The sequence below is a fragment of the Anaerotruncus rubiinfantis genome (assembly GCF_900078395.1).
Classification (GTDB): Bacteria; Bacillota; Clostridia; order Oscillospirales; family Ruminococcaceae; genus Anaerotruncus; species Anaerotruncus rubiinfantis.
Genome location: NZ_FKLA01000009.1, coordinates 54,907 through 110,488, shown reverse-complemented (window position 1 = coordinate 110,488; position 55,582 = coordinate 54,907). Strand labels below are relative to the sequence as shown.

Below are 55,582 nucleotides of genomic sequence, written 5' to 3'. Positions count from 1 at the left end.
GGTTCCGGTAAAGGTTCCCCGGAATACTGGGTGGCCGTTGTGAAACCGGGCCGCGTGATGTTTGAAATCGGCGGCGTGTCCGAGGAACTCGCCCGCGAGGCGATGCGTCTCGCAGCGCACAAACTGCCGATCAAGTGCAAGTTTGTAGCAAAAGAAACTGAAGAAAAGGGGAGTGAAGAGTGATGAAGGCCACTGAGCTTAGGAATATGTCCGCCAAGGAACTGGGCGAAAAGCTTCAGGACCTCAAGGCAGAACTTTTCAACCTTCGCTTCCAGCATGCGATCAACCAGCTCGACAACCCCCTCAGGCTCAAGGACGTCAAACGCGACATCGCGCGCGTCAAGACCCTGATCCGGGAAAACGAGCTCAAGAGCGCGCAGTAAGCGGAAGGGAGGACGAAGGTAAATGAGCGAAAGAAATCTCAGAAAAACCCGCGTTGGAACGGTTGTGAGCGACAAGATGGACAAAACTGTTGTCGTCGCCATTCAGGACAACGTCAAACACCCCCTTTACAAAAAGATCATCAAGCGCACGGTAAAGTTCAAGGCGCATGACGAGAACAACGCGTGCGGCATCGGAGATAAAGTTGAGATCATGGAAACCCGCCCCCTGTCCAAAGACAAACGGTGGAGAGTTACCGAGATCATCACGAAGGCGAAATAATTTGATCAGGGCCTTTTGGGGCCCATTCGAAAGGAGGAACGCTCTGTGATTCAGATGCAGACCTATCTGAAGGTTGCCGACAACACCGGTGCGAAGGAACTCATGTGCATCCGTGTGCTTGGCGGCTCCCGCAGAAGATATGCGAACATCGGCGACGTGATCGTGGCTTCTGTCAAGAAAGCTGCGCCCGGCGGCCAGGTGAAAAAGGGCGACGTAGTAAAAGCAGTTGTCGTTCGTTCCGCAAAAGGTATAGCCCGTGAAGACGGAACCTATATCCGCTTTGATGAGAACGCGGCGGTCATCATAAAGGAAGACAAAAACCCGAGAGGTACGCGTATCTTTGGACCAGTGGCCAGGGAACTGCGCGAGAAAGATTACCTCAAGATATTAAGCCTCGCTCCTGAGGTGCTGTAATGGAGGTGCTCAAAAGTGAATAAACTTCACGTCAAAACGGGCGATACAGTCATCGTTCTGTCCGGCAAGGACAAGGGCAAAAAGGGCAAGGTTCTTGAGGTTTCCCCGAAGGAGCAGAAAGTGATCGTGGAAGGTGTCAACATGATGACCAAACACGTCAAACCCCGTAAAATGGGTGACGCGGGCGGCATTGTGAAGGCCGAAGGCGCCATGTACGCCTCCAAGGTAATGCTCGTCTGCCCCAAATGCGGCAAACCCACCAGACTTGCCCACAAGATCCTGAACGACGGCTCGAAAGAACGTCTTTGCAAAAATCCCAAGTGCGGTGAAACTTTTTAAGTAAGGAGGAGAAATCATGGCAAGAATGAAAGACCAGTACAGAAGCGAAATGGCTCCTGCGCTGATGAAAAAATTCGGATACAGCTCTGTCATGCAGATCCCCAAGCTTGATAAGGTTGTCATCAACGTTGGCTGCGGCGAAGCGCGCGACAATCCGAAGATTATCGACGCGATCGTCGGGGACCTTATGAAGATCACCGGCCAGAAACCGATCATCTGCAAGGCCCGCAAATCCGTGGCGAACTTCAAGCTTCGTGAAGGCATGAACATCGGCGCGAAGGTGACGCTGCGCGGCGACAGAATGTACGAATTCGTAGACCGGCTCTTCAATGTCGCGCTCCCGCGTGTCCGCGACTTCCGCGGCATCAACCCGAACGGCTTCGACGGCCGCGGCAACTACAACATGGGCCTGCGCGAGCAGCTGATCTTCCCGGAGATCGAATACGATAAAATCGACAAGGTCAGAGGCATGGACATCTGCTTTGTCACCACTGCAAAAACCGACGAAGAGTCCCGCGAGCTTTTGACGCTCATGGGCGCTCCATTTGCGAAGTAAGGAGGAATCGTAACTGTGGCGAAAACATCTATGAAAGTAAAGCAGTCTCGTCCCGCAAAGTTCTCCACGAGAGCTTACACGCGGTGCAAGATCTGCGGCCGGCCGCATGCTTATCTTCGCAAATTCGGTATCTGCCGTATTTGCTTCAGAGAACTGGCATATAAAGGACAGATTCCCGGAGTGCGGAAAGCAAGCTGGTAAAACAAAGCTGAGCTAAAGGAGGTTGACGGCATGCATATCACCGATACCATCGCTGACATGCTGACACGTATCAGAAATGCAAACAATGCAAAACATGATACTGTTGATATTCCTGCTTCCAACATGAAGAAAGCAATCGCTCAGATTTTGTTGGATGAAGGATATATAAAAGCTTTCACCGTCGTCGCGGACGACAAACAGGGCGTCATCAAGGTCACCCTGAAATACGGGCAGGGCAAGACCCCGGTCATCCAGGGACTTCGCAGGGTTTCGAAACCCGGCCTGCGCATTTACACCAGTTGTGAGGATATGCCCCGCGTGATGAAAGGCCTTGGCACCGCCATCCTTTCCACCAACAAGGGCGTTATGACCGACAAACAGGCTCGCAAAGAGAATGTCGGCGGCGAAGTCCTCGCATTCATTTGGTAAGGGGGGTACAGCGAAATGAGCAGAATTGGTAGAAAGCCCATCGCTGTGCCGGCGGGCGTCGACGTCAAAATCGACGGCCATACTGTCACGGTCAAGGGCCCGAAAGGCACCCTCACCCAGACGTTTCGTCCGGAGATCGGCATTGCCATGGAAGGCAACGAGATCGTCGTGACCCGCCCGAGCGATGAAAAAACCGAAAAGAGCCTGCATGGACTCACCCGTACGCTGATCGCCAACATGGTGCACGGCGTCACCGAGGAGTTCAAAAAGGAGCTTGAAATCAACGGCGTCGGATACCGCGCCGCAAAGCAGGGAAAACAGCTCGTCATGACACTCGGCTATTCCCATCAGGTCTTCATGGAGGACAATGCCGATATCACCATCGACGTGCCTGCGCCGAACAAAATTGTGATCCACGGCCCAGATAAGCAGAAGGTTGGCCAGTTCGCCGCCGAAGTGCGCGAGAAACGCCCGCCGGAGCCGTATAAGGGCAAGGGCATCAAGTATGTTGACGAAGTTATCATCCGCAAGGAAGGTAAAGCAGGCAAGGGCAAGAAGTAAAGGAGTGAACGAACATGATTACGAAACCTGACAAGAACGAAGCCAGACTGAAACGGCATGTCAGAGTCAGGGCCAAGATCAGCGGCACCCCCGAGTGCCCGCGTCTTTGCATCTTCCGCTCCGCGAAACACATCTATGCCCAGATTATTGACGATGTGAACGGCGTAACGCTGTGTGCAGCGTCTTCCATGGACAAAGATTTCGAAGGTTTTGGCGGGAACAAGGAAGCGGCCAAGAAGGTTGGCGAAATCATCGCCAAGAAAGCTGCTGACAAAGGCATTGCCGAGGTCAAATTTGACCGCGGCGGATATATCTATCACGGGCGTGTCAAGGAATTGGCACAAGCGGCCCGTGAAGGCGGCCTCAAATTCTAAGTAAGGAGGGATACTTTTGGCTCTTATCGATGCAACGAACCTCGATCTGAAAGAGAGAGTAGTAGCAATCAACCGCGTTTCCAAAACAGTGAAAGGCGGACGCATTTTTAAGTTCGCGGCGCTCGTGGTTGTCGGCGACGGCAACGGCACGGTCGGCTTCGGGCTTGGTAAAGCGGGCGAGGTACCCGACGCAATCCGCAAGGGTATTGAGGACGCAAAGAAGAATCTTCACAAGATCTCGCTGAAGGGAACCACCATTCCCCATGAGGTCATCGGCGTATATGGGGCCGGCCGTGTTCTGATGAAACCGGCTCCGCAGGGAACCGGCGTTATCGCGGGCGGCCCGGTGCGTGCGGTCATGGAGACTGCCGGCATCAAGGACATCCGTACCAAATCCCTGCGCTCCAACAATCCCTGCAACGTGGTCAGCGCCACCATCCAGGGGCTCATTTCCCTTCGTGACGCCGAGCAGGTCGCTGCGACGCGCGGCAAAGGCGTGAAGGATATTATAGGTTAAGGAGGCGGGCGAAATGGCACAGCTTAAAATCAAGCTCGTAAAAAGCCTTGTCGGCAGAAAAGACGATCAGATTGCCACCGCCGAGTCCCTTGGACTGCGCAGGATCGGCAACGAGACCATTCAGCCTGACAACGAGGCCACCAAAGGCAAAATCGCAAAAATTTCCCACCTCGTTGAGGTTACCGAAAGCTAAGCTAAGGAGGTGCAGGTAAAATGAAATTGCATGAACTTTCTCCGGCCCCGGGCGCCAGCCGCGACGCTTATCGCAAAGGCAGAGGCGCCGGTTCCGGTAACGGAAAGACTGCAGGCAAAGGCCATAAAGGTCAGAAGGCCCGTTCGGGCGGCGGCGTACGCCCCGGTTTTGAAGGAGGCCAGATGCCTCTCCAGAGACGTGTCCCGAAAAGAGGCTTCATCAATATTTTCGCGACCAAGTATGCGACGGTCAACGTTTCCGACCTTGAGAAATTCGAGGACGGCGCCGTTGTCGACGCGCAGGCGCTGGTGGATGCCGGTCTGCTGAAAAAGACCCTTGACGGCGTCAAGGTTCTCGGCAGAGGCGAGCTCACCAAAAAACTCACCGTCAATTGCGCGGCATTCTCAGCATCCGCCAAAGAGAAGATCGAGAAGGCAGGCGGAAAGGCTGAGGTGAAATAATATGTTTGCGACGTTAAAAAACGCATGGCATATCGCCGAACTGAGGCAGAAGATCTGTTTTACCCTGATGATCATCGTCCTCTTCCGTCTGGGCGCGGGCGTTCCGGTTCCGTTTTTGGACCCGGCGGCCTTGCAGAATATGGTCTCCGGCGCGGGAAACCTGCTCGGTTACCTTGATATTCTTTCGGGCGGTGCGTTTGCCAACGCAACCATCTTTGCGTTGTCCATCACGCCGTATATCACCTCTTCCATCGTCATCCAGCTGCTGACAGTTGCGATTCCGGCACTTGAACGGATGGCAAAAGAGGGTGAGGACGGACGCAAAAAGATCCAGAAGATCACCCGTTACACCACCATCGGCCTTGCGTTGCTGCAGGCGTTCGCTTACTACACCATGCTGAAGAACCAGCAGGGCGCTGTGAAATACACCACCGGTTGGGAAGGCATCTTTGTGGCCTTTGTCATCGTGGCGACCTTCACCGCCGGCGCAATGCTCATCGTTTACCTCGGTGAGCGCATCGATGAGCGCGGCATCGGCAACGGCATCTCGCTCATCCTGTTCGCGGGCATCGTTTCCCGCGGACCGGCTGCGGTGCGCAGCTTCTGGGGCTATCTGAAGCTCAACGAATTTGCTTTCACGGCAATTGTCCTGGAGCTGGTTATGATCGCGGTGTTTATCCTTTTGATCGCGGCGATCATCGTCATGACCAACGCGGAGCGCCGCATCCCCGTCCAGTACGCCAAAAAGGTGGTTGGACGTAAGATGTATGGCGGCCAGTCGACCTTCATCCCGATCAAGGTCAACATGTCGGGCGTCATGCCGATCATCTTCGCATCCTCCCTGCTTGCAATCCCCGGTACCATCGGCGCATTCGTGCATCCGGCCGCGGACAGCTTCTGGGGGAAATTCCTTTCGGCATTCCATTACAATACGCTGCTGTATGCGGCGCTGTACTTTGTGCTGATCATCGCATTCAACTACTTCTATGTGGCGATCCAGTATAATCCGATTGAAATGAGCAACAACCTCAGGAACAACTCCGGCACCATTCCGGGCATCCGTCCGGGCCGCCCAACCTCCGACTTCATCGCGCGGATCATCTCGAAGATCACGCTGATCGGCGGTATCGTTCTTGCCCTGGTTGCAGTGCTCCCGATCATTATCGGGTCCTTCACCGAGCTGAATGTTTCGCTCGGCGGTACTTCGATCATCATCGTCGTCGGCGTCGCGCTGGATACCTTCCGTCAGCTGGAATCCCAGATGATGATGCGTCACTACAAGGGCTTCTTAGAGTAAGGAGAGGTGCGGTTATGAAACTGATCCTTCTTGGCGCTCCGGGCGCCGGCAAAGGTACACAGGCAGAAATTATCTGCGACAAGTTTGGCATTCCCGCGATCAGCACCGGAAACATCATCCGGGAAGCGCTGAAGAACGGGACCGAGATGGGGCTTCGGGCAAAATCCTATATGGATGCCGGCAGCCTTGTCCCGGATGAGGTGGTCATTGGGATCATCAAAGAGCGCCTCGCGAAGGACGACTGCCAAAACGGGTTTATCCTTGACGGATTCCCGCGCACTGTCCCGCAGGCCGAAGCGCTTGATGAGATGAAGATCGAGATCGACAAGGTCATCGATATTGAGGTCTCGGACGAGGACATCACGGCCCGGCTTTCCGGCCGGCGTGTCTGCGAAAAGTGCGGCGCGAGCTACCACGTGGAGCACAAACCTCCGAAAACCGAAGGGGTGTGCGACCGTGACGGCGGCAGGCTGATCATCCGCAAGGACGATGAGCCCGCGACAATCCGGGATCGCCTGAATGTTTATCACCAGCAGACTGAACCGCTCAAGGACTACTACGCGAAAGCTGGAAAGCTCGCGGTGGTCAAGGGTGCGGGGACCGTGGAGGAAACGACTGCACGGACCCTGAAAGCCCTGGAGGCCTGAGTATATGGTTGTGCTGAAGACCTCTAAGGAGCTTGCCAAAATGCGCAAGGCGGGCTCTATTACGGCACAGGCGCTGCAGGTGGGCGGCGCGGCGGTCAAACCGGGCGTTACGACCGGGGAAATTGACCGCATTATCAAGAGTTTTATTCTTTCCAAGGGAGCCAAACCCTCGTTTTTGGGGTATGGTGGTTTTCCAGGGAGCGCATGCATCTCGGTGAACGACGAGGTGATCCACGGCATCCCGGGCAAACGCGTGATCCAGGAGGGCGACATCGTGAGCATCGACGTGGGGGCCGTCATTGACGGCTACCAGGGGGATACCGCGGGAACCTTTGCCGCAGGGCGGATCAGCGATGAGGCCCAGAGGCTGATGGATGCGACGCGCGAAAGCCTGTTGGCCGCGATGGCGGTCATGCAGGTTGGCGCGCGGCTCGGGGACATCGGGCATGCGGTGCAGTCCTACGTGGAACCGCAGGGTTATGGCGTGGTGCGCGAATATGTGGGCCACGGCATCGGACGTGAAATGCATGAGGAACCGGAAGTCCCGAACTACGGGCGGCCGGGCCACGGCATCCGGCTGGTCGCGGGCATGGTTCTCGCGGTCGAGCCGATGATCACCCAGCATGGTCCGGCAGTGAAAACCCTCAGTGACGGATGGACGGTCGTGACCGTCGATCACGGGCTGGCAGCGCATTTCGAAAATACCATTGCAATTACCGCGGACGGTCCGGTAATCCTGACACAGCCTTAAGGGAGGTGCGGGATGCGGATCGAAGCGGGACAGGTGGTAAAGTCGATTGCGGGGCATGACGCGGATGGGTTTTACCTGGTGCTCGCGGTGGAAAAAGGGTATGTCCTGCTTGCCGACGGCAAGCGGCGGCCGCTTGAGAGACCCAAGCGCAAGAGCGTAAAACACATTCGGAAAACCAACACACGGCTGGATTTATCCGGCATCGAAACGAACAAAAAGCTGCGGGGGGCGCTTCGGGCGCTTACGCAGAAAGAGGGAGGTATTTTGCTTGTCTAAAGAAGATGTCATCGAAATTGAAGGCGTCGTCGTGGAAAGCTTGCCCAACGCGCAGTTTCGCGTTGAGCTGCCCAACGGACATCAGCTTTTGGCTCATATATCAGGGAAACTGCGGATGAACTTCATCCGTATTTTGCCGGGAGATAAGGTCACACTGGAGATGTCTCCATACGACCTGACCAAGGGACGCATCACCTGGCGTTCCAAATAAGCCAGACCAACCAGTCAAGGGAATCAAAGGAGGTAATTTCAGATGAAAGTAAGACCTTCCGTTAAGCCCATTTGCGAGAAGTGCAAGATCATCAAGCGCAAAGGCCGCATCATGGTCATTTGCCAAAACCCCAAGCACAAACAGCGTCAGGGCTAAGTGCAAACCGAATAATGGAGGTGCAACAAAAGTATGGCTCGTATAGCTGGCGTTGACCTGCCGAGAGATAAGCGGATCGAGATCGGTCTGACCTACATCTTCGGCATCGGTCGCAAAACCGCTCAGGAAATCCTCGCGTCCACCGGCGTGAACCCTGACATCCGTGTCAAGGACCTCACCGAGGACGACGTGTCCAAGCTGCGTGAATATATCGATCACAACGTCCATGTGGAAGGCGATCTCCGTCGTGAAGTCGCGCTCAACATCAAACGTCTGACCGAAATCGGCTGCTATCGCGGCATCCGTCACCGCAGAGGCCTGCCGGTACGCGGACAGCGGACCAAGACCAACGCGCGTACCAGAAAAGGTCCGAAGAAAACAATCGCCAACAAGAAGAAGTAATTAGGGAGGGATATAGACGATGGCAAAAGCTGTTGCCAAAAAGGCCACTCGCAGACGCCGTGAACGCAAGAATATCGAGCGCGGCGCCGCTCATATCCAGTCCACGTTTAACAACACGATCGTTACGATCACCGATACCCAGGGCAATGCGCTTTCTTGGGCTTCGGCCGGCGGGCTCGGCTTCCGTGGCTCCAGAAAGAGCACTCCGTTCGCCGCGCAGACCGCTGCCGAGACCGCTGCGAAAGCCGCCATGGAGCACGGGCTCAAAACGGTTGAGGTTTTCGTGAAGGGACCGGGTGCCGGACGTGAGGCTGCAATCCGCGCGCTGCAGGCCGCGGGGCTTGAAGTCAACATGATCAAGGACGTGACCCCCATCCCGCATAACGGATGCCGTCCGCCGAAACGTAGACGCGTATAACAGCCGTCCACTGCACGTATGTGCGTTAGAAGTGCCCATGTCTTACCGTGGGCATGCAAACCAATCAGGAGGTGCAATTAATGGCAAGATATACCGGTGCTGTATGCAGACTCTGCCGCAGAGAGAACAAGAAACTGTTCCTGAAGGGCGAGCGTTGCTACACCGACAAATGTGCCGTCACCCGCAGAGCTTCCGTTCCGGGGCAGCACGGCAAAGCGCGCGCAAGAAAACTTTCCGAGTATGGAATCCAGCTGCGCGCCAAACAGCAGGCCAGACGTTATTACGGCGTGCTCGAAAGCCAGTTCTTGAAGTATTTTGAGATGGCGGAGCGCAAAGCCGGCATGACGGGTGAAAACCTGCTGCGAATCTGCGAGTCGAGACTTGACAACGTGGTTTACCGCCTGGGCTTCGCTTCCTCGAGAAAAGAAGCGCGCCAGCTTGTGCGTCACAACCACTTCACGGTAAACGGCAAGAAAGCCAATATCCCGTCGATCCTGTGCAAAGCGGGCGATGTGATCGCGGTTTCTTCGAAGAGCGACAAGCTCAAAGGCGTGGTCGAAGCGATGGGCGCGCGTCCGGTGCCGAAGTGGCTCGAATGCAACAAGCAGAACATGACCGGCCGGATCGTGGAGCTTCCGAACCGTGAGGATATCGACCTTGACGTTGAGGAGCATCTGATCGTCGAGTTGTACAGCAAATAATCATGCTGCGTAGTGTGAAAACTCCGCTGGCAGCCTGGTTGGCTGTGGGTTTACAGGGAAACGAGAATGAAACGGCGGGACTGGTCCTGCCAGATAGGAGGGTCCAATATGGTTAAGATCATAGAGCCCAAGATAGAAACGGTCGAGCTCAAATCTGACGGTACCTACGGCAAATTTGTGGCGGAACCGCTGGACAGAGGCTTCGGTACGACGCTTGGCAATTCGCTGCGCCGCGTGCTGTTATCCTCTCTTCCTGGTGTTGCTGTCATCTCGGTGAAAATCGATGGCATCCAGCACGAATTCTCGACAATCCCGGGCGTAAAAGAAGACGTAACCGAAATTATCCTCAACATTAAGGGCCTTACCGCAAAGCTGTATTGCGATGAGCCCAAGACGGTACGGATTGATGCACAGGGCGAGTGCGAAGTGACTGCGGGCAGTATTGAGTGTGACTCCGAGGTGGAGATCCTGGATCCGAGCATGCATATTGCAACGCTGGATGCGGGCGCGAAGCTCAACATGGAGATCACCCTCAAAAAAGGGCAGGGCTATGTGTCCGCTGACCGCAACAAACACACCGAGCTCGAGAAAGCTCCGGTTGGCACCATCGCCGTGGACAGCATCTACACCCCCGTGCTCAAGGTCAATTATACCGTTGAGAATACCCGCGTGGAGCAGATAACCGACTATGATAAATTAACGCTTGAAGTCTGGACAGACGGCACGATCTCTGCAAAAGAGGCGGTCAGTCTGGCGGCCAAGATCCTCAATAGACAACTCAATCATTTCGTCGATCTTTCCGATGAAGTGAGTGCCACTGAGATTATGGATAAAAAAGAGGATACCGGCAAGGACAAACTCCTTGAGATGACCATTGAAGAGCTTGACTTATCTGTCCGCGCATTCAACTGTCTGAAGAGAGCCAGCGTCAATACGGTGGCCGACCTCATCAACAAATCTCCGGAAGAGATGATGAAGGTCCGCAACCTGGGCAAAAAGTCGCTGGAAGAGGTTATCTGGAAGTTACAGTCACTGGGATTTGACCTTTCCAAGGACGAAGAATAATCGAGGCGCGGCTGCGCCGAACGAAACACAGGTAAGGAGTGAAATTCGATGCCAGGAACCAGAAAACTCGGCAGAACTTCGAGCCACAGAATGGCAATGCTCAGAGCAATGGTCACTTTCCTGCTGGAAAACGGCAAGATCGAAACCACTGTCACGAGAGCGAAAGAAGTCCGTGCAATGGCCGAGAAGATGATTACGACGGCGAAAACGAACGACCTGCACTCCAAGCGTCAGGTGCTCTCTTTCATCACGAAAGAGGATGTTGCGAAGAAACTCTTTGACGAGATTGCCCCGAAATATAAGGAAACCAACGGCGGCTACACCAGAATCGTCAAGATCGGACCTCGCCGCGGCGACGCTGCAGAGATGGCAATCATTGAGCTTGTCTGATAATCAGATAAAAATAGAAAGGGCTCGCGTGAAAACGCGGGCCCTTTTTGCGCCCTTTGCGCGCCCGATTCAGCGCGTTTTGCCGCGCACGGGAATCAAGCGGCATTGCCGCTTGAGAATCACTGGCGCGTTCCGCCGCGCCCCACGGGCATACTTTCTCGCTTGTGCGAGAAAGTAGCCAAAGAGCACCCCAAAGGGGCTAGGGGCTCGCTTCCCGGCCTATGGGCCGGAGCGGACTTCGTCCGACGCTCGCTCAAAGGGGGCGACACGCCCCCTTTGGATCCCCCGTACGGTGTCGTCTGCGACGACCCGCCGCCAAAGGCGGCGGAATTTTCGCAAGGAGTGCCTGCGGCACAATAGCCCCTTAAGAAACCCGGCGGACGCCTTGCCAGGACTTGCGCCGCCTGCGCTCCCAACAAACGGTCAGCTCAGGACTGAACCTGGCGTTTCGCGCTCCCTGCATACTCCCCGCAATGGAGACGGCGAACTCAAGTCTGATAGCAGCCTTTAAATGCGCGGCCCGCAGGGCCGCGCATTTTTCAATCGGTTCGTCCGTTTTGCGCGCAGCGCATTTTCGCGCCGGGCGCGAAAATTTGTCCCGCGCGTCATTGCGAAGCGCGCGCGGCACACTACGTTTTCTCTCAGCAGATTGCGCGCGGTCTTTGCCGCAAAGCGGCAACAAAAGCGCGCGCAGGGGGCCGCGGGGTGTCCCCGCGCGTGTTCTTTTCCCCCTTTCTTGCACGAGTAAGAAAGGGGGCCGCCGGAGGCACGCGGAGGTTGCCTTTGCCGCCAAAGGTCGGCGATTACTCCGCAATAAAGTCCAGATTTGACTATTTTCCTGTTTTCAATCGTAAAAATGTTATTATAGAAGCCGAGGTGAAAAATATGCATGCACTGCTGTATCAACTTTTTAATGGTGAGATTCATCCATGTGAAGCGCCGTACCCGAAGGATGGCAAAATCAATCTTGCGTGGCGGGAATTTGACCGCGCGCAGGAAAGCCTGCGCGCCCAACTGAACCCGGCGCAGGCGACCCTGCTGGATGAACTGCTGCTTGAGCAGGTCGCGCTGAACGCCGCCATGGAGGAAACTTATTTTGTGCGCGGCCTGCGGTTTGGCGCGCAGTTTTGTGTGGAGCTGCTCTTCCCAGAGGTTTGCGGCGCAGCCGAATAAAGGTTTTTTAGGGGTCCGAGGGACTTTTTTGCAAAAAAGTCCCCCAGTGTTGGATGAAATTAATAAAGTTCCCCCAGCCGCCGGAGCTGTTCGCGCAGATCAGACATGTCGTCGCGCGGGGCCGCCCGGCGCGTTTGCTCGGCCTGCCAGGCGTCCCAACCGCCTTCGAACGTCTCAATTTTCCCATCCTGCACGAATAGCAGCCGCTCGGCGAGCTTTTCAATCAGCCGCTGATCGTGTGTGATGAGCAGCATGGTGCCCTGCCAGCAGACAAGTAGCTTTTCGAGTGCCTCGGCCGTGAAGAGGTCGATGTGGTTGGTCGGCTCGTCGAGGACGAGCAGGTTGCAGTCGGAGGCGAGCAGCCGCGCAAAGGAAACCTTGGCTCGTTCACCGCCTGAAAGAACTCCGGCGGGCTTATAGACGTCGTCCTTTGCGATCATCAGGTTTGCCAGGATGGTACGCACCTCGTGTTCCGGCAGGGAAGAGGTTTCCCGCACATTTTCCAGAACGGTTTTTTGGAGATCGAGTACCGTGTGATCCTGCGCGAAATAGCCTGCCTTTATCCCTTGTGCAAACTGGGCGCGATCTCTGTTGTGCAGCAGATATTCGATGACGGTTGTTTTGCCCGCGCCATTTGGCCCGAACATGACCGTGCGTTTGCCGGTTGTGATCGAAAAGGAAACGTCATCGAGTACCGTACGCTTACCGTAACGTATGGTGAGTCCTTCGATCCGGGCCGCATTTTTGGATGTGACCGGGCTGGCCGCGCCAAGCGCCATCCTGATTTCCGGCGGGTCGGAAGGCCGCTCCTTTTCTTCCAGGTGGCCGGCGCGGCTGAGCAGCACTGCCGCGCGGTGCGCGACCTGTCCCTGTGGGACCGTCCGCGAGCCTTTGTGCAGGCGCGCTTCACTGTTGCCCATCCGTTTGGGCGCTTTGCGCATGGTGCGGGCCTGTTCGCGCAGGACGGCTGCTTCGGCCTGCAGCCGCGTCTTTTCGCTGCGGTACCGTTCATATTCAAATTGTGCGAAGTCCCGTTCCCGCTGCTTTTGGACCGTCCAGTCGGTATAGTTTCCAGGGAAGACGCGAAGTCCGCCGTCCGCGATCTCCCAGATGGATGTGCAGAGACTGTCGAGCAGCGCCCGGTCATGGGAGATCAGCAGAATTGCGCCGGAGTAGTTTTCGAGCTTTTCCCGCAAGACGGAAATCCCGTCAAGATCCAGGTTGGTGGTGGGTTCGTCCGCGAAGAGCAGCGGAGCCTCCTGGCTGAACGCGGCCGCAATGGCCGCGCGGGTCCGCTCGCCGCCGCTCATACGCGGTGAATCCATCAGCGCGAGTTCCTTTTGCATCCGGCGGCCGCTCTCGCCTTCCGGCTCGCCCGACTGCCGGATCAGTGCGATCGGGCAGCGGCGTTCGATCAGGCCTTCGTCATATGGCTCCTCCCCATAGAGGATGCCGAGCAGGGTGGATTTGCCCGCGCCGTTTGCACCGACCAGTCCGATACGGTCGTGATCATGCACCTCAAGCCGGTCAATTGTGAACAGTGTGCGCCCCAAAAGTTTTTATCAGTTTTTGCGCTTTGAGTAACAACATAAAAATCCCTCCAGACAGTCCTGTCCGGAGGGATTTGTTTTCTGCATAAAGAAAACGGCGCGCGTAAAGATACGCCGCACAGCAATTGCAAAAACAAAAACTTCCACAGCCAGACAGAACAAACAATACCAAAGCCTCCGAAGAAGGCAGGTCAGAATAATTTGTTCGATTTGCGGCTGTCAGTTACGCATGTTTTGTGCAATTACCTCGTTCTTTCTCAAATTCGTATGGATTTTATCACAGTTTTATGGGAATGTCAAGCATTGCTTACTTTTTGCGGGCATATTTGAAGTATACGCCCGACAGGAACGGTGAAAATTCAATGCCGGAAACGTCCGGCCCCATCGCGTAGTAGGAAGTCTCGAAAAAAAGCGGAATGACCGGCGCATCGTAAAGCAGCATCTCCTCGGCCTGCGCGTAGACTTCGTAAGCTTCCTGCCCCGAAAGAGAAGCCGTTGCGGCGAGCAGCGTGTCAAAGTCCGCGTTTCCGTAGCCGGTGAGGTTTTGTGTGGATGCGGAGGAAAAGTCCGCGAGCACAGCCCCAGGCGAAGAATAGGAGGCTGAAAGCGGCAGGATGGCCGCCGAATAATTGCCCGAAGCCACCCGCGCGAGCAGCTCAGCTTCTGAAAGCTTGACAAGCCCGGTGTAGACCGCCAGGTTTTTCTGCCAGCCCTGCTGGACAAAGCCGGTGAGCAGCGGGAGGTTATAGGTATCCGGCACCAGGATTTCAGAAAGCGGGATCTTTTCGAGCCCCAGATCCTCCAGACCGGAGGCAAAATTCTGTTTGGCAAGATGCGGGCTGTAGAGCAGCTCGCTATTCTCCCCGGCAAAGGTGCGGAAGGATTCCCCAAGCAGAGAAACCGCGGGCGGCACCAGCATTTCGCTGACCCGAAGGTTTTCCGGCAGGTACTGGTCAAACAATTTGCGGTCGATGGCGTAAGCCAGCGCGCGGCGGATTTCCGCGTTTGCAAGCGCTTCGTCACGGCAGTTGAAGGCGAGCACCCACACAACATCTTCAAAGGATTCATAGGCCCCGTCCGCGCCGAGCACCGCCGGAAGGGCACCGTAATTGACTTTGCAGGCGTCAGTGGAATCGGCAAGGAAACGTCCGACCGGGTCTGCGGGCGCTTCAGGGGATCCCGGCTGGATATAGAGGTTTACGCCCCCTGCAATTACCGGGTCGGGCGAACTGTAAAAAGCATTCTGGCGCAGCGTGACGGCCGATTCGTTATCCCAGGAGGTCACGCCAAACGGACCGTTAAAAAGCAGGCTCTTCAGGTCAAGTCCATACCGGGCCTTTGTCGAGCGGAAGAAATCCTCGTTACAGGGCATTGCATAACTCGCGGCGAGCAGCTCCGGCAAAAGGCTGTCCTGCCGGATGAGGGTGATTTCGAGCGTATAATCGTCGGTCGCGCGCACGCCGAGCGAATCCATTGGCGCCGCGCCGCGCCGGATGAGCTCGGCGTTTTTGATGCTGGAAAAAGAGCCGGCAAACGGGCTGGGCGCGGTGGGATTGAACATCCGGGAAAGCGCGAAGACAAAATCGTGGGCGGTCACGGGCGTCCCATTGTAGGCTTCGCGAACCGCCCGCGGCAGCTTCGCATTGCCCCAGGCGGCGTCGCGGCGCAGGTGAAAGGTGTAGGTGAGCCCGTCCGCGGAAACCTCATAGCTTTCGGCAAGGCATGGCTCGATTTCCCCCGAAGGAAGCTGCCGGAAGAGCCCTTCGAAGGTGTTTTGTATGATCATGCGAGCGGTGGAATCGGTGGCGAACTGCGGGTCGAGATTGTGCACGCCCGATGGGATATCGTATTTGAAGATTTGGCCGGCGGTTTTGTCCCCGCAGCCGGAAAAAGCAAACAGGAACACTGCCGCAAGCAGCAAGGCAAGCAGTCGGTTTTTTGTCATATGCAGACACCTTCACATTTGATCTATAAGCAAGTTTAGCAGAAGCGCCGTGGGAATGCAACGCATCAAATGTGAATTCTTCACGCGCCAAAAGATCCCGGAAAGGCCGGTGTAATGCGGTGGGAGCGGTTTTTTGGAGAAAAATTCCACAATATATAGTGCATTCTACAAAAATAGCCCCCAAAAAATGTGCTTTTACGCATTGACAGAAAACTCGTTTTGCATTAAAATGATACTTGCGCAATGAATGCGCGACTAGATATTGTATAGTTTTTTGTTTTAAAATACAAAATATAGAGCTGAATGATTTTGACGGAGGGGACAAAATGATCAATACCATTGTGAAACGCGACGGGCGGTGCGTGCTTTTCGATATCGACAAGATTGCAAACGCAATCTTCAAAGCCGCGCAGGCGCTCGGCGGCAGCGATTATGAAATGGCGCAGAACCTGGCGCAGCAGGTGGCCGATTATCTGGAGAATACCTGCCACAATGAAACGCCTTCGGTTGAGGAGATCCAGGACGCGGTGGAGCATGTCCTGGTTGAGAGCGGGCACGCCCGTACGGCAAAGGAGTTCATCCTCTACCGCGCGCAGCGGACAAAAGTGCGTGATATGAACACCCGCCTCATGAAAACCTATGAGGACCTCACCTACAAATCCGCCAACGAGAACGACATCAAGCGCGAGAACGCCAACATCGACGGCGACACCGCGATGGGCACCATGCTCAAGTACGGTTCTGAGGGCGCCAAGCAGTTCTACCATATGTTTGTCCTGAACCCGGTGCACTCCAAGGCACATCTCGCGGGAGATATTCATATCCACGACCTCGACTTTCTGACGCTGACCACTACCTGCTGCCAGATCGATATCGAGAAGCTCTTTCAGCACGGTTTCTGCACAGGCCATGGCTTTTTGCGCGAGCCGAACGATATCGCCAGCTACGCCGCGCTTGCCTGCATCGCGATCCAGTCGAACCAGAACGACCAGCACGGCGGCCAGAGCATCCCGAATTTTGATTACGGCATGGCCGCGGGCGTGGCCAAGACCTACCGCAAGAGCTACCTGCGCAACATTGCAAAGGCGCTCAGTTTGTTCGCGGACCTCGAAAACGCCGATGAGCGCGCGAAGGAAATTGCCGCGCAGGTGAAAGAGGCGCAGGGCGTGGAGCCGGTGCTTGCGGACGACAACGGCTACCGCGGCTTTGAACTGCCGCTGCTCTGCGCGCTGGTGGATGAACAGACAGCACAGAAGATCCAGCGGTTTGCGCTCAGAGAGGCGTTCAAAGAGACAGACCGCGCTACCTACCAGGCAATGGAGGCGCTGGTCCACAATCTCAATACGATGCATTCCCGCGCCGGCGCGCAGATCCCGTTCTCCTCGATCAACTACGGCACCGACACCTCTCCAGAGGGACGCATGGTCACTGAAAAGGTGCTGCTTGCGACCGAGGCGGGGCTTGGAAACGGCGAAACCGCCATCTTCCCGATCCACATCTTCAAGGTGAAGGAAGGCATTAACTTTAACCCCGGCGAACCGAATTACGACCTCTTTAAGCTGGCCTGCCGGGTTTCCGCCAAACGGCTGTTCCCGAACTTCTCCTTCCTCGACGCGCCGTATAACCTGCAGTATTACCGGCCCGGCCGCCCGGAAACCGAAATTGCTTATATGGGATGCCGCACCCGCGTGATCGGCAACTACTACGATAAGACCCGTGAAATTGTCAACGGGCGCGGGAACCTCAGCTTCACCTCGGTGAACCTCCCGCGCATCGCGATCCGTTCGAAAGGCGACATCGACTTCTTCTTCGAAGAGCTCGACCGTAAGATTGATATTGTCATCGAGCAGCTGATGGAGCGCTACAAGATCCAGGCAAAAAAGAAGGTCCGTAACTACCCGTTCCTGATGGGACAGGGTATCTGGCTTGATTCGGACAAGCTCGGCCCGGACGACGAGGTGGGCGAGGTGCTCAAGCACGGCACCCTCTCGATGGGCTTCATCGGCCTGGCGGAGACGCTCAAGGCGCTGATTGGGCAGCACCACGGCGAAAGCGAATATGCCCAGAATCTGGGACTTGAGATTGTTGGTCATATGCGTAAACGCATGGATGAGGCGACCCGCGCCACCGGGTTCAATTATACCCTGCTCGCCACTCCGGCGGAAGGCCTTTCCGGACGTTTTGTGCGGATGGACCGCGAGCTCTATGGCTCGATCGAAGGGGTGACCGACCACGACTTTTACACCAACTCGTTCCACATCCCGGTCTACTTCAACATCTCCGCCAGCGAGAAGATCCGTCTGGAAGCGCCGTATCATGCGCTGACCAACGCGGGGCATATCTCCTACATCGAGCTGGACGGCGACCCGCTCAAGAACCTCGACGCGTTCGAACAGGTGGTCCGCTACATGAAGGAATGCGGCATCGGCTACGGGTCGATCAACCATCCGGTCGACCGCGACCCAGTCTGCGGTTACACCGGCATCATCGACGACGTCTGTCCGCGCTGTGGCCGCCATGAGGGCGAAGCGGTGAGCGTCGCGAAGCTCAAGGAGCTCGGCTGCTATGTCGGCGCCGGTCGGGATTTTCGCGGCTATGAAGGGTACGGCAAATAGCGGCCTGCCCGGAAAAAACGCGCGAATGCATCGCGCGGCATTTTCCGGAGCGCGCCAAAGGCGCGACGGCCGCTCGCAGGGGGTTGCATACCCCCTGCGGGACCCCCGCTGGGTGCCGTCTGCGACGGCCCGCCGCTTTCAGCGGCGGATTTGGGATAAGGTGTGCTTCGCACGAATTGAAATCCGAATCGCGGTGGGCGCGGAAAACGGACGGTCCATGGCGAATCCATTCTCTCCCGCCCGAACTTGATATCTAAGCGGTGCGGGGAGCAGATAACGCCGGCTTCAGCCTTGAGCTGACCGTTTGTTGGGGGCGTTTGTGGCGCAGGTTTTGGCAAGGCGTCCGCGGGGTTTCGGAAGGGGCGGCTAGCCCCTTGCGCGAACTTTTGGTACCTTTTCGTTCGTTCGAAAAGGTACCCGTGGTGCGCGGCGGAACGCGCAAAGACCCGTGGTGCGCGGCAGAACGCGCAAAGACCTGTGGTGCGCGGCGGAACGCGCAAAGACCCGTGGTGCGCGGCGGAACGCGCAAAAGACCCGTGGTGCGCGGCGGAACGCGCAAAGACCCGTGGTGCGCGGCGGAACGCGCAAAGACCTGTGGTGCGCGGCGGAACGCGCAAAGGCATGACACACAGATGATTTACGTATGAAATAACATACAGGAGGGAATTCATATGCAAAATACACAGACTGTACAGAATGAACCGGAGATGATCGGCGCGGGCGTCGGCTTTGAACGCATTCGGCGTATCACCGGTTACCTGGTGGGCACGCTCGACCGCTTCAATGATGCGAAACGCGCAGAGGAAAGCGAGCGGGTCAAGCACACTGTTGTCCGCGAAGTGAAGTTATGAGCACCCCGCTGCGAATTTCCGGTTGCATCTCCGATTCGATTGTGGATGGGCCGGGAATGCGCTATGTCGTGTTCGTACAGGGGTGCCCGCATCATTGTCCAGGCTGTCACAATCCCCAGACGCATGATTTTGACGGCGGCTATCTGGCTGACATGGATGAGATCGTGCGGCAGGTGAAAGCTGACCCGCTGATGAGCGGCGTGACCTTTTCCGGCGGAGAGCCGTTTTGCCAGGCCGCGGCGCTCTGTGAACTCGGTGAGCGGATCAAAGCGCTTGGAAAAAACCTGACAATTTACTCTGGGTATACTTTTGAACAATTATTGCAAAAATCGGAGCAGGAGCCGGATATTTTGCGGCTTTTGCAGCTCTGCGATCTGCTTGTGGACGGCCCCTATCTGGAAGCCGAACGCGACCTTTCGCTGCAGTTCCGAGGCAGCAGGAATCAACGCCTGATCAATTTAAAAGAAGCGCTCACCCATCGGTGAGCGCTTCTTTTTGTCTGGAATGCTTTATACCCGCAAGAGCAGGTCGGTGTAGGTGGGGATCGGCCAGCTTTCAAAGTCAAGGATGTGCTCGGCCGCATCACAGGCGGCGCGCAGGCTGTCCATACAGCCGCAGACGGTGTCGCGCATGAATACCGCGTGCTCGTGCAGGTCCTCGATCGATTGGCTGCGCGCGAACGCGTCGCGCAGAGCGTCCAGCTCACTGTCGATCTGGTCGATCAGCGCGGTGAGCGTTCCCAGCACCCGCACCGTCGATTCGCTGAGCGCACCGGCGGTACGCATCCGGTTGAGCGTTTCGGCCAGCTCGCCGGTATAGCGCACAACCGCCGGATAGACCTGGCGGCGCACCATTTCGATCATGGTGGCTGACTCGATGGCGAGGACTTTGCTGTAGTTTTCGAGTAGGATCTCCACACGGGAAAGGCACTCGGGCTCGGTAAAAACGCAGTGACGTTTGAAAAGGGCGATATTTTTCGGCGCGGTGAGGCAGTCGAACGCCTCAACCGAGGAATCCAGGACCGGCAGGCCGCGGCGTTTGGCTTCCTGCACCCAAGCTTCGGAATAGTTGTTACCGTTGAAAATAATCCTGCCGTGGCGGTTCATCACATCGGCAATGATCGCGCCGATTTCTTTGTCGCGGTCGGGAGCCTTTTCGAGCCGGTCGCAGAACTTCTGAAAGACGTCGGCCAGAGCGGTGTTGAGCACCACGTTGGTCAGCGCGATCGATTGGGAGGAACCGAGCATGCGGAATTCAAATTTATTGCCGGTAAAGGCAAAGGGAGAGGTGCGGTTGCGGTCGCTGTCATCCTTGACGAAGTCGGGCAAAGCGGCTACGCCGGTATGCAGCATCTGACGTTCGTTCTCGTGGGCGCTGTGGCCCTCAGCAGCGCTGACAAGCTCTTGGGTAAGGTTCTCGCCAAGGAAGACCGAAATGATGGCGGGAGGCGCCTCGCAGCCGCCCAGACGGTGGTCGTTCCCGGCGCAGGCGGCGGATGCGCGCAGAAGATCCGCATAATCGTCGACCGCTTCGAGGAAGGCGGCGAGCACCAGCAGGAACCGGCGGTTTTTGGCGGGATCCTTCGAGGGGGAAAGCAGATTCAGGCCGTCGTCGGTCGAAAGGGAATAGTTGTTGTGCTTTCCGGAGCCGTTGATGCCCGCGAACGGTTTTTCATGCAGCAGGCAGGCCAGACCCTTCTGTTTTGCGACCACCCGCAGCGTTTCCATTGTGAGCTGGTTGTGGTCGCAGGTGATGTTTGCCGATCCAAAAACCGAGGCCAGCTCATGCTGGGCGGGTGCGACTTCGTTATGCTTGGTCTTGCTCGGGATGCCGAGCGCCCAGAGTTCCTCGTCGACCGCTTTCATATAGTCCGCCACCCGCAGCCGGATGCGCCCACAGTAGTGGTCGTCAAGCTCCTGGCCCTTCGGCGGCTTCGCGCCGATCAGTGTGCGCCCGCAAATTTTGAGGTCAAGCCGTTTTTCGTAAAGGCCGCGGTCGATGAGGAAGTATTCCTGTTCCGCGCCGACCGTCGGCACCACGCACTTGGAGGTCGTATTGCCCAACAGCCGCAGCAGCCGCAGCGCCTGATCGTTCACCGCCTGCATCGAGCGCAGAAGCGGGGTCTTTTGATCGAGCGCTTCGCCGTTGTAGGCGCAGAAGGCGGTTGGTATGTAGAGGGTTCCGTCCTTGACAAAAGCGGGGGAAGTGGGGTCCCAGGTGGTGTAGCCGCGCGCCTCAAAGGTGGCGCGGAGCCCGCCGGAAGGGAACGAGGAGGCGTCCGGCTCCCCTTTGACCAGCGCCTTTGGGGAGAATTCCAGCACGATGTCGCCGTTGCCAGCCGGTTCGATGAAAGAATCGTGCTTGCCGGCGGTGATGTTGGTGAGCGGCTGGAACCAGTGGGCGTAATGGGTCGCGCCGAGCGAAATGGCCCAGTCTTTCATCCCTTCGGCCACCGCTTCCGCAATGGCCGGGTCAAGCGGCAGCCCGCCCTCCTGCGTGCGCTTAAGGCTCTCATAAACTTCACGGGACAGATATTTGCGCATGGCGGCGTCGCCGAATACTTTTGAACCGAACAGTGTCGTCAGATCCATAAATAACCTCCACTTCTTGTTTCAGGAACAGGTCATCGTCCCAAATGGGGATGCCTGGATTACAGCAGATGGATGCCGGAAGCCGCGCAGGCGTCGTGCATGTCGTCCGGCCAGACCGAAGCCTGCACTTCTCCGATATGCGCTTTCTGCAAAAGCGCCATGCAGATACGGCTCTGTCCAATGCCGCCGCCCATCGTGAGCGGCAGACGTCCCGCCAGCAGCATGCTGTGGAACGGCATTGCGGCGCGGTCGGTGCAGCCGGAGATTTCGAGCTGTTCGCGGAGCGTTTTTTCATCCACGCGGATCCCCATTGAGGAAAGTTCCAGCGCGCGTCCAAGCACCGGGTACCAGATGAGGATATCGCCGTTGAGCTGCCAGTCGTCGTAGTCGGGCGCGCGGCCGTCGTGGGGTTTTCCGGAACGGAGCGCGCCGCCGATCTGCGAGATGAAGACCGCGCCGTATTTTTGGGCGACCGCGTCCTCCCGCTGCTTGGGCGTGAGATCGGGATACAGATCCTCCAGCTCCTGGCTTGTGAAGAATTCCAGGTGGTCGGGCAGGTACCGCTCGAGCGCCGAGAATTCCTGCGCCAGAACCCCTTGGGTGGTACGCAGCGCGCACATGATGGCGTTCGCGGTGGATTGGAGGGTTTGCATATTCCGGTCGGCGCGGGTGATGACCTTTTCCCAGTCCCACTGGTCGACATAGATGGAATGCAGATTGTCGAGCTCCTCGTCGCGCCGGATGGCGTTCATATCGGTATAAAGGCCGGTTTCGGGGGCGAACCCGTAGCGGGCCAGCGCCATCCGCTTCCATTTTGCCAGCGAATGGACGATCTGCACATCCGCGCCGATGTCCAGCACATCGAACTGCACCGGCCGTTCCACTCCGTTGAGGTCGTCGTTAAGGCCGGTTTCCGGCCGCACAAAGAGCGGCGCGGAGACACGGGTCAAGGTGAGCATCTTGGCAAGTTCCCGTTCAAAGGTGTCCTTCGCAAGCTTGATCGCGATTTCCGTCTCCAGGATATCCAGCTTGGAAAAATAATTGGGGGGAAGAATCAGGTTTTTGACCGACATGGCTCCAGTTCCTTTCAAAATCCGCCGGCGGGCATGCCGGTCGGAAGCATTTCAATTCCAAATAAACCAATACTATATTTTAGCATCCCAATGGGCATCTTGCAAGAAAATTTCGTCGGGATAAATAAGGATTGACGAAAAAGCTAACACTTGTTACAATTATCGTGCTATAATAAGTACAACGCAAACAGTTCCCGCCATTTGAGCCCCGCCTTCGCGGGGGCACTGCCAAAGACGGCGGGAGAAGCTGTGAAGGCGGCTTTTGACATGCGGTAGCAGCCTCGGAAAATAAGGAAAGGCAGGTGGACGCAATGCAGATGCAGCGGACGGTCTGGCTGGCGCTCAGTTACAACCTCCCAATCAACCCCTCCAAGGTGCGGGTATACGTCTGGCGCAAACTGAAGGAATTTGGCGCGGAATACTTTAAGCAGGGCGTCGCAATTCTGCCCAACACCGCGCAGGGCATGCAGCAGTTCACCGCCCTTGCGCAGAAAATCCGTGAGCTCGGCGGCGAGGCGAGTATTGTGGAGCTGCGGTTCACCGATTCTTCGGACGAAGCGCAGATGACCGCGCGCTTTAAAAAACAGATTGAGGATGAATATAGGGAACTGCTTTCCGACTGTGCCAACGCTTTGCGGGAGATTCGCAAGCCCGAAAACCCAATTTCCCAGCAGGAGAGCGAGCGCATCAAGCAGATGATCAAACGCTACCGGAAAACCCGGTCGCGCGACTACTTCAAAACGGGCGGCGCGGCCGGCGAAATAGAAGACGGCATCAACGAGATCATCGACAGTGTTCGTTCGGTCGCCGCGGATTTTGGCAAACAGCTTCGCCAGCTGATGGAAACTTAAATGAAAAGACGAGGGGCCCCGGTGTTTATGCCGGGGCCCCTTTCAGTTCGATGCAAACCAGTTCGGGCGGGTTACAGACGCGCGGCAGAATCCAATAATGGGAAACGCCGCGTCCCACAATGCGGATCTGTCCGCTGGGAACGTCCTCGTAGCAACCTCCCGCATATTTTGGAAAGAAGCCCTGATTCGGGGCGTAAAGCCCGTTGAGGATACCGGGAATGCGGACCTGTCCTCCATGCGCATGCCCTGAGAGGGTAAGATCAAACGGTAATTGCGCGTAAAGAGTGGCCTGTTCCGGCCGGTGGGAAAGCAGCAGCCGAAAATGCCCGTCGGTTTCGAGCGGCGTGAAGGCTCTCCTGGCATTGTCCGCCCAGGCCTGCAAACTTGGCGCGCCGTCAGGGTCTGCAAGCCCTGCCATCAGGATTTCACCGCCGCCTTGTACCGGCAGCGTTACCCAATCGTTTTCGAGGACGGTCACCCCATGCGCTTTCAACCGGGAAAGAATTTCCGGCATCCGCTTTGACCAGATTTCATGATTGCCCGTGACATAGTAGAGCGGCGCGAGTCCCGCAATTTCGGAGAGAAACGCGTCGGCGCCATCGAAGGCGCGCCAGTCGTCATAGATATCCCCACAAAGCAATATCACATCCGGTTCGGCGCTTTCGAGCAATGCGGCAAGTCTTTCGCGCCGCGTTTCGGATGGCTCGGCGTGCAGATCGGTAACCAGCGCGGCACGCAGGCAGCTGCCCGTCGGAAGTTTTTGGGTGGTGACGCGGTAATGCCGGACAGTATAGCCGCTGTAAAATGCAATCGCAAGGATAACCAGCAGCAGGCCAAGCGCCGGGACCCAAATCCTTTTTGAAAGGCCTTTCTGTTTCATGTGAGCAGCTCCCCGATGATGGTGTTGGAAAGCAGGAATCCTTCCGGTGTGAGCCGAATCCCTGCCTCATCGCGCGTAAGGAACCTGGAGGGAATCCGGCGCGCGCGTTCGCACAGCGCGGTCAGATCATAATCCGGATAATGCTTGGAAAGTGTGGAAAAACGCACCCCATCGGCGAGCCGCAGCCTAAGCATTAGAAACTCCTCGGCGTCGCCGCCCGACCCGTCGTCAACCAGCAGGCCAAACGGATTTTCTGCCGCGAGAAACCCCGTGAGATCGCGCGGGAAATAGAACCGCCGGCCATTCACAAAGGAATGCGCGGATGGCCCGACCCCAAGATATTCCTCACAGCGCCAGTACTTGAGATTGTGACGCGCGGTCCGGCCATCCCGCGCGAAGTTGCTGATTTCATATTGCTCATATTCATATGCGGCAAGCGTCTCAACCGCGTGCCGGTAATAATCGGCCTGCCCATCGCCATCTGGACATTCCAGCTCAATATGGCGCGCCGCGAACGGCGTGCCATCCTCCACCTTGAGCAGATAAGCGGACAGATGTTCCGCGCCGAGTTCGGATGCAAACCGCACCGCCTCGTCAATATCCGCGAGAGTCTGCCCAGGCGTCGCGAGCATCAGATCGAACGAAAGATGCTCGAACCCGGCCCTTCGCGCCGCCTGTGCCGCCTGTGCCACATCGGACGCGGTATGCGGCCGTCCCAGCAGCCGAAGCTGACGGTCGCTGACGCTCTGCATCCCGATCGAGAGCCGGCTGATCCCAGCCCGCCGCATCAAAACAAGTTCGGGGGCAAGCGCCGAATGCGGGTTGCATTCCACTGTGATTTCCGCATCCGGTGCAACTGTGAATGCGGAAAAAACCGCCTCCATCATCCGCGCGAGCCGTTTCCCGCCCAGCGCCGAAGGGGTGCCGCCGCCAAAATAGACCGTCTCCAGCTCCCGCACGCCGAACGGCTGCGTTTTGAGCATGTGGATCACCCGTGCGGTGTAGGCATCCATCAGCGTCTGGTCCGCCTTCACCGAATAGAAATCGCAGTAGGGACATTTGCGCTCACAGAATGGTACGTGAATGTATAGACCCTTGCAGGACATGAAATCACCTTCTTCCAATTGTACGCTCCTGCGTGTTTCGCCGCGCACCACGAGCGACTTTTCGGGCGAACGAAAAGTCACCAAAAGTTCGCGCAAGGGGACTAGCCGTCCCCTTGCGAAACCCCGGCAGATGCCTTGCCACGATCTGCCTCGCAGCCGCTCCCAACAGGACGGTCAGCTCAGGACTGAACGCTGCGTTTCACGCTCCCTGCGGATAGTGCGGGTAGTGTATTCGGCTGAAAGTGCGGTTTGAGATGCCTGTGGATGCCCCCGGCCCGGTGGGGAGTCCGATCGAACGCCAGTCTTTGCCACTTGGGCGGGTACTGCCGGCCTGCGTTTGATTTAAAGAACGCGCGGCCCGCAGGGCCGCGCGTTTCTGCCATCCGTTTATGGGGAGTATGATACGTTGCCATCAGCCCCGAACGCGCGGAGTCGCAGAACAGACCCGCCGTGGTGTCAGTCGTTGGAATCGAGCTTGAGTACAGCGGTGAACGCCTCGGGCGGAACCGAAACGGTACCGAGCTGACGCATCTTCTTTTTGCCTTCCTTCTGCTTTTCAAGCAGCTTTTTTTTGCGGGTGATATCGCCGCCGTAACATTTGGCAAGCACGTCTTTGCGCAGAGCCTTGACCGTTTCCCGCGCGATGACCTTGCCGCCGATCGCGGCCTGGATCGGCACTTCAAACATTTGGCGCGGGATATTTTCCTTCAGATTTTCACAGAGCTTGCGCGCGCGCGGATAGGCTTTATCCGCGTGTGCGATGAAGGAGAGCGCGTCGACGATCTCCCCGTTTAAGAGGATGTCAAGTTTGACCAGCTTTGAATCACGATAGCCGCAGAACTCATAGTCGAAGGACGCGTAACCCTTAGTGCGGGATTTGAGCGCGTCAAAGAAATCATAGACAATTTCGTTGAGCGGCAGTTCGTAATGCAGCTCAACCCGGTCGGCATCCAGATATTTGGTGTCAAAATAAACGCCGCGGCGGCTTTGGCAGAGTTCCATGATATTGCCGATATAGGCGGTTGGAGTAAAAATATTCGCTTTTACAAACGGTTCCTCGGCCGCAGCGATCAGTGCCGGGTCGGGATACTCGGTCGGATTGTCGATCCATTTTTCCTCGCCGCCGGTCATCGTGAGCTTGTAGATAACGCTCGGCAGAGTGGTGATGATGTCGAGGTTGAATTCCCGCTCGAGCCGCTCCTGGATGATCTCCATGTGCAGCAACCCAAGAAAACCGCAGCGGAAGCCGAACCCGAGCGCGGCGGAAGTTTCCGGCTCAAAGGAGAGGGAAGCGTCGTTTAGCTGCAGCTTTTCAAGCGCGTCGCGCAGATCAGGATATTTTGCACCGTCAAGCGGATAGATGCCGGAAAAGACCATCGGCTGAACCTTGCGGTAGCCGGGCAGCGGTTCGGGCGCGGGATTTTCCGCGTCGGTGATCGTGTCGCCCACCGCGGTATCCCGCACGGTCTTGATGGAGGCCGCGATATATCCGACCTGCCCCGCGAAGAGCTCGTCCCGCGTGACCAGGCTGGTGGCTGCCATGACGCCGCATTCCACAACATTGAACTGCGCGCCGGTTGCCATCATTTTGATGGTCATGCCGGGTTTCACCACTCCGTCCATGACGCGCACATAGGCGATAACGCCTTTGTAGCTGTCGTAGTAGCTGTCAAAGATGAGCGCGCGCAGCGGTGCCTGTTCATCGCCTTTGGGAGCGGGGATGTCGGTGACGATCCGTTCGAGCACCGCGTGGATGTTTTCGCCGGTTTTGGCCGAAATGCGCGGCGCGTCGAGGCAGGGGATGCCGATGACGTCTTCGACCTCCTGCGCGACCCGGTCGGGCTCGGCGGCTGGCAGGTCGATCTTGTTGATGACCGGCGTGACTTCGAGGTCATGTTCGATCGCGAGATAGGTGTTTGCAAGGGTCTGCGCCTCGATCCCCTGCGACGCGTCCACGATGAGCACCGCGCCTTCACAGGCCGCGAGCGAACGGGAAACCTCATAATTGAAGTCGACATGTCCGGGGGTGTCGATCAGGTTGAAGTTATAGTCCTTCCCGTTGTCCGCGTGGTAGGTGAGCGAAACGGCCCGCGCCTTAATTGTGATGCCGCGCTCCCGCTCCAGCTCCATATTGTCGAGGATCTGTTCCTCCATATCGCGCTTGCTGACCGCGTCGGTCAGTTCCAGGATACGGTCGGCCAAGGTGCTTTTGCCGTGATCGATATGCGCGATGATACAAAAATTCCGGATATTTTCTCTTCTGTCGGACATAGGTTACCTGCCGTTTCCGCCCGCTCGGGAAGCTGTGGAAAGGCGCGTCCCGCCGGGCATTTCATCATATTTATCCAATACTGCATTATAGCACAGGGACGGGCCAATATGCAACAGGAAGGCGTCCCGGTTTCTGACACAAAGCGTCTGTCATTTTACCAGATGGCCTTGTGGAGATGAGGCTGATATGTTACAATGAAATCGAACATTAGTTCGTTCAAAAAATTTGAAGCGAGGGTGCATATGGGTACGGAATTTATCAACCTGACGGCAGAAAACCTGGACAAGGAACATCTGTGCTGTATTATTCGCAGCAAAAAACCACACCCCGGCGTGGAGGAAAAGCGGCAATGGCTTTCGGACCGGCTGCGGGAGGGACATGTTTTTCGCAAGCTCGATGCGAAGGCCACGGTTTTCATCGAGTATGCGCCGCTCGAAACCGCCTGGGTCCCCATCGTTGGGGACAACTATATTTATCTGTACTGTCTGTGGGTCACCGGAGACTGTAAGGGAAAAGGATATGGCAAAGCGCTGATGGAATATTGTCTGGCCGATGCAAAAACGAAAGGTAAATCCGGCGTTTGCATGCTCGGGGCGAAAAAGCAGAAGTCCTGGCTTTCCGATCAGGCGTTTGCGAAGAAGTACGGCTTCGAGGTTGTGGACACGACCGAACAGGGGTATGACCTGCTGGCATGCTCGTTTGATGGGACCGTGCCGCAGTTTGCGCCGCGTGCAAAGTGCGGGCGCATCGACAGCGAAGCGCTGACCATCTATTACGATATGCAGTGCCCTTATATCCCGCAGCGGGTCGGGCGGGTCCGGCAGTACTGTGAAAAGAATGGAATTCCGCTGGAACTGATCCGGGTGGATACGCTGCAGAAGGCAAAGGAACTGCCCTGCGTATTCAACAACTGGGCTGTTTTTTATAAAGGAAAGTTTGAAACAGTGAATCTGCTGGAGGATGTGTCGCTCGCGCGGATCCTCAAAAAATGAACAGGAAGGCGTCCCGTTATTCGACCGGGATGCCTTCCTGTGATTTTGTGACATTTTGTACATATTCATTCTCTTTATACCAATTGTAAATCTTCTTCTTCCCATAAACACCTAAACTGTACAGCTTTTCGAGATTGAGCAGCCTGCGCGGTGTGACCAGGCAGGCATATTGCTTGCGGGCCGCTTCAAGCCGGTTGAGCGGCTCAAGGGTTACGGTGTACCACTGCCCAAGCAGCGCCAGATCAAAATGGAGCGGTTCGTCGGCGCGTGTCATCTCAAGCGCGGGGACAGTGGCGGAGGATTCATACCGGGAACCGGAATTGTCCACCACCAGGAAGGCGGTCACCCAGCCGGTCAGAATCAGGGTGATACAGAAGGAAGAGAAGAAAAGGCGGAGATCTCTTTTTAACAATTTGTATTTTCACCTACATTTTTAACATCTGGTTATTGAACGGGCGTGGGGTTCGGCTTTTCAGCGGTCACTTCCCGGTTTGCGTTCAGCAGTTTTGCAATCGACTGGCCGATAAGCCCGGCAGTGTACTTGCTTTCCTCCAGGGTATTTGCATTGGAGCCGACCTCGAACAGCAGCGACCCGGTCGTTAAATCCATATTGTACTTGCGGTAACAAAAGAAGATCGGGCGCGTGAGCCCTGGGAAGTCCTGCTCGATTGCATCCTGCACCGAAGCGGCGAACCGCAGGTTTTCCCGCCATTTCGGCACATTCATCGTACCGTCGTCACTGCCGGTGATGATCATGAGCTGGGAAGCCTTTTTGCCGTCCACCTCGACCACCGGCTTGACAATCAGGTCGTCTTCCCGTTGAATGCCGTCCCGATGGATATCGAGCGCGATCTTGATAGTCGGGTATTTTTTCAGATACCCTTTGATCGTTTCGGCGCTGCGTTCATACGAGCCGTTGTAGGAGGGGTAATCGTGCTGGGTTTTGTCGTGGATCACGCCGATTCCCGCGTCCCGCAGCGTTTTTTCGAGTACATCCCCCACCGCAACCATGTTATCATTGTTGTTGGTCGTGCGCCAGGTATTGCGCAGGTCATAGGTGTCGGTGTCGTAGGGCTCATAGCTTTCGGTGGCGTGGGTATGGAAGATGAGCACCTGCGGCTGGTCGGTATCTTCCAGGTGAATGTTCATCCCCTGTTCCATGATCCCTTTGATTTCCTCATCCGGTACCTCTGTATAGTTGCGCAGGAGCCCCTCGCCATATGGGATCAAATTGGTGCCGCTGGCGGACATGTTCTCCTGCACAATCCGTCCCCGGAAATCTGCCGGTACGGTGTGGATGGTGTCTTTTGCTGGAGAGGGATCGGTCACAATCGCTTTTTTGCCGGTCGGCTGGATAGCGGACGGAGAAGTGGTTTCGGGCGCTTTGGGGGATGATTTCGGTTCATCTGGGTCGTTCCACGGGGAAAGGTAAGGCGCGACGTCCGATTCGTTTCCGGTGGGGTTATATTCCGGATCGAGCTGCCCGGCAAACCGGTGTTCCAGCAGGGAAAGGGTTCCTTCCGGCATATTCACCATGGCGGAAAGCAGGGCGGCGCGCTCAGTAAGCGCGTCCATTTCAATGGGGCCGGAGAGCGCCGCGATCACCGTAACCGGCAGCAAAAACACAACCGTCAGAATCAGTGACAGCCGCCGCGGCCTTGGCATACGACTGTTTCGTTTCAGCTTCCTCGCCCCCTACCTTATAGAACCGTTTCTTTGCATTCTATGTGCCGGGGCTTAAAAATATGCCGGGCGGCCTGCGTGGAATAAGCACGCGAATACATCGCGCGGTATTTTGCGGAATGCGCGGCTAGGAAACCAGATAGGTAATATCTTCCAGTGAAAGCTGCGGCTGAAGCGCGGCGTTGATCGCAAGCGAAAGGTTTTTCGCGCCGCGCGCGATGATCGCGTCGATGTCGCGCGGGGTGACCATCATTGTTTTCGCTGTGGCGTCAATGTTGGAAGCGTCCTCCTGGCCGGTGAGGTCACAGGCCAGAGTCACGCCGTCAACGACTGTAGGGATGCCGACCGAAATGACCGGTACGCCGAGGGACTGGGCGCTCAGCTCCTGTCGGGAGTTGAGCACGCCCGACCCGGGAGAAATACCGCTGTCCGCGATCTGGATGGTACGGCCGAGCCGGCCCAGCGAGCGGGCCGCAAGGGCGTCGATGACGATGACAGCCGCCGGGGAGGTGTCCCGCACGACTGCGCGGATGATTTCTCCGGTTTCGATGCCGGTTTGGCCGAGTACGCCGGGCGCGAGCGCCGAAACCGGCCGCAGCCCGTCGAGCCCGGTGCGCCGGGCAACTTCGGCAGGGATGTGGCGGGTGGCGAAGATCTGCCGGGTGGTTTCCGGGCCGAGCGCGTCGGGGGTCATCTGACGGTTTCCGAGCCCCACCACAAGGACCGGACCTTCGCGCGGAAGCAGTGCGCGCAGTTCTTTTGCGGCCAGGTGAGTCACATCATCGGCTGGATCGACGCCGCTTTCGAGCGGCGGAAGCTCAATGGTGATGTATCGGCCGCAGGCACGGCCGAGCTTCTGGGCGGCGTCCTCGGTGGAAATTTCGATGCGGGTCATCCGCACCGATTCCCGTTCTTCCTCATGGACGGCCACGCCGTCCGGCAGACGGCTGCGCATCGGTTCGGCTGATTCAACCGCAAGGTCGGTGCGGATCAGTGACATAGAATCCCTCCCGGAAAAAGTGTGGCAATTGTTAAATTTGTGCGAACGCGGACGGCTTGGTTGTAAAAGCCGCGGGGTTGGTGTATATTAAAATGTACGGGTGAAACGCCTCAGAACCCTTATTGGGTGCATCAATACAAAGGAATTTGAACGATGATGACAAGAAGAAAATTCGGGCTCACAGTGCTGGCGGTTGGTGTGATCGTATTATTGGTAGCACTCCTGCTTTTATTCAATACAAATTCGCCCTGGGCGCTCATCACGCTTGGGCTTTCGATCCTGATCAACACCTTTGGGCTGGCGGTGCTCATCGCCAAAGATCCGGACCGGGACGACTGAAAGAAAGGGAAAAGCCGATATGGATTATTTGCGCCGCACCTGGGCGGACATCGACCTGGACGCTGTGGTCCACAACTATCAGGAAATGAAGAAGTGCCTTGATCCCGGCTGCCTGTCCATGGCGGTGGTCAAGGCGGACGCATACGGCCACGGGGACGGCTATGTTTCCCGCGCGCTGCAGAAGGCAGGGGTCGATTGGTTTGCTGTTTCGAATCTGAACGAAGCGGTTTCGCTGCGCCGCCAGGGGATCGATAAGCCGGTCCTGATCCTTGGCTTTACGCCGCCTGCGATGGCGGACCGCCTGGCCGAGCTGAACGTTTCGCAGACTGTGTATTCGGAAGAATATGCCAAGGCGCTTTCCGCGCAGGCAAAAAAAAAGGGCGTCACGGTTGACTGTCACATCAAGGTGGACACCGGCATGACCCGTATTGGGTTTTACGCGCCCAACGGCCACGAATGCGAGGCGGCGGAAGAGATTGCCGCGGCCTGCGCGCTGCCGGGGCTTTCCTGCACCGGGATCTATACCCATTTTGCCTGCGCCGACGAATTCCAGCAGGACAGCAGGGAATATACGCTGGGCCAGTACGCGGTGTTTATACAAACCCTGGAAGAGCTGCGCAGGCTCGGGATTACCTTTTCGCTGCGGCATTGCTGCAACAGCGCGGCGACGATGGCCTATCCACAGATGCACCTGGACATGGTGCGGCTTGGGATCGTGCTCTATGGACTTGCGCCGTCCGGCGAATGTGCCGGAATGGCCGACCTGCGCCCGGCGATGTCGCTCTATACCACCGTGTCGATGGTGAAAAAACTCGAAGCGGGCGTGCCGGTCAGCTACGGACGGACCTACACAACCGAACATGACCGGCAGGTGGTGGCCTCGATCGCGGCCGGCTACGCGGACGGTTACCGCCGCAACCTTTCGAACCGCGGCCGGGTGATCGTGGGCGGCGAATATGCGCCGGTGGTCGGCCGGGTGTGCATGGACCAGATGATGATCGACGTGACCGATATCCCACAGGTTCAAAGCGGGGATGTTGTGACGTTGGTTGGACGGTGCGGGGATCTGGCGGTGACGCTTGACGATTTCGCGCAGTGGAACGGCACCATCAACTATGAGGAAGCCTGCCTGATTGGGCGGCGTGTTCCGCGGGTTTACATAGAGGATGGCCGGGAGGCGGCTGTAATCGATTATGTGATCGAAGCTTTGTAAAAATATAGCGGCTCCGGGGGGAACTTCTTTTGGAGTTCCCCCGTTTTTGCTTGATAAAACCGGCCGGGGCGAATATAATAAAAAAGTTAGACAGGAATAATAGGAGGCTTTTCTTATGGACAGCAGGGTTCAGCGCTTCTTTGAGGAAGTAAAAGGGAAAAAAGTGGCGGTAATCGGTATCGGCGTGAGCCATTCCGACCTGATCAGCAGGCTCTGTGACCGCGGCGCAAAGGTGATTGCCTGCGATAGACGTACCCGCGAGCAGCTTGGCGAAGCGATCTGCAACAATTTTGAGGCGCAGGGGGTCACACTGAAGCTTGGAGAAGGCTATCTTGATGGAATCGATGCCGAAATCGTCCTGCGTACGCCGGGGATGAAGTTCCATCACCCGGTGCTCGAGCAGCTCAGGCAGGACGGTGTGGTGGTCACCAGCGAGATGGAGCTATTCTTCGACTTGTGCCCCTGCAAGACGGTGGCTATCACCGGTTCGGACGGCAAGACCACCACCACAACCATCATTGCGGAGATGCTCAAGGAGGCCGGGCACAGGGTCCATCTCGGCGGCAACATCGGCCGCCCCTTGATGCCGGTGGTGCAGGATATCCGCGACGGGGATTTCGCGGTGGCGGAGCTTTCGAGCTTCCAGCTCATCTCGATGCGCGAAAGCCCGGACATCGCGGTGGTCACCAACATCACCCCGAACCATCTCGACATCCATAAGGACATGCAGGAATACGTCGACGCAAAACGCAACATCGTCCTGCACCAGCACGCCTTTTCCAGAACGGTGCTCGGCGTGGACAACGAATTGGCGGCGTCGTTTGCAAAGGATGTGCGGGGGCAGCTCTTTGAATTTTCAGTGAAACACCCGGTACGCACTGGAGCCTATCTCGAGGACGGGGTCATCTACGTTTCGATCAACGGCAGGGCGCAGAAGGTCCTGCGCGCCGAAGAGATCAAACTGCCGGGCATTCATAATGTGGAAAACTACCTCGCTGCGATCTGTGCGGTCTGGGGTTATGCGGATCTGGAGGCGATTCAGAATGTCGCGATGGAATTCGGCGGCGTGGAGCACCGCATCGAACTGGTGCGGGAGCTTGGCGGGGTCAAATGGTACAACGATTCGATCGCGACCACTCCAACCCGGACGATTGCCGGGCTCAACAGCTTTGGGCAGAAGCTGATCGTCATCGCGGGAGGATATGACAAAAAGATCCCGTTCGAGCCGCTGGTGCCCAAGCTGCTTGAAAAGGTGAAGATGCTGATCCTCACCGGGGCGACCGCGGACAAGATCGAATCGGCGGTGAAAGCCGCTGCGGATTTTGATCCGGAAAAACTCGTTGTCCTGCGTGCAAAAGATCTCGAAGATGCGGTGCGTATCGCACATGAAAAGGCCGCCGAAGGGGATATCGTCTCGCTTTCGCCCGCGTGCGCAAGTTTTGATGCCTACCCGAATTTTGAAGCGCGCGGCCGCCATTTTAAGGAACTGGTCAAAGCGCTCTGACCCAAAGGAAAGAAGGTTTCAGATGTCCACAGCAAAAATGATTTTGAACCTCTGTGACGCGGTCGGCGTGTCGGGCTTTGAAGACCGCGCGGCCCAGACGGCGTGGGGGATGCTTGCGCAGCTCGGCCCGTGCGAAACGACGCGGCTCGGCAGCCTCATCTGCCGCGTGCATGAAGCGGGCAAAGGAGCTCCACATGTGATGCTCACTGCCCACCTTGACCAAATCGGTATGATTGTAAGCTACATTGAGGAAAATGGCTTCCTGCGCGTCTCTAACTGCGGCGGCATTGACCGGTCGCTCGTGCTGGCGGCGCAGGTACAGGTGCACACTGAAAATGGTCCGCTCGACGGGGTAATCTGCACCATTCCGCCCCATCTGAACCCGGACGATGGGAAGCTTCCAAAGCTGGAGGATCTCTGTATCGACGTGGGGATGACCGGGGAAGAGGCACGGGAAAAGATCGCGCTGGGTGACCGGGTGACCATCTGCGGGCAGGCGCGGGAGCTGCCGGGGGGGCTGGTCTGCGCGCCCTCCATCGACGACCGTGCGGGCTGCGCGTCGGTGATTCTGGCGGCCAAACGGCTTGCGGCGGCAAAGCTTGGCTGCACGCTCAGCGTGGCGCTCGTCAGTATGGAGGAGGTCGGCAGCCAGGGGGCTTATACAGCCGCGGTGAAGCTCACGCCGACCCACTGTGTGGCGGTTGACGTTTCGTTTGCGCACACGCCGGATGCCCCCCGCGCAAAATGCGGGCTCATGGGCAAGGGGGCGATGGTCGGCATCGCGCCGGTGCTCGATAACGGCATGTTTAAACAGATGAAGAAACTGGCAAAAGAGGCGGGCATCCCCTATCAGACAGAAGTGATGGGCGGCGGGACCGGTACCGATGCGGACGCAGTGGCGATTTCGGGCGCGGGGGTGCGGTGCGCACTGCTGTCAATCCCGATCAAATATATGCACACGCCGATTGAAATGGTCTGTGTGACCGATGTGGAAGCAGTGGCGGATCTGATCGTTTCGTATGTCCGGGCCGAATTTGGAGGTGACGGGAATGCTTTATAAATATATCGAACGTCTGAGCGGCATTCCCGGCGTGTCCGGCAATGAAGAACAGGTGCGGTATGAGATCCTGCGGATGATCGAGGGCAAATGCCTTTATAAAGTGGATGCGCTCGGCAATATCCTGGCTTTCAAAAAGGGGCGGGAAACCCCGAAGCAAAAGCTGATGATTTCCGCGCATATGGACGAGGTCGGGCTCATTGTGACCTATATCGAAGATGACGGCCTGCTGCGTTTTACAACGGTAGGCGGCATTGACAAGCGTACCATCCCCGGTAAATCGGTGTTGATCGGCGAAACCTTCGGCGTGATCGGCATGAAGGCGATGCATATGAAATCGGCGGAAGAACGGGAAAAGGCCGCTGATCTGGATACGATGTATCTCGATATCGGAGCGAAGGATCGTGACGAAGCCCGCAAACTGGTCCATCTGGGGGATCGCGCGGTATTTTGTTCGCAGTATGCGGAGTTTGGGGACGGATTTTTGCGCGGCCGCGCGCTTGACAACCGGGTTGGCTGCGCGCTGGCTGCGGCGCTTATTGAATCCGACCTGCCGTATGACTGCCACTTTGCCTTTACCGTGCAGGAAGAAACCGGCACCACAGGCGGAAAGACCGCTGCCGCGCAGATTGCGCCGGAGATTGCGATCGTGCTTGAAACAACGACTGCCTGCGATATCCCGGACACGCCGCCCACAAAGGTGGTCTGCGCGTTGAAAAAGGGGCCGGTGCTTTCGTTCATGGACCGCGGCACCATCTACGACCGGGATCTTTACCGGAGGGCGCTCACCATCGCGGCGGAAAAGGGGATTGCCTGCCAGCCGAAGGCAGGCGTCTACGGAGGCAATGAAGCGCGTTCGGTACAGGTCGCGGGCGAAGGGGCAAAGGTGCTGGCGGTATCGGTGCCCTGCCGGTACCTGCATACGCCGTCCTGTGTTGTCAACCGCTTCGATGTGGATGAAACACGAAAGCTGCTGCCGGAGCTGATCGGCGCGTTTGGCCGGTGATCCGGTACCTGAATGCGGAAACGGAAGCGTTTCTGTGTAACAAAGAAAATACTTTTGGGATATATGAAATAAAAATATACAGTCAGTATCAAACTTATGGCGCCGGGAAGCGGGAGCTGGATCTCTGGTCGATCGAACAGGACGGACAGATCCGGGGATTTCTTTCGCGCCTGAATGGGGTGCTGACCATTGCCGCGCGGGACGTGGATGCCGCTGAGTGCGCTGTATTTGCGCATACAGTCGGAGCCCGCTGCATCAATGGGGAACGGGAGCTTCTCGAACAACTGAACGCCGTGATCCATGGCACGCTTTGCGCGTCATGGATCCTGCGCCGCCGCGGGGACATCCCCGCGGAAGCCGCAGCCGCGCTCTGCGCGGACGGCGTTTCTGTGCGGGTGGAGCGCGCGCAGCGCTTATCTGAGGTATGCAGATTGCATGTTCTGGCAACGCCGGGTTTTGCAGAAACGGTTGACCAGGACGCTTGGATTGCGGAAGCATCGCATAAGCAGCGGCATGGATTGGCGGACTATTACATACTGAAAGTAAATAAAAACGCAATTTCAACGGCAAGTATATTATTTCGTGGAAAAGGACAGGCAGTTCTTGCCGCGATTGCAACCCATCCGGATTTCCGCCGCAAGGGCTATGGAAGCTGGCTGGTGGATTATACACTGCGGCAGGCCTGTGCGGATGGGCTGGCTGTATGGCTTTTCACAAGGGAGGATTCCCTGATGGATTTTTATGCGCCGCTCGGTTTTGAAATCGCCGGACAGTGGGCGCAGATTGATTTCTGACGGCTTAGGAGAGAGAACATGGTAGAACAGTTTTTTAAGGTCGATCCAATGATTATGAAGGAAGCAGAGGCTGCGGAAGAACGCTGCCGGGAAGCTTTCGCCAGGATTGACCGGATCACCGAATATAATGCCTGCAAGGTGCTTTCGGCTTTTATCAAACATGGTGTGAGCGAAAGCCATTTCGCCGGTTCGACCGGATACGGTTACGATGACCGCGGCCGTGAAACGATCGAAAAGGTCTTTGCTGAGATCACCGGCGCGCAGGATGCAATTTTTCGCCACAATTTTGTTTCCGGCACCCATGCGCTGACCGTGGCATTGTTCGGTGTGCTGCGCCCCGGCGATCGGATCGTTTCGCTGACTGGCGCGCCGTATGACACGCTTCAGCCGGTGCTTGGGATTGTGCCGGGCGGCAGCGGGTCGCTCAAGGAGTTTGGCGTACAATATGAGCAGCTCGATCTGCTGAAGGACGGCACGCCGGATTATGATGGGATCGCGCAGGCGGTCAAGGGCGTAAAAGTGGCTTACATGCAGCGTTCCCGCGGTTATTCGCTGCGAGAATCGCTTTCGGTGGATGAAATTGGCCGGATCGCAAAGCTTGTCCGCGCGGCAAATCCCGAGGCGATTATTATGGTGGACAATTGTTATGGGGAATTTGCAGAGGAAAAAGAACCGACCCAGGTGGGCGCCGATCTTATTATTGGATCGCTTATCAAGAATCCCGGCGGCGGGATTGCAAAAACAGGCGGTTACATCGCGGGCCGCGCTGACCTCATTGAACAATGTGCCTGCCGCTTGACCGCGCCCGGCGTGGGAAAGGAGGTCGGTTGTACGCTTGGGGAATCGCGCAGCATGTTTATGGGGCTGTTCTTTGCGCCGACCGTGGTGGGCGCCGCCCTGAAAACCGCTGTTTTCGCGGCGGCGCTTTTCGAGCGCTTCGGTTTTTCGGTTTTTCCTGTTTGCGACGCTCCGCGCGCCGATATTATCCAGGCTGTAAAACTCGGCACCCCGAATGGCCTTTGCGCCTTTTGCCGAGGCGTACAGCGTGGAGCGCCGGTCGACGCGTTTGTGACGCCGGAACCGTGGGACATGCCCGGCTACGACAGCCAGGTGATCATGGCGGCGGGCGCGTTTACGCTCGGCGCGTCCATTGAGCTTTCCGCCGACGGCCCGATGCGGGAACCATATGCGGCCTGGCTGCAGGGAGGCCTCACTTGGCCAAGCGGAAAAACAGGAATTATCCTGGCGGCGCAGTCGCTGCTTGAAGCGGGAGAAATCCATGGTTGACAAGCTTTATACCAATGGCGTATAATATTTTTTGCCGCGGTCGCGGCAAAAAATGCGGGAGTGGCGGAATGGCAGACGCGCCGGTCTTAGGAGCCGGTACTTCGGTGTGTGGGTTCAAGTCCCATCTCCCGCACCAAATCCCGAAAGTTCCGATTCATCAGGACTTTCGGGATTTTTTTGCTCTATCTAATAAAAGAAGAAGGTTAACAGACAGTGAAAAATTATTGGCAGGATTTGAAGAAGGAATTTGCAGGGTACAACAGCGGCAAATTGATGAAGGACTTAATGGCCGGTATGACAGTAGCGGCAGTAGCGCTCCCCTTGGCTTTAGCCTTTGGCGTAAGCAGCGGCGCAACAGCGGCGGCGGGATTGATAACCGCCATCGTAAGCGGATTCTCCATCAGCCTTTTGGGCGGAGCATTTTATCAAATTTCCGGCCCTACAGGCGCAATGGCAGCGATTCTGATTTCGATTATCGCCCAGTATGGCATATCCGGGGTTTTTACCGCTACCATTATGGCGGGAATTTTGCTGGTTTTGGCAGGCGTTCTGCATCTGGGACGTTTAACAGCTTATATTCCCATGCCGGTTATTGCGGGATTCACCTCGGGCATTTCTGTTATTATTGCCCTGGGACAACTTGACAATCTTTTTGGTGTCACCTCAACGGGCGATTCAGCATTAGAAAAGTTTATCAGCTATTTTTCCGGTGCTTTTTCCCCTAACTGGATATCGCTTGCAATTGGTATGCTGGTAATTTTGTTTATGGTGTTTTATCCTAAAAAGTGGAATGCTGTTGTTCCGGCATCGCTCATAGCGATTATCCTTGCAACTGCCTTTGTCATGCTTTTTCATTTAAAGGTGAACCTTGTGGGTGAAATCCCCTCATCGCTGATACTTAGCGAGCGGTTTTCTTTTGCGGAGTTTGATTTATCCAGCATCAGAAACCTTCTTGCTCCGGCAGTCAGCGTTGCGGCTTTAGGCATGGTGGAAAGTTTGCTGTGCGGTGCGAGCGCCGGACGGATGACAGGCGTGCGTTTAAATAACGACCGTGAGTTAGTTGCACAGGGAGTCGGCAATATCCTGTCGCCGCTGTTAGGAGGAATTCCTGCAACGGCAGCTATTGCACGCACAAGCGTGGCAATAAAATCAGGTGCGCAGACAAGACTTACCGGGATATTCCACTCGGTTATTCTGCTGATCTCCATGCTTGCGTTGGGTCCTATTATGGCACAGATCCCGTTATCCGCATTGGCGGGAGTTCTGCTTGTTACAGCATGGCGAATGAATGAGTGGGATACCATCAAATACATTTTTTCACGGAAGTTTGAAGGCGCTATCCTGAAGTTCCTTGCCACCATGGCGGCAACCATTCTTTTTGATTTGACGATTGCAATCCTGATCGGCGTGGTGATTGCATTGATTCTATTGGTGTCCCGCCTGTCCAAGCTGGAAGTCAATTATGACCGGGTGGACCCCAGTAGGCTGAGAAATCAAAAGACCCCGCTTTCTCCTGTGTATGATCATGCGGAGGTGGTATATATAACCGGAGCGGTTATCTTTGCAAATACGCAGATAATTACCAGCATGGCGGAACGGTTGTCCGACAAATCCGCGGTTCTGTTTTCCATGCGTGGGGCTTCTTATATGGACATATCAGGGGCGCAGGCATTTTTGGAATTGCTGCGGGACCTTCAGGAAAAAGGGATTCCGGTCTATATCTGCGGCGTATCGAATGGGGTGAAAGAAATCATGGATCGCAGCGGGATCGTGAGCTGTATCGGTCAAGAAAACTTTTACTGGAGCGTAGAACGCGCGCTCAATCAATGAAAATTTGAATGGATTTGGAAGGAATCGGTTCCCCGCGGAAGGATGTTTTAAAGACCGGCGGCAATTCGAACGGAATTGCAGCCGGTCTTTCCTGATTTTTCCATAGAAGTTTTTTCAGAAAATTAATAGACGTATGGTCATTTTGCTTCCAGCTGATTACAGGCTGTTTGCAGTATTTTTTGATATTCTTCCTCGCTTGTCGTTTTTTCAACAACAAAAGCGAGGAGAATCGTTCCAATTAAATTTAAAACGAACCGGGATATGGCAAATTTGCCTCCCAACTGCGTAACTTCAAACAACATCATCGGTATCTTCTCTGCTGACCATGCCCCGATGAAGATAAAAACATTTGTGAGAGAAACGCCCTTTTTTAAAAAAATAGCGGCTATCGGGAATGCTGCGTAAAGCGGCCCGGCTGAAAAAGAACCCAATGCAAAAGCAAAAACGCCGCCTTTTATTCCTGCGCCCTTACCCATATATTTCATCATAATTTCTTTGGGAATCCAGACATCCATCAGGCCTAATAGAATAAAAACCGGTGGGATGATTGACAGCATTTCCAATAGATTGTCAAGAGAAAGCAACAGTGTTTTTTTCCCGATTTCAGGAGCAATGAATGACAAACCGATATTTAACAGCAATAAAACAGTAAAAAACCGATATCTTAACATAATTTTCGAAAAGCGGGTCATCTCATAATCACCCCTATCACACAAGACGTAATAATAGCGATTGCCAATGACAGGGAATTCCTTTTAAAGGCGGTAAGCCTTCCAAAATACTTTTCTTCCAATGGGAACGTTGCGACCCCGACCATCATAAGCGTGGAAATGAAAATTGAAATCTGTGCATAACCCGCTCCCGCGCGCAATAAAGACGCCGCCAAAGGAAAAGCCACAAATCCGGGAATGAGAGTAACACAGCCAATCACAGCAGCAACAAACATTCCCCAAGCCCCCGATTCCGTACCGAGAAGTTTGGAGATCGTCTCCGTATCCAGTGCCGCCAAAATCAAACCAATTAAAAGCAGTACGCTCAAAATGGATGGCAGGATTTTTTCGAATGATTCCCATGCCTTTTTTATCGCTGATTTTGTCTTTTGGCGGTCCTTGAAAAAAGACAAAATCAGCCACATCGCCGCAATCGCATAAAGGATTTTAGGAAACACTTTGATTCCCTCCTCACCGCTTCAAAAAAGCATTTTCTGAATGGGACCTTAATTTTGCAAGCAATTGTCCTGTGAACAATAAAGGATGCATACTTAAATGTGAGGCAGTATGCTATACTGATCATAGGGTTATCGTACCACACGGACGGCCTTAACCCATGTATCCGCAGATACACCCGAAAAAATAAACTGAAAGGTTTTAAAGCCTATGGACGCCACAATAAGCGTATTATCTGAATGTCCTATATTCGAGGGCGTTCGAGAAAAAGACATATCGGATATTTTGCAGCGCATTGACTGCACAAAAAAACGTTTTAAAAAGAACGAAATCCTCTATCAGACAGGGGATTCATCGAGTTGTATCGGTATTATTGTTTTTGGATGCCTGGAAATTAAAAAGATTCTTCCCAATGGAAATACAGTAAGTATATTCCATAGAAAACGGGGGGAAATGACGGGCGGAAGCATTGTTTTTTCAAGCAATCCGCGGTATCCTTGCGATGTCCTGGCAAAGGAAGAAAGTGAAGTCCTGTTTATTGACAAATCGTATATTTTCGATGTGCTGTTCAAAAATGCCGTCATCGCTTCCAATATGCTGAAGATTTCTGCAAACAGAATCAGGCAGTTTGAAAAACGACTTGAGCTATTTTCCTTTTCTTCCATTCAGCAAAAAATAGCGTTTTCGCTGTTGAATAGCTTTAAGGCAGAAAATGATAAAATAGTCATGATTCCTTTTCCTAAAGCAACATGGGCGGAATACTTAAATGTGTCTCGTCCATCGCTGAGCAGAGAACTGAAATTCCTCTGTGAACAGGGCGTTATTAAAATGAACAAAAATAAAATTGTCATTCTGCGGAAAGATTTGCTGGAATCTCTACTGCGCTCTTAAAAATAGAAACAGGATGACCCCCTGGCTGATAAGGGCAAATCGCCAGTCCGGGTCATCGCAAAGCTGTCACTTGGGCTTGCGTAGTGAGCAAATAGACAAAAAAGGAGCGTTTCTGCACCCGGTCCTACTTACGGCGCCAGGGAAATCATGTGAATAGCTTGTTTTTATATTGGCTGTGGCGTAAAATAGAATATGTAACGGGGCGCGGCGGTAAAGGCCAGACCGCGACCGGCGGATGCTGCGGAAGGAAGGATCGCATATGGAAAGTGCTTTCATCGGCACGCAGAAGTGCATTGCCAACGAAAAATGTGAATTTGTCCATATTTCTGATAAATACCTGCGGCTGGTCGGTTATTCCCGCCAAGAAATCCGGGATCAGTTTCACAACAGTTTTTTTGAGATGGTCTATCCGGAGGATCTGGACACCCTGCGGGAGAATTTTTCCCGGCAGCTTTTGTCGTCAGACAGCTTTTCGATCGATTACCGGGTGCAGACAAAAGCTGGAAAACCCATCTGGCTGCACGACCAGGGAAAGCGGGTTACGGAAGACGGCGTGGATTTTTATTATTGTGAGATCTCCGACGCCACCCGTTATTACAATCTGGACAGCTATTATAAAGGCCTGCTCAATGCGCTGCCGAACCCGATCATCGTTCTTGACAATGACCTGCGCATCACTTTTATCAACCAAAGTGTGGCGCGTGATACCGGGATTTCAGCGCACGAAGCATACGGCAAGCCGTGCGCGGTTTTTCAGACGCCGTTATGCGGGACCGAGAATTGCTGTATCAAACGTTATCTGCGCGGGGATTCCGCAGCGGTTCAATACACGCCGGACGGCCGGATCAACCGGGTGAGTTTTACCCCGCAGTACAACGCCGAGGGCAAACAGATCGGTTATATCAGTATTTCTACCGATGTGACTGAGCTGGTCCAGACAGAAAAGGAACTGCGGCTGAGCGAAGAACGATACCGCATCGCACTTCAGCAGACCAAAAATACCATCTGGGAGTTTGATATCGCGGCAAAAACGAGCTATCGGGCAGACGCTTCCCAAAGCGCTGGCCAGAACCGGTACACAAACGTCCCGGAATCGCTGATCGCTTCAGGGGCGGTTCATCCGGATTCTGTGAAGGAAATCCGGAAGATGTACGAAGCGATCCTTCGTGGGGAAAAAACCGCCTCCTGTACAGCCAGGATAAGGGATGCGGCGGGGAATTACCGATGGCTCGAACTCACCAGCTCGACCGTTTTCGATGAGGATGGCGTACCGCTGCGCGCAATTGGGACCGCAAGGGATGTAAGCGCCGAAAAGGAGCGTGAACAGCAGTTTATCCAAGAGCGCCAGTATCGGGATTCGCTCGTTTCAGATGCGATCTATACTTATGAAGCCAATCTTACGCAGGATAAAATCTTGCGGATCACCTCCGGCTGGGCCAATCTGCTGGGCGTTAAGGAGATGGAGAACTACTCCAGCCTGATCCACAAGGCGCAGGAACGGGCGGTGCATCCAAACTACCGCCAGTACATAATGGATATACTCGGCCGGAATTCGCTGCTTGAGGCGTTTCGCAATGGACGCCGGGAGGTTTCCTGCGAATATCAGCAGCTCGATAATGACGGCGAGATGATCTGGGTGTGCAACACCGTTTACCTGATCCAGTCGGAGGTCAGCGGGGATATCTGCGCGTTTATCTATCTCAAGGATATCGACCATCAGAAAAGGCAGGCTTTGGAACTGCAGAAAAAAGCCGAGCGTGACCAGCTGACCGGGCTTTTCAACCGGACGGCGTCCCGCTCGCTGATCGACCGGATTCTTGGGGATACGAAAGGGAGACCCTGCGCGATGTTCATGCTGGACATCGATAATTTTAAACAGATCAACGACACCTATGGGCACCTGTTTGGAGATGCGGTCCTTTCTGAAACCGCGGCCCGTCTGAGCACCCTTTTCCGCAAAGGCGATGTGCTTGGCAGGCTGGGCGGGGATGAATTTTTGATCTTCCTGCAGGGCATCCCGAACGAAGAACTGGCGCTCAGAAAAGCGGAGCAGGTCTGCAGGCAGGTGCGCAGCGTCTATTCTTCGGGCGGCAGGCAGTGTGAAATTTCCGGCTCGGTGGGTATCGCTTTTTCCCCACGCGATGGAGGATGCTTCGACACCTTGTATGAACGGGCCGATATCGCCCTTTACCATGCGAAGGATCAGGGGAAGAACCAGTTTGCGGTCTATCAGGAGGGCCTGTGGAAAAACCTTGTGAAGCCGCTTTCCCCCCGCCTCTCGCAGGAAAAGAACCTTGCCAAATCTTTTTCCGAAAACATTGGGGAATACATTTTCAAAATCCTTTATAATGCCAGGGATCTCGATCTTTCGGTCAATGCAGTGCTGGAGCTGCTCTGTAAGCATTATAATACCCGCCGGTCCTATATTGTCGAATACGATGCGGAAAACGACGCCTTCTCGATGACCTTCGAATGGTGTGATCAAGGCTTTCCGTCCGCGAAGGGCTGGATGCAGGGGATCAGCCTAGGAAAATACTGGGAGCGCTTCGATGAGGACGGGGTTTTCCTCCTGGAGGATATCTCCGGAGCAGATCCAGCGCTGGAGGCGATTGTCCGCCGGGTGGGGTCCTGTTCACTGATCCAGTGCGCGATGGTTTCCGGCGGGAAATTCCGCGGCTTCCTCGGGGTGGATGAGGACCGCTGCCAGCGTGCCTTCAGTGAGGAGGAGCGCTCCACGCTGCTGAGCGCGGGGGAGATTATCAGCACCTTCCTGCTCAACCAGCGCAATGAAGCGGAACGCCTGCGGCTGATCGAAACCCTGCAGACTCTTCTGGATAAGATGCCAAACGCGGTCTATGTGGTGGAACAGAACACCCACCGGCTGGTTTACTGCAACAGACGGCTTCTCCGGATATTTCCGGACGCCATGTCCGGCAGGCCATGCTACGAAACCTTTCGGGGATTTTCGAGTCCGTGCCGGGAGTGCCCGATGAGCGGTATTGGGGGGAAGAATGAGTCCAGTACCGAGGACATCTATAACGAACGTCTCAACGTGTGGATCAAAACCACTGCGACCCGGATCAAATGGCCGGGCGCCGGGGAGCATTTCATGCTCAACTGCGTGGAGGTCACAAAGTATAAAGATCCGAAACAGGAAGAATAAAAGAACCCCGGCCGGCGTAAAAACGCCGGCCGGGGTTTCATTGTTTGTCAAGAAACCACCGACTATGTCGGTGGTATGAAAAAAGCTTTAGCGAGGAGGAGGAGATAAAAACTCCTTTTGGTGTAAAATGGGCTTGCGGTCTGGCAACTGCAAGGAACACCAAAAGGAGGACATTCGAAATGAATGACAGTAAAAGTTTAGCACATACAAGATGGAATTGCAAATATCATATCGTGTTTGCGCCAAAGTACAGGAGGAAAGAATTCTATGGGGAAAAGAGGGCAGAAATTGGGAAGATATTAAGAGAGTTATGTGAGTGGAAAGGCGTAAATATCGTAGAAGCAGAAGTATGTGAGGATCATATCCATATGCTTGTAGAAATACCGCCAAAGATGAGCGTATCAAGTTTTATGGGATTTCTGAAAGGAAAAAGCAGCTTGATCATTCATGAACGACACGCAAATTTGAAATACAAGCATGGGAATAGATCTTTTTGGTGCCGCGGGTACTATGTAGACACAGCGGGGAAAAACGCCAAAAAGATCGCAGAATACATAAAAAACCAATTGGAAGAAGATAAACTACAGGATCAATTAACGTTTAGAGAATACGAGGACCCTTTTAAGGGGAATAAGTAACAAGCTTTTGCAAATGTCAGACCGCATATGCCATTGCAATGGCTGCCAGTAACAGCGGGTTATACCCGCATAAGAAAAACCGCCGGCTATGCCGGCGGATTCTTATTCAGCCTTTTGTCTCCCGCAGCGGGAGACAGAATTTAAAATGCCGGTTGGTCATCCCCTGACGAAGATAGAATGTGTGGCTCATGACGCGAGATCTGTTGCAGCAGACCTCCAGCTGCAGGCAGCCTTCCCGCACAGCGGCCTCTTTTGCGGCGGCAAACAGAAGTTTGCCGATGCCCTGTCCACGCAGCTGCCCGCACACCACCAGCTCCTGGATTTCCGCGACTTTGGCGGCATGGTGCAGAAGCTGCTGGATATGCAGGCTTATAAAGCCGAGCACCCTGCCGCCCTCCTGGGCGACGAAATAATGAACCTGCGGGTTTTCAAGGTTCTGCCGGTAACACGCCGAAAAGCCTTTCCGGCTGACTGGGGTGCCCTCCAGTTCGCAGATCAGAAGATAGATCTCTTCGAGCTGACTGGACGCTGCCGGTAAAATTTCAACCATTCCGCTCCCTCCCGGTGGAAAACCGTTTATTCCGCTTTGAAGTACCGGCCGATGGCGTCCGCGCCGAGGATGGCGGCATAGACCTTTTCGGGTGTGACTTCCAGCGGCATGTTGTAGATCGATTCCCCTTCGGCGCAGGCCGCGTTTGCAACCGCCATCAGGTCGGCCGCGACCGGATCGGAGACGCCGATATCGGCAAGGGTGGTCGGCAGACCGACGTCCATGCAGAATCCGATGACCTCCTCCAGCTCCTCGGACGGCGCATTTTCAAGCACGAGCTGTACCAGTGTGCCGAACGCAACTTTTTCGCCGTGATAGTAGCTGTGGCACTGGGGCAGGACGGTGAACCCGTTGTGGATGGCATGTGCGCCCGCCAGGCCGCCGCTCTCGAAACCGATTCCGCTCAGATAGGTGTTTGCTTCGATCACATCTTCGACCGCTTTGGTGCAGACCTTCTGCTCCACCGCGAGCTTGGCCTGCAAGCCCTCTTCGATCAGCGTTTCATAGCAGAGCCGCGCCAATGCAATCGCTGCCTTGGTGACCTTGCCGCCCGCGCAGGTGGAACCATTTGAGGCTCTGGTGGCGCGCGCCTCAAAATAGGTGGCGAGCGCGTCGCCCATGCCGCTCACCAAAAGGCGTGCCGGCGCGGCGCTCACGATGTCGGTGTCAATGAGCACGAGGTTCGGGTTCTGCGGCAGGAAGAGGTACTGGTCAAAAACGCCCTCATCGGTGTAGAGGACCGAAAGCGCGCTGCATGGCGCGTCGGTGGAGGCAATGGTCGGGACGATCGCAACCGGTTTTTTGGTGTAGTAGCCGACTGCCTTGGCGGTGTCGAGAATTTTGCCGCCGCCCACGCCGACGATCACGTCGCAGTCCCCCATCAGGCCGATGAGGCGGTCGACTTCGTTTTTGCTGCATTCGCCGCGAAAGCTTTCAAAGGTGACTTTGCCGCCGAAACCCGCTTCAATCGGGGCCTTCACGCGCTTCATGCCGGATTCGCTGACAAGGATAAACGGATTTTTCCCAAGCGCGTCGACATAGGTTTTGAGATTTTTGAGTTCGCCCTTTCCCTGGACATACTTTCCGGGCGAAATGATGATATTGGCCATTTGGAACGCTCCTTTATTTTTTAATTGGTAGGACATCTTTGATTGACAATAGTTTAACATAGATGCGCCGCCAATTGCAATGGAGAAGCCAACAAACTGTACGGGGAAATTCCGCCGATTTTGTGAAATTTGAGCTGTTTGAAAGAACAGGCCGAAAATGATATACTATATATCTATCGTATCATTGGAAAGAGGGAAAAACAACATGCAATTTTTAAAAAGGCTGCTCCCTGCCGGGCTGCTTTTGGCGCTTGCCGGCTGCGGGGAGGCGAGCTCGGTCGGCGTCATCGGCGGCGCGGACGGCCCGACGGCCGTTTTTGTGACCACAGCCACCAAAACGAATCCAGCCGTTTGGCCGACAGTGGCGCTTGTTGTGATTGCCGCTGTGATCGGCGTAATTGTCTGGCTGAAACATCGAAAGTAAGGAGAAATACCGTTTATGGACTTTGCCGCGATCCTTTCAAAGGAATTCAACATTGCAAAAAACCTGGTGGAAAACATCATCGCGCTCATCGACGAGGGCAATACCATCCCGTTCATTGCGCGTTACCGAAAGGAAAAAACCGGTTCCTGTGACGATCAGGTGCTGCGGGAACTTTCCGACCGGCTCGAATATCTGCGCGGGCTTGAAAAACGAAAACAGGAGATCACCGATTCGATCACGGAACAAGGCAAGATGACCGAGGACCTTGCCGCCGATATTGCCGCGGCCGAGACGCTCGCCCGCCTGGAGGACATCTACCGCCCCTATAAGCAGAAGCGGCGCACCCGCGCGACGATTGCGAAGGAACGCGGGCTGGAACCACTGGCGGAACTGATCCTCGCACAGGACAAAACCTCCGGTACGGCGCAAGCGCTGGCCGCGCCGTTCGTCGATCCGGAGAAGGAGATCCCGACGGCGGAGGACGCCATCGCGGGAGCCTGCGACATCATTGCGGAACAGGTGTCAGACAGCGCGGAGGGCCGCCAGCGGCTGCGTCTTTATTATCAGAAGAATGCCGTCCTGCGCAGCGTGGCCGCCGATCCGGACAAGGAGAGCGTCTACAGCACCTATTATGACTACGCGGAACCGGTTGCCAAGGTCCCAAGCCATCGGGTTTTGGCGCTCAACCGCGGAGAGAAGGAGGAATTCCTCAAGGTCGCCGTTGAGGTGGACGGAGGATATGCCGCCGGGCTGCTTGGCGGGTTGTTTGTCAAAAAGGGCAGCATCACCACGGGCCTGGTGCAGGAAGCGGTCGCGGACGCTTATAAACGACTGATCCATCCTTCGCTTGAACGAGAGGTGCGTTCCGATCTCACCGAAATGGCGAACGAACAGGCGATCAAAAACTTCGGCGTGAACCTGAAGGCGCTGCTCATGCAGCCGCCGGTCAAGGGAAAGACAGTGCTCGCGATCGACCCGGCCTACCGGACCGGCTGTAAGATCGCGGTGGTTGACCAGACCGGCAAGGTGCTCGACACGACGGTGGTCTATCCGACCCCGCCGCAGAACAAAACCGTTGAAGCCAAACGCGTCCTTGGCGCGCTGATCAAAAAGCACGGCGTGCAGGTGCTTTCGATCGGCAACGGCACTGCTTCCAAGGAAAGCGAGATCTTCGCGGCCGAGATGATCCATGAGCTTGACTGCGGGCTCCAGTACATGATGGTCAACGAGGCCGGCGCGTCGGTCTATTCGGCCTCGAAGCTTGCGGCGGCCGAATTCCCGGACTATGACGTTTCACTGCGCAGTGCGGTTTCGATCGCGCGGCGGCTGCAGGACCCGCTGGCAGAGCTTGTGAAGATCGACCCGAAGTCGGTCGGCGTGGGCCAGTACCAGCACGACATGCCGCCCAAACGGCTTGACGAGACGCTTGCGGGCGTGGTGGAAGACTGCGTAAACCGGGTCGGCGTGGATCTAAACACGGCGTCCGCGTCACTATTGGGATATGTTTCGGGACTTTCGGCGGCGGTCGCGAAGAACATTGTTGCCTACCGCGAGGAGAATGGGGAATTTACCTCCCGGCCACAGCTCAAAAAGGTGCCGAAGCTCGGCCCCAAGGCGTATGAGCAGTGCGCAGGATTTCTGCGCATCCCGCACGCGAAAAATGTGCTTGATAATACCGGCGTGCATCCGGAAAGCTATGATGCTGCAAAAACGGTGCTGGAGAGTTTCGGCTACACCCTTGCGGATGTGGCGGGGCATAAGATTTCAGATCTGCCGGACAAGGTGAAGGCCCAGGGCGAGGCGAAGGTGGCGGAATGCTGCGGAATCGGCGTGCCGACCCTCCGGGACATCGTAAACGAGCTTTTAAAGCCCGGCCGCGATCTGCGCGACGACCTGCCGCAGCCGATGCTGCGCAGCGACATTATGGATCTCAAGGACTTGAAACCCGGAATGGAGCTGAGGGGCACCGTACGCAATGTGATCGACTTTGGCGTGTTCGTGGATATCGGTGTGCATCAGGATGGGCTGGTACACATCTCACAGATCACCAACCGTTATATCAAGCATCCGAGCGAGGTGCTCAAGGTAGGCGATATCGTTACCGTGTGGGTTATTTCGGTGGATGTACAGAAGAAACGTATTTCGCTCACCATGAAAAAGCCGAAGCAGATGTAATTGCGCCCTCCGCGCGCCCGGGCCCTATTTCTTGCTCGTGCAAGAAATAGGGGAAAGAACACGCCAAGGGGAAACCCCTTGGACCCCCGCCGCCGCTGGTTGCTTCGCAAAGGCGGCGGCCGCGTCCTTAGGCTTCGAGACCTGCGTCGCGCCGGCTCCCCCCCAAAACGGCCAGCTCAGGGCTGATGGCCACGTTTGCCGCACCGCCGCTCTTTCTGCCGACGGAGCGGATGGGGCGGTAATTAAAAACGAACGAAAGGCGGGTGCGCGATGCGCATATTGCTGGTGGCGCTTAACGCCAAATTCAGCCATACCAATCTGGCGGTGCGCTATCTGCGCAATGAACTGCGGGCTGCCGGTTTTGACGCTGAAATTGGGGAATACACGATCAATCAGCAGCCGCGGGAAATCCTTGCCGACATTGTGGCCCGTGCACCGGACAAACTCTTTTTTTCCTGTTACCTGTGGAACATCCGGATGATCCGGCAGGTGGGGGCGGATTTCCGGCTGCTCTTTCCCGATACGCCAATCGTACTCGGCGGACCGGAGGTGTCGTTCGACCCGCAGACGCAGCTCACTGCGATGCCATGGGCTGACGCGGTGATCTGCGGCGAAGGCGAGCCGCTCGTCGCGCGCGTCGCGGGCGAGAAACGCCCCCGCGGTATTTACCGCGGGACCGGCTTTGCCGATCTCGACGCGCTGCCGTTTCCCTATACCGATCTTGCCGCGCTCCAGAACAGGGTGCTTTATTACGAATCCTCGCGCGGATGTCCGTTTGGCTGCTCCTACTGTCTTTCCTCCGCTGACCGAACGCCGCGCTTTCGTTCGCTCGAATTGGTTTACAGGGACTTACAGCGGTTTCTTGACGCAAAGGTCATGCAGGTGAAATTTGTCGACCGTACTTTTAATCTGGATGCAAGGCGAGCGCTTGCTATCTGGCGGTATCTTGCCGAACACGATAACGGCGTCACCTCGTTTCAGATGGAACTGGGCGGCGATCTTACCACTGGAGAGCAGCTCGCGTTCCTGCAAGCCGTGCGGCCCGGGCTTTTTCAGTTTGAAATCGGTGTGCAGAGCACCTGCGAGCAGGCCCTGCAAAAAATCTGCCGCGCGACCGATCTTGTGAAGCTGCGGGAAAATGTTGCCGCTGTAAAAGCCGCCGGGAATATCCACCAGCATCTCGACCTGATCGCAGGGCTGCCGCTCGAAACCTTTCAGCGATTCGGGCAGTCGTACGACGAAGTTTTCAGCATGCGTCCCCAGCAGCTTCAGCTGGGATTTCTCAAACTGCTGCGGGGTTCATCGCTCTATGAAAAGCGGACGGAGTATGGGATCATACACAGCGCTGAACCGCCTTATGAAGTGCTCTGCACGCCACAACTTTCCTTCCCGGAGCTTGCGCGGCTCAAAACGGTGGAGGAGATGACCGAAACTTATTACAATTCCGGCCGTTTTTCACATGCGCTCGATTATCTTTTGGAATACAGTGTGTCGCCGTTTTGGACGCTGCTTGCCCTTGGGGAAGGGATGCCCGCGCGTGCGGTCGGCAAGTACGAATATTACGAACGGCTCCTTGATTTTGCGGTCCGGCAGGGCTGTGACCGGGAAATCATGGGCTGGCTGATGAAATACGACCTCTGCCTGCATGAACGGCCCCGCCGTCTGCCAAAGGGATGTCCGATGGGCGAGCCGTCCCGACCGGCACAGTATGGACTGCCGCCCGCTGCGCATGTGGAAACCTTTCCGTTCGATGTGACCTGCCCGTCCCGCCCGTCCATCCGGACTGTGCTCGTTTTTGACTACGCAAAGCGGGACCTTTTCGGCCGCGCAGCCGTGAAAAAACTCGAATAAAGCCTCCCGCCGCAGGCGGGAGGCTTTTTCAATCGGTTTGTCCTTTTTCGGCGCAGCCGGTTTTCGCAATGGTTGCGAAAACCCGTCCCGCGTGCTTATTCTCACGCGGCAAGTTGCGTTTTGTCTGAGGCAGATTGCGGGCTGTCTTTGCCGCAGGCAACGAAACAGCCCGCATGGGGGTCCCGGGGAACTCCCCGGGCGCATTCTTTGGATACTTTCTTGTGCGCGCAAGAAAGTATCTCCGGGCGCGTGAAAGGCGCATAAGCTCCACGCTAGTGAATATCATGCTCCTTTATGTACCAGCGCATGATTTTGATCCCGAGCAGCAGGGCGTAGACTGCCAGCGCGGTGACCGCGATCCCGATCAGGCCAAAAAAGCCCGTGAGCAGCAGCGGGATGATGGAATAGACGATACTGTGCATCATTCAATCACCTCCAGAGAATACCCGACCTTAAAGCATTCACCGGGCTCGATCCATTTGCAGTATTTTTTCTCGGAGAATTCGCCTGATTCGCCCTTTACGGCGGGCATGCCGCACCACGGCTCCAGGCAGAGGTAATTGCCGTTCTTATTCGGGATCGACCAAACGGCGAGCACATCAAATTTATGAAAATCAAATGAAAAGCCCTTACCGGTTTTGGGATTTAGGAGCTTTACCACGCGGGATTTGAGGTTGTCAAAGATGAGCGCGTCGCGTGGATCAAAGAGCGCGTGGTCAAGCGCGAGCGTGTCGGAATTGTGAAAATCCGGCAGATATTCCTCCCCGTCGATGCAGGTGCCGTCGCTCATCGTCAGATTTTTGCCATCCTCCATGTATTCAAACTTGAGCACATAGTCATTGAACGTTTCCCCGTCGTAAATGGGGCACGCGAATCCCGGATGCCCACCGATGCACATCGGCATACGCTTGCCGGATTTGTTTTCGACCAGGAAGACCGTGGAAAAACCATTTTCGCAGATGGTGTGCGTGACATGCAGTACAAATTCAAACGGATACTGCCGCAGGGTTTCCGCATTCGATTCATAGATATATTCTACGAAATCCACGCCATGTTTACCAAGGGTGAACGGGATTTTACGAGTAAATCCATGTTTGCCGAGCGGATATTCCACGCCGTCAAAATAAGCGTGGTCGTCCATTGTGGCCCCGCACGCGGGAAACAGCATGGGAGTGTGGTTCGGCCAGATAGCCGGATCAGCCTGCCAGATATATTCCCGGCCGTTCGCTGGAATAAAAGATGTGACCTCCGCGCCGACCGTGCTGCAGATCGCTTTGGAGCCGCCGGATTTTAAGATGATTTCAGACATCGCGATTGACCTCCTGTTTGGATTCCTCCTGTGTATTTAAGAAACGGTCCACAATAAAACGGGGCCGGTGCTTGACTTCCTTATAGATTTTTCCAATATATTCGCCCAGGATTCCCAGGCAGAGCAGCTGAATGCCGCCGAGCGCCCAGACCGACCCCATCAGGGTGGTCCAGCCCTCCACTGTGTAACCGAACAGCTTGGTGATGAGCAGCCACAAAAGGCACAGGCAGCTTACAAAAAAGATCACGAATCCCAGCGTGGTGATGAGGCGGATCGGTTTGACCGAGAAGGATGTGATCCCGTCGATGGCAAAGGCGAGCATTTTCTTGAGAGGGTATTTCGACTCACCAGCAAATCGTTCGCTGCGTTCATAGGTGACCACCGAAGTGCGAAAACCGATCAGCGGGACGATACCGCGCAGAAAAAGGTTGACTTCGTCATACTGCGCGAGCGCTTCCAGCGCGCGGCGGCTCATCAGCCGGTAGTCAGCATGATTTTCCACAATCTCAACGCCCATCCATTTGAGGAATTTATAGTACCCCACCGCCGTCGTGCGCTTGAAAACGGTGTCCTTCGCACGGGAGGAACGCACCCCATAGACGATGTCGCAGCCGTTTTGATACTCAGCGACAAACCGGTCGATCGCATCCACGTCGTCCTGCAGGTCGGCGTCCATCGAGATGGCGATGTCGCAGAAATCCTTTGCCTGCATCAGCCCCGCGACCAGCGCGTTCTGATGCCCCTGATTGTGGGAAAGCTTGAGCCCGGAAAAAAGCGGGTTGCGCTTATGCAGGTCGGCAATCAGCGCCCAGGTGGCGTCGCGGCTGCCGTCGTCCACGAAAAGCACTTTGCTTTTTGGAGAAACGGTTCCCTGTTCAATCATTCCGCCGAGCTTGGCGGTCAGGCGGCGCGCTGTTTCGGGCAGCACCTCCTGTTCGTTATAACAGGGGATCACGAGATATAGGATGTCGTTCATGCGGTTCCCTCCCGTTTTTGTTGACTGCCGTCCTGCTTTGAACCTTTCGATTCCCCGGGCGGCGATTGCGGATGCTCGTCGAACCATTCGGCGGGCGGCGCGGGCAGTTCCATCCACTCGGGCTCCGGGCCGTCCGGCACACGCAGCGCATCAAAGCCATTTGTCTTGCCGCGCGGCGGCAGTGGTTCGGGCGCGGGGCGGCGCTTCCTCCAGATGAGCAGGTAGATTATCAGCACGGCGACTCCTAGGATGCTCCCCGCAATGCCGGGCAGGAGCCCCGGTGTCATATAGGAGAAACGGATGGTGTTTTCGCCCGCCGGCGCGCGTACGGCCATGAATCCAATATTCGCCTGCACGATTTTTGCGGGCTCGCCGTTCACAGTGGCGCTCCAGCCCTTATCGTACGGCACCGAGAAAAAGACAAGGTTCTCCCGCGGCAGGTCGATCTGCGCGGTGAAGCCGCGATTGTCGATTTCGAAGGATTCGGCGGCTGTTGCGCGGCGGTTTTCCGCGTCGATATAGAAGTCCTCTTCCCCAAGATATTCGTAATATTCCGGCGGCATTTCCTCGAGCAGGTCGTCGTTTTGCACGGCGTCCTCCTTGTCGAGCGCCATCGCCCGCAGGAGCACCGCGGAGCGCTGCGCCTCATCCACCGTGTTGAGCTGGGTTTCAGTGATATAGTAATCGTAGGTGAAG

General features: G+C 55.8%; 61 protein-coding genes, 1 tRNA gene and 1 pseudogene (2 of these 63 running past the window's edge). 45 read left to right on the top strand and 18 right to left on the bottom strand.

The window, feature by feature from the left end:
- The 25 genes from rplP to BN4275_RS05755 all read left to right on the top strand — a co-directional run.
- Positions 1-183, top strand: the 3' portion of a protein-coding gene (rplP, locus tag BN4275_RS05875; RefSeq protein WP_066455360.1) for a 50S ribosomal protein L16. The gene continues 249 nt to the left of window position 1, outside the view; 183 of the gene's 432 nt are visible here — the last part of the coding sequence; the start codon falls outside the window, past its left edge; it ends in the stop codon at positions 181-183.
- A complete protein-coding gene (rpmC, locus tag BN4275_RS05870) occupies positions 183-383 on the top strand; it encodes a 50S ribosomal protein L29 (protein ID WP_066455358.1) in 201 nt (66 codons plus the stop codon). Before rplP ends, rpmC begins: the two co-directional genes overlap by 1 nt.
- Before the next feature lie 22 nt (positions 384-405).
- Positions 406-663: a 30S ribosomal protein S17 gene (gene rpsQ / locus BN4275_RS05865; protein ID WP_066455355.1), complete on the top strand. Its 258-nt coding sequence runs from the start codon at positions 406-408 to the stop codon at positions 661-663.
- A 45-nt stretch (positions 664-708) separates the two neighbouring features.
- Entirely contained in the window at positions 709-1,077 is a 369-nt protein-coding gene (rplN, locus tag BN4275_RS05860) for a 50S ribosomal protein L14 (protein WP_066455353.1), read from the top strand.
- A gap of 15 nt (positions 1,078-1,092) precedes the next feature.
- The gene (gene rplX / locus BN4275_RS05855) at positions 1,093-1,416 is read left to right on the top strand and encodes a 50S ribosomal protein L24 (protein ID WP_066455350.1); all 324 of its coding nucleotides are present in this window, start codon (positions 1,093-1,095) and stop codon (positions 1,414-1,416) included.
- Between the two features lie 16 nt (positions 1,417-1,432).
- The gene (gene rplE, locus BN4275_RS05850) at positions 1,433-1,972 is read left to right on the top strand and encodes a 50S ribosomal protein L5 (RefSeq protein WP_066455348.1); all 540 of its coding nucleotides are present in this window, start codon (positions 1,433-1,435) and stop codon (positions 1,970-1,972) included.
- Positions 1,973-1,987: 15 nt separating this feature from the next.
- The gene (locus BN4275_RS16980; protein WP_079988112.1) at positions 1,988-2,173 is read left to right on the top strand and encodes a type Z 30S ribosomal protein S14; all 186 of its coding nucleotides are present in this window, start codon (positions 1,988-1,990) and stop codon (positions 2,171-2,173) included.
- Positions 2,174-2,203: 30 nt separating this feature from the next.
- Positions 2,204-2,602, top strand: coding sequence for a 30S ribosomal protein S8 (gene rpsH / locus BN4275_RS05845; protein ID WP_066455347.1), 399 nt, complete (start codon positions 2,204-2,206; stop codon positions 2,600-2,602).
- 15 nt (positions 2,603-2,617) lie between these two features.
- Entirely contained in the window at positions 2,618-3,163 is a 546-nt protein-coding gene (gene rplF / locus BN4275_RS05840) for a 50S ribosomal protein L6 (protein ID WP_066455346.1), read from the top strand.
- 14 nt (positions 3,164-3,177) lie between these two features.
- The gene (gene rplR, locus BN4275_RS05835) at positions 3,178-3,537 is read left to right on the top strand and encodes a 50S ribosomal protein L18 (RefSeq protein ID WP_066455345.1); all 360 of its coding nucleotides are present in this window, start codon (positions 3,178-3,180) and stop codon (positions 3,535-3,537) included.
- A gap of 16 nt (positions 3,538-3,553) precedes the next feature.
- Positions 3,554-4,054 (top strand): 30S ribosomal protein S5, encoded by a 501-nt coding sequence (gene rpsE / locus BN4275_RS05830; protein ID WP_066455344.1) that lies wholly within the window; start codon positions 3,554-3,556, stop codon positions 4,052-4,054.
- A gap of 13 nt (positions 4,055-4,067) precedes the next feature.
- Complete coding sequence (rpmD, locus tag BN4275_RS05825) at positions 4,068-4,247, top strand: 50S ribosomal protein L30 (protein WP_066455342.1); 180 nt, start codon at positions 4,068-4,070, stop codon at positions 4,245-4,247.
- 20 nt (positions 4,248-4,267) lie between these two features.
- On the top strand, positions 4,268-4,708 hold the full coding sequence (rplO, locus tag BN4275_RS05820) for a 50S ribosomal protein L15 (RefSeq protein WP_066455340.1): 441 nt from the start codon (positions 4,268-4,270) through the stop codon (positions 4,706-4,708).
- Position 4,709: 1 nt separating this feature from the next.
- Positions 4,710-6,005: a preprotein translocase subunit SecY gene (gene secY / locus BN4275_RS05815; protein WP_066455338.1), complete on the top strand. Its 1,296-nt coding sequence runs from the start codon at positions 4,710-4,712 to the stop codon at positions 6,003-6,005.
- 14 nt (positions 6,006-6,019) lie between these two features.
- Positions 6,020-6,652, top strand: coding sequence for an adenylate kinase (locus tag BN4275_RS05810; RefSeq protein WP_066455336.1), 633 nt, complete (start codon positions 6,020-6,022; stop codon positions 6,650-6,652).
- Between the two features lie 4 nt (positions 6,653-6,656).
- Entirely contained in the window at positions 6,657-7,403 is a 747-nt protein-coding gene (gene map / locus BN4275_RS05805) for a type I methionyl aminopeptidase (RefSeq protein ID WP_066455334.1), read from the top strand.
- Between the two features lie 12 nt (positions 7,404-7,415).
- On the top strand, positions 7,416-7,679 hold the full coding sequence (locus BN4275_RS05800; RefSeq protein ID WP_066455333.1) for a KOW domain-containing RNA-binding protein: 264 nt from the start codon (positions 7,416-7,418) through the stop codon (positions 7,677-7,679).
- Positions 7,672-7,890, top strand: a complete 219-nt coding sequence (gene infA / locus BN4275_RS05795; RefSeq protein ID WP_066455331.1) for a translation initiation factor IF-1 — start codon at positions 7,672-7,674, stop codon at positions 7,888-7,890. Before BN4275_RS05800 ends, infA begins: the two co-directional genes overlap by 8 nt.
- A gap of 42 nt (positions 7,891-7,932) precedes the next feature.
- On the top strand, positions 7,933-8,046 hold the full coding sequence (rpmJ, locus tag BN4275_RS05790) for a 50S ribosomal protein L36 (RefSeq protein WP_066455330.1): 114 nt from the start codon (positions 7,933-7,935) through the stop codon (positions 8,044-8,046).
- 33 nt (positions 8,047-8,079) lie between these two features.
- Positions 8,080-8,448 carry a 30S ribosomal protein S13 gene (rpsM, locus tag BN4275_RS05785; protein ID WP_066455329.1) on the top strand — a complete coding sequence of 123 codons (369 nt, stop codon included), beginning with the start codon at positions 8,080-8,082 and terminating at the stop codon, positions 8,446-8,448.
- 19 nt (positions 8,449-8,467) lie between these two features.
- Positions 8,468-8,866, top strand: coding sequence for a 30S ribosomal protein S11 (gene rpsK / locus BN4275_RS05780; RefSeq protein WP_066455328.1), 399 nt, complete (start codon positions 8,468-8,470; stop codon positions 8,864-8,866).
- Positions 8,867-8,946: 80 nt separating this feature from the next.
- Positions 8,947-9,567: a 30S ribosomal protein S4 gene (gene rpsD, locus BN4275_RS05775; RefSeq protein WP_066455325.1), complete on the top strand. Its 621-nt coding sequence runs from the start codon at positions 8,947-8,949 to the stop codon at positions 9,565-9,567.
- A gap of 108 nt (positions 9,568-9,675) precedes the next feature.
- A complete protein-coding gene (locus tag BN4275_RS05770) occupies positions 9,676-10,632 on the top strand; it encodes a DNA-directed RNA polymerase subunit alpha (protein WP_066455320.1) in 957 nt (318 codons plus the stop codon).
- A gap of 48 nt (positions 10,633-10,680) precedes the next feature.
- Complete coding sequence (gene rplQ, locus BN4275_RS05765) at positions 10,681-11,022, top strand: 50S ribosomal protein L17 (protein ID WP_066455313.1); 342 nt, start codon at positions 10,681-10,683, stop codon at positions 11,020-11,022.
- Between the two features lie 885 nt (positions 11,023-11,907).
- On the top strand, positions 11,908-12,195 hold the full coding sequence (locus BN4275_RS05755; protein ID WP_154018842.1) for a DUF6809 family protein: 288 nt from the start codon (positions 11,908-11,910) through the stop codon (positions 12,193-12,195).
- A gap of 59 nt (positions 12,196-12,254) precedes the next feature.
- Here the strand turns inward: BN4275_RS05755 and abc-f are convergent, their stop codons facing one another.
- Both abc-f and BN4275_RS05745 read right to left on the bottom strand, forming a co-directional pair.
- Positions 12,255-13,748: a ribosomal protection-like ABC-F family protein gene (abc-f, locus tag BN4275_RS05750; protein ID WP_066455307.1), complete on the bottom strand. Its 1,494-nt coding sequence runs from the start codon at positions 13,746-13,748 to the stop codon at positions 12,255-12,257.
- A gap of 304 nt (positions 13,749-14,052) precedes the next feature.
- Positions 14,053-15,690: a peptide ABC transporter substrate-binding protein gene (locus BN4275_RS05745; RefSeq protein ID WP_066455302.1), complete on the bottom strand. Its 1,638-nt coding sequence runs from the start codon at positions 15,688-15,690 to the stop codon at positions 14,053-14,055.
- A gap of 326 nt (positions 15,691-16,016) precedes the next feature.
- Between BN4275_RS05745 and BN4275_RS05740 the strand changes: the two genes are divergently transcribed.
- The 3 genes and pseudogenes from BN4275_RS05740 to nrdG all read left to right on the top strand — a co-directional run bounded on the left by BN4275_RS05740 (position 16,017) and on the right by nrdG (position 19,641).
- Positions 16,017-18,305, top strand: coding sequence for an anaerobic ribonucleoside triphosphate reductase (locus BN4275_RS05740; RefSeq protein WP_066455299.1), 2,289 nt, complete (start codon positions 16,017-16,019; stop codon positions 18,303-18,305).
- 719 nt (positions 18,306-19,024) lie between these two features.
- Positions 19,025-19,156: pseudogene (gene nrdD, locus BN4275_RS05730) on the top strand (anaerobic ribonucleoside-triphosphate reductase); the annotation flags it as partial.
- Positions 19,153-19,641 carry an anaerobic ribonucleoside-triphosphate reductase activating protein gene (nrdG, locus tag BN4275_RS05725; protein WP_066455280.1) on the top strand — a complete coding sequence of 163 codons (489 nt, stop codon included), beginning with the start codon at positions 19,153-19,155 and terminating at the stop codon, positions 19,639-19,641. The pseudogene nrdD and the gene nrdG, both read left to right, overlap by 4 nt.
- Positions 19,642-19,665: 24 nt before the next feature.
- Here the strand turns inward: nrdG and BN4275_RS05720 are convergent, their stop codons facing one another.
- On the bottom strand, positions 19,666-21,747 hold the full coding sequence (locus tag BN4275_RS05720) for a glutamine synthetase III family protein (protein WP_066455277.1): 2,082 nt from the start codon (positions 21,745-21,747) through the stop codon (positions 19,666-19,668).
- Between the two features lie 59 nt (positions 21,748-21,806).
- Positions 21,807-22,820, bottom strand: coding sequence for an aspartate--ammonia ligase (gene asnA, locus BN4275_RS05715; protein ID WP_066455275.1), 1,014 nt, complete (start codon positions 22,818-22,820; stop codon positions 21,807-21,809).
- Between the two features lie 311 nt (positions 22,821-23,131).
- Between asnA and BN4275_RS05710 the strand changes: the two genes are divergently transcribed.
- Positions 23,132-23,671: a Chromate resistance protein ChrB gene (locus BN4275_RS05710; RefSeq protein ID WP_066455272.1), complete on the top strand. Its 540-nt coding sequence runs from the start codon at positions 23,132-23,134 to the stop codon at positions 23,669-23,671.
- A 25-nt stretch (positions 23,672-23,696) separates the two neighbouring features.
- Here BN4275_RS05710 and BN4275_RS05705 read toward each other — a convergent pair whose 3' ends face one another.
- The 3 genes from BN4275_RS05705 to lepA all read right to left on the bottom strand — a co-directional run bounded on the left by BN4275_RS05705 (position 23,697) and on the right by lepA (position 27,928).
- Positions 23,697-24,551 carry a metallophosphoesterase gene (locus BN4275_RS05705; RefSeq protein WP_066455270.1) on the bottom strand — a complete coding sequence of 285 codons (855 nt, stop codon included), beginning with the start codon at positions 24,549-24,551 and terminating at the stop codon, positions 23,697-23,699.
- A complete protein-coding gene (hemW, locus tag BN4275_RS05700) occupies positions 24,548-25,753 on the bottom strand; it encodes a radical SAM family heme chaperone HemW (protein ID WP_154018841.1) in 1,206 nt (401 codons plus the stop codon). The genes BN4275_RS05705 and hemW overlap by 4 nt, the downstream gene beginning before the upstream one ends.
- Before the next feature lie 360 nt (positions 25,754-26,113).
- Positions 26,114-27,928, bottom strand: a complete 1,815-nt coding sequence (lepA, locus tag BN4275_RS05695; RefSeq protein ID WP_066455268.1) for a translation elongation factor 4 — start codon at positions 27,926-27,928, stop codon at positions 26,114-26,116.
- Between the two features lie 243 nt (positions 27,929-28,171).
- Between lepA and BN4275_RS05690 the strand changes: the two genes are divergently transcribed.
- Positions 28,172-28,921 carry a GNAT family N-acetyltransferase gene (locus tag BN4275_RS05690; RefSeq protein ID WP_066460224.1) on the top strand — a complete coding sequence of 250 codons (750 nt, stop codon included), beginning with the start codon at positions 28,172-28,174 and terminating at the stop codon, positions 28,919-28,921.
- A gap of 16 nt (positions 28,922-28,937) precedes the next feature.
- On the opposite strand, the gene BN4275_RS05685 is transcribed toward BN4275_RS05690, so the two are convergent.
- The 3 genes from BN4275_RS05685 to gpr form a co-directional block, all read right to left on the bottom strand.
- Complete coding sequence (locus BN4275_RS05685) at positions 28,938-29,333, bottom strand: hypothetical protein (RefSeq protein ID WP_066455264.1); 396 nt, start codon at positions 29,331-29,333, stop codon at positions 28,938-28,940.
- A gap of 32 nt (positions 29,334-29,365) precedes the next feature.
- On the bottom strand, positions 29,366-30,586 hold the full coding sequence (gene spoIIP / locus BN4275_RS05680) for a stage II sporulation protein P (RefSeq protein ID WP_066455260.1): 1,221 nt from the start codon (positions 30,584-30,586) through the stop codon (positions 29,366-29,368).
- A gap of 145 nt (positions 30,587-30,731) precedes the next feature.
- Positions 30,732-31,604, bottom strand: a complete 873-nt coding sequence (gene gpr / locus BN4275_RS05675) for a GPR endopeptidase (RefSeq protein WP_066455258.1) — start codon at positions 31,602-31,604, stop codon at positions 30,732-30,734.
- Positions 31,605-31,757: 153 nt separating this feature from the next.
- Here gpr and BN4275_RS05670 point away from each other — a divergent pair, with 153 nt between their 5' ends.
- From BN4275_RS05670 to BN4275_RS05630, 9 genes are all read left to right on the top strand, one after another.
- The gene (locus BN4275_RS05670; protein ID WP_066455255.1) at positions 31,758-31,943 is read left to right on the top strand and encodes a hypothetical protein; all 186 of its coding nucleotides are present in this window, start codon (positions 31,758-31,760) and stop codon (positions 31,941-31,943) included.
- Positions 31,944-31,962: 19 nt separating this feature from the next.
- Positions 31,963-33,156 carry an alanine racemase gene (gene alr / locus BN4275_RS05665; protein WP_066455254.1) on the top strand — a complete coding sequence of 398 codons (1,194 nt, stop codon included), beginning with the start codon at positions 31,963-31,965 and terminating at the stop codon, positions 33,154-33,156.
- A gap of 115 nt (positions 33,157-33,271) precedes the next feature.
- A complete protein-coding gene (gene murD, locus BN4275_RS05660; RefSeq protein WP_066455253.1) occupies positions 33,272-34,660 on the top strand; it encodes a UDP-N-acetylmuramoyl-L-alanine--D-glutamate ligase in 1,389 nt (462 codons plus the stop codon).
- A 22-nt stretch (positions 34,661-34,682) separates the two neighbouring features.
- On the top strand, positions 34,683-35,720 hold the full coding sequence (locus tag BN4275_RS05655) for a M42 family metallopeptidase (RefSeq protein WP_066455251.1): 1,038 nt from the start codon (positions 34,683-34,685) through the stop codon (positions 35,718-35,720).
- Positions 35,710-36,723, top strand: a complete 1,014-nt coding sequence (locus BN4275_RS05650) for a M42 family metallopeptidase (RefSeq protein ID WP_066455249.1) — start codon at positions 35,710-35,712, stop codon at positions 36,721-36,723. Before BN4275_RS05655 ends, BN4275_RS05650 begins: the two co-directional genes overlap by 11 nt.
- Positions 36,720-37,517 carry a GNAT family N-acetyltransferase gene (locus tag BN4275_RS05645; protein ID WP_066455247.1) on the top strand — a complete coding sequence of 266 codons (798 nt, stop codon included), beginning with the start codon at positions 36,720-36,722 and terminating at the stop codon, positions 37,515-37,517. Before BN4275_RS05650 ends, BN4275_RS05645 begins: the two co-directional genes overlap by 4 nt.
- A gap of 18 nt (positions 37,518-37,535) precedes the next feature.
- Complete coding sequence (locus BN4275_RS05640; protein ID WP_066455242.1) at positions 37,536-38,804, top strand: methionine gamma-lyase family protein; 1,269 nt, start codon at positions 37,536-37,538, stop codon at positions 38,802-38,804.
- Between the two features lie 54 nt (positions 38,805-38,858).
- Positions 38,859-38,940: transfer RNA gene (locus tag BN4275_RS05635), tRNA-Leu, on the top strand.
- A 77-nt stretch (positions 38,941-39,017) separates the two neighbouring features.
- Positions 39,018-40,634: a SulP family inorganic anion transporter gene (locus BN4275_RS05630; RefSeq protein WP_066455239.1), complete on the top strand. Its 1,617-nt coding sequence runs from the start codon at positions 39,018-39,020 to the stop codon at positions 40,632-40,634.
- A gap of 137 nt (positions 40,635-40,771) precedes the next feature.
- Here the strand turns inward: BN4275_RS05630 and BN4275_RS05625 are convergent, their stop codons facing one another.
- Positions 40,772-41,326, bottom strand: coding sequence for a permease (locus BN4275_RS05625; RefSeq protein WP_066455237.1), 555 nt, complete (start codon positions 41,324-41,326; stop codon positions 40,772-40,774).
- On the bottom strand, positions 41,323-41,802 hold the full coding sequence (locus tag BN4275_RS05620; RefSeq protein ID WP_199719764.1) for a permease: 480 nt from the start codon (positions 41,800-41,802) through the stop codon (positions 41,323-41,325). The genes BN4275_RS05625 and BN4275_RS05620 overlap by 4 nt, the downstream gene beginning before the upstream one ends.
- 208 nt (positions 41,803-42,010) lie before the next feature.
- Here BN4275_RS05620 and BN4275_RS05615 point away from each other — a divergent pair, with 208 nt between their 5' ends.
- From BN4275_RS05615 to tnpA, 3 genes are all read left to right on the top strand, one after another.
- Entirely contained in the window at positions 42,011-42,691 is a 681-nt protein-coding gene (locus tag BN4275_RS05615) for a Crp/Fnr family transcriptional regulator (RefSeq protein WP_079988109.1), read from the top strand.
- 259 nt (positions 42,692-42,950) lie between these two features.
- Positions 42,951-45,854 carry a diguanylate cyclase domain-containing protein gene (locus BN4275_RS05610; RefSeq protein WP_066455230.1) on the top strand — a complete coding sequence of 968 codons (2,904 nt, stop codon included), beginning with the start codon at positions 42,951-42,953 and terminating at the stop codon, positions 45,852-45,854.
- Positions 45,855-46,033: 179 nt separating this feature from the next.
- The gene (gene tnpA / locus BN4275_RS05605) at positions 46,034-46,492 is read left to right on the top strand and encodes an IS200/IS605 family transposase (RefSeq protein WP_066453539.1); all 459 of its coding nucleotides are present in this window, start codon (positions 46,034-46,036) and stop codon (positions 46,490-46,492) included.
- Positions 46,493-46,598: 106 nt separating this feature from the next.
- Here tnpA and BN4275_RS05600 read toward each other — a convergent pair whose 3' ends face one another.
- Both BN4275_RS05600 and BN4275_RS05595 read right to left on the bottom strand, forming a co-directional pair.
- Positions 46,599-47,042 carry a GNAT family N-acetyltransferase gene (locus BN4275_RS05600; protein ID WP_066455227.1) on the bottom strand — a complete coding sequence of 148 codons (444 nt, stop codon included), beginning with the start codon at positions 47,040-47,042 and terminating at the stop codon, positions 46,599-46,601.
- A gap of 26 nt (positions 47,043-47,068) precedes the next feature.
- Positions 47,069-48,151 carry a glycerol dehydrogenase gene (locus BN4275_RS05595; protein WP_066455224.1) on the bottom strand — a complete coding sequence of 361 codons (1,083 nt, stop codon included), beginning with the start codon at positions 48,149-48,151 and terminating at the stop codon, positions 47,069-47,071.
- A gap of 205 nt (positions 48,152-48,356) precedes the next feature.
- Between BN4275_RS05595 and BN4275_RS17535 the strand changes: the two genes are divergently transcribed.
- From BN4275_RS17535 to BN4275_RS05580, 3 genes are all read left to right on the top strand, one after another.
- A complete protein-coding gene (locus BN4275_RS17535) occupies positions 48,357-48,575 on the top strand; it encodes a hypothetical protein (protein WP_066455221.1) in 219 nt (72 codons plus the stop codon).
- A gap of 15 nt (positions 48,576-48,590) precedes the next feature.
- Positions 48,591-50,750 carry a Tex family protein gene (locus tag BN4275_RS05585; RefSeq protein ID WP_066455218.1) on the top strand — a complete coding sequence of 720 codons (2,160 nt, stop codon included), beginning with the start codon at positions 48,591-48,593 and terminating at the stop codon, positions 50,748-50,750.
- Positions 50,751-51,020: 270 nt separating this feature from the next.
- Positions 51,021-52,601 (top strand): B12-binding domain-containing radical SAM protein, encoded by a 1,581-nt coding sequence (locus BN4275_RS05580; RefSeq protein WP_066455215.1) that lies wholly within the window; start codon positions 51,021-51,023, stop codon positions 52,599-52,601.
- Between the two features lie 272 nt (positions 52,602-52,873).
- Here BN4275_RS05580 and BN4275_RS17240 read toward each other — a convergent pair whose 3' ends face one another.
- The 4 genes in view from BN4275_RS17240 to BN4275_RS05560 are tightly spaced (each overlapping or abutting the next) and all read right to left on the bottom strand, a layout consistent with a single transcriptional unit that may run on beyond the window.
- Entirely contained in the window at positions 52,874-53,026 is a 153-nt protein-coding gene (locus tag BN4275_RS17240; RefSeq protein ID WP_154018840.1) for a hypothetical protein, read from the bottom strand.
- Positions 53,023-53,910 (bottom strand): aldose 1-epimerase family protein, encoded by an 888-nt coding sequence (locus BN4275_RS05570; protein WP_066455210.1) that lies wholly within the window; start codon positions 53,908-53,910, stop codon positions 53,023-53,025. Before BN4275_RS05570 ends, BN4275_RS17240 begins: the two co-directional genes overlap by 4 nt.
- Entirely contained in the window at positions 53,903-54,886 is a 984-nt protein-coding gene (locus tag BN4275_RS05565) for a glycosyltransferase family 2 protein (RefSeq protein WP_066455208.1), read from the bottom strand. Before BN4275_RS05565 ends, BN4275_RS05570 begins: the two co-directional genes overlap by 8 nt.
- On the bottom strand, positions 54,883-55,582 hold the 3' portion of the coding sequence (locus tag BN4275_RS05560) for a YfhO family protein (protein WP_242863588.1). It continues 1,808 nt past the right edge of the window; only the last 700 of its 2,508 coding nucleotides appear in the window; the start codon falls outside the window, past its right edge — the gene reads right to left on this strand; it ends in the stop codon at positions 54,883-54,885. The genes BN4275_RS05565 and BN4275_RS05560 overlap by 4 nt, the downstream gene beginning before the upstream one ends.

Bases quoted from the DNA above. Each gene is read 5' to 3' on its own strand.
- BN4275_RS05615 (WP_079988109.1), top strand. From the start codon at position 42,011: ATGGACGCCACAATAAGCGTATTATCTGAATGTCCTATATTCGAGGGC.
- rpmC (WP_066455358.1), top strand. From the start codon at position 183: ATGAAGGCCACTGAGCTTAGGAATATGTCCGCCAAGGAACTGGGCGAA.
- murD (WP_066455253.1), top strand. From the start codon at position 33,272: ATGGACAGCAGGGTTCAGCGCTTCTTTGAGGAAGTAAAAGGGAAAAAA.
- BN4275_RS05810 (WP_066455336.1), top strand. From the start codon at position 6,020: ATGAAACTGATCCTTCTTGGCGCTCCGGGCGCCGGCAAAGGTACACAG.
- asnA (WP_066455275.1), bottom strand. From the start codon at position 22,820: ATGTCGGTCAAAAACCTGATTCTTCCCCCCAATTATTTTTCCAAGCTG.
- secY (WP_066455338.1), top strand. From the start codon at position 4,710: ATGTTTGCGACGTTAAAAAACGCATGGCATATCGCCGAACTGAGGCAG.
- BN4275_RS05570 (WP_066455210.1), bottom strand. From the start codon at position 53,910: ATGTCTGAAATCATCTTAAAATCCGGCGGCTCCAAAGCGATCTGCAGC.
- tnpA (WP_066453539.1), top strand. From the start codon at position 46,034: ATGAATGACAGTAAAAGTTTAGCACATACAAGATGGAATTGCAAATAT.
- rplQ (WP_066455313.1), top strand. From the start codon at position 10,681: ATGCCAGGAACCAGAAAACTCGGCAGAACTTCGAGCCACAGAATGGCA.
- rplF (WP_066455346.1), top strand. From the start codon at position 2,618: ATGAGCAGAATTGGTAGAAAGCCCATCGCTGTGCCGGCGGGCGTCGAC.
- BN4275_RS05710 (WP_066455272.1), top strand. From the start codon at position 23,132: ATGCAGATGCAGCGGACGGTCTGGCTGGCGCTCAGTTACAACCTCCCA.
- rpsM (WP_066455329.1), top strand. From the start codon at position 8,080: ATGGCTCGTATAGCTGGCGTTGACCTGCCGAGAGATAAGCGGATCGAG.
- BN4275_RS05705 (WP_066455270.1), bottom strand. From the start codon at position 24,551: ATGAAACAGAAAGGCCTTTCAAAAAGGATTTGGGTCCCGGCGCTTGGC.
- BN4275_RS05755 (WP_154018842.1), top strand. From the start codon at position 11,908: ATGCATGCACTGCTGTATCAACTTTTTAATGGTGAGATTCATCCATGT.
- BN4275_RS05720 (WP_066455277.1), bottom strand. From the start codon at position 21,747: ATGGATCTGACGACACTGTTCGGTTCAAAAGTATTCGGCGACGCCGCC.
- rpsQ (WP_066455355.1), top strand. From the start codon at position 406: ATGAGCGAAAGAAATCTCAGAAAAACCCGCGTTGGAACGGTTGTGAGC.
- BN4275_RS05610 (WP_066455230.1), top strand. From the start codon at position 42,951: ATGGAAAGTGCTTTCATCGGCACGCAGAAGTGCATTGCCAACGAAAAA.
- BN4275_RS05740 (WP_066455299.1), top strand. From the start codon at position 16,017: ATGATCAATACCATTGTGAAACGCGACGGGCGGTGCGTGCTTTTCGAT.
- rplR (WP_066455345.1), top strand. From the start codon at position 3,178: ATGATTACGAAACCTGACAAGAACGAAGCCAGACTGAAACGGCATGTC.
- rpmJ (WP_066455330.1), top strand. From the start codon at position 7,933: ATGAAAGTAAGACCTTCCGTTAAGCCCATTTGCGAGAAGTGCAAGATC.
- rpsD (WP_066455325.1), top strand. From the start codon at position 8,947: ATGGCAAGATATACCGGTGCTGTATGCAGACTCTGCCGCAGAGAGAAC.
- BN4275_RS05655 (WP_066455251.1), top strand. From the start codon at position 34,683: ATGTCCACAGCAAAAATGATTTTGAACCTCTGTGACGCGGTCGGCGTG.
- BN4275_RS17535 (WP_066455221.1), top strand. From the start codon at position 48,357: ATGCAATTTTTAAAAAGGCTGCTCCCTGCCGGGCTGCTTTTGGCGCTT.
- alr (WP_066455254.1), top strand. From the start codon at position 31,963: ATGGATTATTTGCGCCGCACCTGGGCGGACATCGACCTGGACGCTGTG.
- rplO (WP_066455340.1), top strand. From the start codon at position 4,268: ATGAAATTGCATGAACTTTCTCCGGCCCCGGGCGCCAGCCGCGACGCT.
- BN4275_RS05625 (WP_066455237.1), bottom strand. From the start codon at position 41,326: ATGACCCGCTTTTCGAAAATTATGTTAAGATATCGGTTTTTTACTGTT.
- BN4275_RS05690 (WP_066460224.1), top strand. From the start codon at position 28,172: ATGGGTACGGAATTTATCAACCTGACGGCAGAAAACCTGGACAAGGAA.
- BN4275_RS05670 (WP_066455255.1), top strand. From the start codon at position 31,758: ATGATGACAAGAAGAAAATTCGGGCTCACAGTGCTGGCGGTTGGTGTG.
- rplE (WP_066455348.1), top strand. From the start codon at position 1,433: ATGGCAAGAATGAAAGACCAGTACAGAAGCGAAATGGCTCCTGCGCTG.
- BN4275_RS05585 (WP_066455218.1), top strand. From the start codon at position 48,591: ATGGACTTTGCCGCGATCCTTTCAAAGGAATTCAACATTGCAAAAAAC.
- BN4275_RS05640 (WP_066455242.1), top strand. From the start codon at position 37,536: ATGGTAGAACAGTTTTTTAAGGTCGATCCAATGATTATGAAGGAAGCA.
- gpr (WP_066455258.1), bottom strand. From the start codon at position 31,604: ATGTCACTGATCCGCACCGACCTTGCGGTTGAATCAGCCGAACCGATG.
- BN4275_RS05800 (WP_066455333.1), top strand. From the start codon at position 7,416: ATGCGGATCGAAGCGGGACAGGTGGTAAAGTCGATTGCGGGGCATGAC.
- lepA (WP_066455268.1), bottom strand. From the start codon at position 27,928: ATGTCCGACAGAAGAGAAAATATCCGGAATTTTTGTATCATCGCGCAT.
- map (WP_066455334.1), top strand. From the start codon at position 6,657: ATGGTTGTGCTGAAGACCTCTAAGGAGCTTGCCAAAATGCGCAAGGCG.
- BN4275_RS17240 (WP_154018840.1), bottom strand. From the start codon at position 53,026: ATGATGCACAGTATCGTCTATTCCATCATCCCGCTGCTGCTCACGGGC.
- rpsK (WP_066455328.1), top strand. From the start codon at position 8,468: ATGGCAAAAGCTGTTGCCAAAAAGGCCACTCGCAGACGCCGTGAACGC.
- BN4275_RS05565 (WP_066455208.1), bottom strand. From the start codon at position 54,886: ATGAACGACATCCTATATCTCGTGATCCCCTGTTATAACGAACAGGAG.
- BN4275_RS05580 (WP_066455215.1), top strand. From the start codon at position 51,021: ATGCGCATATTGCTGGTGGCGCTTAACGCCAAATTCAGCCATACCAAT.
- nrdG (WP_066455280.1), top strand. From the start codon at position 19,153: ATGAGCACCCCGCTGCGAATTTCCGGTTGCATCTCCGATTCGATTGTG.
- BN4275_RS05595 (WP_066455224.1), bottom strand. From the start codon at position 48,151: ATGGCCAATATCATCATTTCGCCCGGAAAGTATGTCCAGGGAAAGGGC.
- rpsH (WP_066455347.1), top strand. From the start codon at position 2,204: ATGCATATCACCGATACCATCGCTGACATGCTGACACGTATCAGAAAT.
- BN4275_RS05650 (WP_066455249.1), top strand. From the start codon at position 35,710: ATGCTTTATAAATATATCGAACGTCTGAGCGGCATTCCCGGCGTGTCC.
- spoIIP (WP_066455260.1), bottom strand. From the start codon at position 30,586: ATGCCAAGGCCGCGGCGGCTGTCACTGATTCTGACGGTTGTGTTTTTG.
- rpmD (WP_066455342.1), top strand. From the start codon at position 4,068: ATGGCACAGCTTAAAATCAAGCTCGTAAAAAGCCTTGTCGGCAGAAAA.
- BN4275_RS05745 (WP_066455302.1), bottom strand. From the start codon at position 15,690: ATGACAAAAAACCGACTGCTTGCCTTGCTGCTTGCGGCAGTGTTCCTG.
- BN4275_RS05770 (WP_066455320.1), top strand. From the start codon at position 9,676: ATGGTTAAGATCATAGAGCCCAAGATAGAAACGGTCGAGCTCAAATCT.
- BN4275_RS05600 (WP_066455227.1), bottom strand. From the start codon at position 47,042: ATGGTTGAAATTTTACCGGCAGCGTCCAGTCAGCTCGAAGAGATCTAT.